Source organism: Halomonas sp. AOP7-B1-5, from assembly GCF_052353045.1.
In the GTDB taxonomy this organism is placed as follows: domain Bacteria; phylum Pseudomonadota; class Gammaproteobacteria; order Pseudomonadales; family Halomonadaceae; genus Vreelandella; species Vreelandella colorata.
Genome location: NZ_JBQTDC010000033.1, coordinates 1 through 52219, shown reverse-complemented (window position 1 = coordinate 52219; position 52219 = coordinate 1). Strand labels below are relative to the sequence as shown.

Genomic DNA, 52219 nt, shown 5'->3' with positions numbered 1-52219 from the left:
CTGTAATAACTCGGCAGGGCGATACGTTGCAGAGAAAAAGAGCATCAGGCAGAAGTACGAGAGTTCCGATAATACGCAACCAGGTCTGCCGGATAGTTCGGATGATCACGAAAGCTCGTATCATCAATATCATAAAGCGCGACGATCAGAGCGGCTTCGAAGCACCAGTAGCCGACATAAAAATCCGCCAGTTCGTACTCGTCATCCTCGCTGAGATGGTTATCGTACCAGGCGGCTGGAGCGCAGCGTGGATACCAGTCGTCTAGGTAGCGCTGCAGGTATTGCGAACGCAAAGACGGCGCCAACTGGGTGATCTCAAGCAGCGGCGCGTGAATATCGGGATAGCACAGTGAATCCGCAATAGGCCGCTCAAGGGCTGCGAGCCGAGCCGCCAGCTGATCAAACAGCGCATCTTGCCCCGCATTTCCCGTGACCGCCAGCATCCGTTGACGATATTCGTCACTTACGCCCAGGCAAATCGCCAGCGACCACCACCAGAGGTGGTAAAGGTAGGTATCAACGGTGTTGAAGCGAGGGTCGAACTGCTCCAGCGAACGCCGCATGACCTGTTGACGTTCCGGCAGCTTCTCGCCGTACTCGGCCAGTTGCTCGCGTCGCCTCAACACATCATCCAGGTAGGGTTGTAAGCTATCCAGCGCGCTTCCTTGCGAGTAGTGTGCGACCAGGCGATAGAGCGCGCCCTCAAACAGCTGCCAAGCGCTGCGTACCCGGTCGTCCGGCAATCGGTTGACGGGGTCGGTCGGCTCGCCTTGCAAACCCAGGTCCAGTTCGCTGAGAAGCGCGGTGAAATAGGCCGGTGACTTGCGAGTATCGCGCATCGATATTTCAGCACTCATATCGGGTCTCCGTGGATCAAGGCAGCAGGATAGAGCGGGTGGTCGCGGAAGGTACTGTCATCGATGTTGAACAGCTTGACGACCAGCGCGGCCTCGAAGCACCAGTCGCCTGGGTGATTTTTCCATTCTTTCTCACGGATGATAGAGATTCCCCACTTTCTGACGGTATTGGCATAGCCATCAAGAAATTTCTTGATCAATTTACCCTGTTGATCAGTGGGCGCATCCAGTGCCTCATAGAGTGGGGCATAGGGCTTGGGGTAGAGCAGATCTGTGGCCACCGCACGCTCACTATCTCCCAGAGCGATAGCAACTCGGTCAAGCAACGCATCAACTCCGGCGTTATCGATCAGTTCCAGGGCGCGTTTAATATGTGCATCGCCGACTCCCAAACAGACGGCCATGGTTAACCAGCGGCTGTACTCAATATAAGCCCCATCGCTTAAGCGCTCGTACATCAACCTATTCTCTTGCTTTTCCTCAGGTAATGCATCGCTGTAGTAAAGTAGCTTTTCGCGCTGCTCAAGTAAATCCGGTAGGTAGTCTTGGATAATGGTCAAATCATCCCCCCGCGAATAACGGGCGACAAGATATTCCATAATACTCGAAAAAAGCATTGCAGCCCCTATTACCTTCCCCGTCGCCGGAAGAGCATCAGGAGAATCAATTTCGAGCTTGTCTCGAGCGATAGTAGTATCTTTAAAAGCAATATATTTATCGAGATTATCTCTATCCAGGCTCTTCTCACGTAGCATGCGCTTTTCTCCCTAATACTTTAAAAACCCGGGGCATCACCTATTACTCTAGCATTCTCGTCTAGCAATCTTACCCGCGATGAGCCATCGGCTTTGACGCGTATCAAGTATTTATCAACCCTCCCTGCACGCATGGATAGCGTTACGTTGCCAGCCAAAAAAAAGGGGCCGCTACCGGCCCTAGCCCGACAGACCAAGGTTACCCAGGAACCAAGCGGCACTTACTGACAGATCGGCGAGGCGTTCCACTAGTGGTCCTATCATCAGGTGCCAATATGAATGACATGCCACTGAGTGCTTTGCTGGATCATGTTCATCTGGGGTAGGGCCGATGTGAAAGACCACGCAGCCGTCCAGATAAGCTCCACGCTGACAAGGCGTATGATCATCGCCGCTGCCGCCGATCATGCCATATACGAAATATTTAACCTCGTGTCGTGCGCCGAGGCATTGAAGACAGCCAACGATTTGGGCGCCATCGCGGGATAGTCGAACGCACCTTTGCTTGGTTAAGTAAATTTAGGCACCTGGTCACACGGTATGAGCGCCAAGTTGACATCCACTATGCTCTTACGCTTCTTAGCCGCTCGCTTATTTGCTATAATGGATGGCAAGGCAGGTTTTGAAACGTACTCTTATCCTTGAGCAATGGCAAAAAGAGTCCGAAAGGTTTTCTAATGATCCGAACCCTCAATTCGAGGGACCAAACACCTAATTCAGGGGAAAGGTCACTGACAAAGCATTGAACACTCTTAAAGCTATGTAGCTATTCGTCCTCTTCCTCATCTAATAGATAGGAAAAAAATTCTTTGTAACTCCTCCAGGTGTCCGGCTGATTATTAAAACTTAATGAATTAATATTCTTTGCCTCTACTGCATCACACCAGATGACAGCAGGCTGCTCATCAGTGTTTAAAACAATTAAACTCTCAGAGGGTTCAGCTATTACCACATAGCAATCCAGTAAGCCGATAGAATGTCTCAATCTTAATGTTTCCTGAACAATATTTGTGGCCTCACTTATATTTGCTATTTCGTGATGACTGATACCCCCCAGCAGGCCACCGGAATAAAATGTTGATATTTCTTTAAAATCTTCGGGCAGCCTAATACCTAATTTTTCCTCAATCTCAAAGATTGCAAAATCATTACACGGCTCACTCCCGTATATAGCCTCATAACGAGTTCTCAAATTATTTATGTCTGTCATTAAGATTACTCCCTTCTATTTTTTGAGCGCCACTTCCAATATTCGCGCGTATCAACATCGAATTTTCTGCGATCCGGTTGCAGCGTTGGATGTGGTTTACTTCTACCATATTGGCTATGCAGGATATCTTGCCCAGGTTTACCTACACCATGATACCTTGTGCTTGCTTCTACCAATGGCCCTGGAGATTTTTGACCAAGATGGTGAAGCGTCGCAAAATTACCATCAGGTAATTGAGGGGAAAGCCCTTTTGCAGCAGCCTCAGCATTTGTCTTATCAACAAATCGCTTATCACCTGCTGTTCTAATTTGCCCCCAATCAATATCATTTCTTTGGAATACTTCGTAATCGAACTGTGTCCCCTTTGGACGAGATGCACTCCAATCTACTGGTTCATTATTAAAAAACCTTGTATCGCGACTGTGGCTCTCATCACTTTTTAGTCTAGTAGGTGCCTGCTCTACATGCACCCCATGATCAGGGGTTCTAGGCGGCGTCTCCGGTGTACGCCGAGCCACACTCCCCAGCTCGCCCGCCGTCTTGGCCGCTCCCGCGCCTTTGCCGCCTATGAGCTCGAATGTTATCGCTGCTGCGCTCATCTCGATGGCACCGAAGAAGCCGTTGCGCTCCTCGGCTTCCTGCCAGGCTTCCACGCCTGCGTCCCAAATACCGCCCCAAGCATCTCCGGTGCGCTGCAACTCCTCTCCGAGCCGTCCGGCGCGTTCCGCATCGCCGGTGGCCCAGCCGACGGCGCTATCGGCGATGTCCATCAGGCTAGGCCCGGCCAGTGTACTCAGCCCTTCGTAAGTGTCTTTGGTGCTCTGTACGATCCGTCCGCGGGCGGCGTCCGTGGAGGCCTCATCGCGGGTGAAAGGCAGTGATTCCCAGGCCGTCTTGGCCGCCGCTTTGGCACCTTCCCATTTGTCGCGGACGACGCGGCCGCCCTCCTCGCCGGGGTTATAGTCAGGCCCTTCACCGCTCGCTGGCTCGGGCGTACTTTCCACCGTCTTTTGCACGGTGGTGAGATAACCAGCGGCGCCCCCTACTCCAGAGGCATTACAGTTGATCTGGCAGGGGCTGTCATGGCGAGCTATCGGCAAACCGTTGGCTTTGACGTTGTCCTGCCCACCGGTAATCAACACATGCCCGCTGCCCTGCGAAGTGCCGGAAACCACGTGTTGCCCAGCATCGCCCTGTACGCCCTGAAACAGGTCACCGACGCGATAAAGCTCGCGTCCCGCCGCGACCACGTTAGGTGAGTAACGCACCGGATTATCCAGCGTGGCCGTGGAATCGAAGCCCACCACGCTGTTGCCCACGCGGCAAAAATCCGGCTCGCTGCAGGCGGCAAGGTACGTATAATCGGCCAGGCCAACGTGCAGCGTTTGCCCGCTGAGCGGTTCCGTGGGCGGCGGCGGCGGGGGCGCCGACGGCATGTCTTCGTCATCGGGCGGCGGATACCGATCCGCCACCACGGTCAGGGTTTCCAGTCGTTCCGGTTCGTTGAACTCGTCGCTCATGCCCGCCTCCTGGTGCGAAGCGCAGAAGCGGCAACGATCATTCGCCGTACGGGATCATCGGTGGGAAAGAGCGCGCGCCACGTCAGGGTTAGCTCGCGCTCATCGAGATCAATACTGATGGTGTCCAGTGCCAACGTGGTGACGGTGCGCTTGCCGCTAGGCTGCTCGGCCAACGCCTGAATATTGAGGCCAGGCAAGCGGCTCCGGTGGGTATAAAAGCTGCTCGTCCCTTGGCCGGCGGGCATTAATTGGCTCCCGGCCAGGCAATTGGTCAGAATGATCTCTTCATTGCCCTGCACATACTCCGGCATGATGAGGTCGGGATGAGCGCTGTTATAGAAGCGAGAATTGAAGTCCTCCGGCCACAGCGGGTAGCGGTGGGCCAGCCACGTCTCATCGAGTGTGCCTTGATGGTCAAGGCGCGGTTGCCACCAGCGGGCGATGGGCCCGAAGCCGGCCGGTGATGGCCTGTCCAAAGGAGAGGCAATCGGAAAATCAGGATCTTCGAGTTGCGGTGCGGGGAGCTGTGCGATTGCCTCCAGCTCCTGCTTGAGCGGCCTGGCAATCTCTTTAGGCAAGCGCCGGTAATCGGCCCGTGTGGGCAACCAGCCGCAGCCTGCCGGGTTATGTGGATAATAGAGCAAAGAATCCGCGCTGGCGGCCGCATCATGCGCTTCTGCCGGGCTAAAGTGCCCGCCGAAGGCGTAGCGGTAGTCCAGAGGTACTTCATGGACAGGTTCGGGTGGGGTAACCTTCCAGCCACCCATTAGCCGCCACTGAAAATCGCGCGGGCCATATACTCTCAAGTACTTGCTCACTGCCCCAACCTTGACCCCCACCCGCCAGGTGCTGCTGGGCTGGCCCGTGGGCGCGCGCAAAGTGCCGCTGACGTGAATATCCGTTGTTGGCTTGCCGACGATGAGATCGCTGTCGTTGACAACAAAACGCTGTTGACTGCCTTCCGGGCCACCCGCATACGTTTCCTGCCAGCGAATGGGATGCTGGGTAGCGGACAATCCTAACGGCTCTCGATCTCCTCTAAACCGGAAGGTGCCACGTACGGCCAGTACCTGGTATTCCAGACCGCCCGGCCCGAGCTTGCGATACAGCGCATGCGGAAACGGCGTTGGGTTGGTTACATTGGCCATGTCACCACCCTGGAGTATTGCCGTCTTTGACCATGGGGTCGTTCATCGGGTCGCTCTCGGCGCCGTCTTCCTCGCTGCCGGGGGCGGGCTGGGCGGTGCCGGTGTTGAGCAGCACATCATCCGGGCCGTCGATATGCACCTTGGTGCCCGCCTTGACGTGGATCTCGCCCGCGTCGAGGTAGATCGAATTTTCAGTGAGCACCAGCCGGCTGTTGCCCACCTGAAGTGTCAGCTGGTTGCCCGCCTTGAGGGTGATGTTGCGCCCCACGTTCAGCGAATGATTGAGCCCCACTTGCGTGGTCTGGCTCAGCCCCACCAGAGTGTTCATCAGCGCGCCGACGTTGAGGCTGTAGCCCAGGCCTACATTCTCCATGCGCGCCAAGCCGACATTTTGCAGGTACGCCTTGCCGATGGTTTCGGTCTTGTTCTTGCCCACCTTGGTCGACCAGTGCTTGCCGATGCGGTCGGTTTCATTGCCGTCGATGGTCTTGCGCCGGTGCTTGTGCACGGTGTGGGTTTCGTTGCCGTCCACGATATGGGTTTCATGGCGATGAACGAGATGCGTTTCGTCGCGGTCGATGTCCGTGGTGCGGTCCCGGTAGACGTGCAGGGTATTGTCGCGTTTGACCTCTTCGCTACGGTCGTTGAGGGTCAGCAGGTCAAGATCCTTCTGGGCGTGAAGCCAGATCTGCTCCTCATTCGCTTCATCCTCGAAGCGCAGCTCGTTGAAGCCAGCGGCCTTGTGGCTTTGGGTACGAATGACCGTGCGGGTCTTGTTGGCCGGCAGTGGGTACGGCGGAATGTTCGAGGCGTGATAGGTGCGCCCGGTGATCATTGGCTGGTCCGGGTCGCCCTCCAAAAACGACACCAAAATCTCATGCCCGATACGCGGAATGGCCATGCTGCCGTAGCCGCCGCCGGCCCAGCCCTGAGCCACGCGGATCCAGCAGCTGGCGGTTTCGTTCGCCTGGCTGTATCGATCCCAAGGGAACTGCACCTTGACCCGGCCGTGCTCGTCGCAGTAGATTTCTTCGCCTTCAGGGCCCACTACAAAGGCTACCTGGGGGCCATCCACGCGGGGTTTGGGGTTAGGCGTAGGCCGCCAGATCTGGTCCCTCGGCATAATGACCACGTTATTGTGGTAGCGGGTCATCTGCTCGCCCGCCTGGTCCGAGGTCGCGCTGCCACGCGCCATGCCGTCTTCTTCTAGCGCCTGGGGCTGTTCACCATAGTGGACGACGGATACCACCTGCCAATCGCCGTTAAAGCTCTCGACATCGTGGTCGGTCAAAGTAAAGCATCGGCCGGGGGCGAGTTCGGGCAGGTCGCTTTCAGCCTCGGCGGTAGAGGCATCGGCACGCAAAGATTCTAACCGATGGCGGGTGAACGGCTTGCCGGAGGCATCCTTCTTGTAGCGGCCCGGATAATCGTAGTGCTCGTAATCTTCCCGCTGAGCGTGTTCGCCAAGCCCCGGTGCCAGATGCTCATGGCGCTGGGCATAGCCTGGATTTTTAAAGCTGTAATCTTTTAGCGAGGCTGAAGCGGGGCGTACCCGACTAATCTGGCGCAGCTTGCGTATATGCCGCTTGGGTGAAGACCCGCCTGCTCGCGCGTGGTAGGCACGTTCGCCAATATTGGGCAGCATAACCGTGGCATCGGCAAACACTAGCCGATGCGCGCCGCCCTCGGCGTTTTCAAACTCATGAAAATAGAAGCACCCCTCCTCAGCCGCCAAGCGCTCGATAAAGGCCAGGTCTGTTTCTCGATACTGAACCAAAAACTCCCGCGTAGGTGGCGTTCGTGTCGTAGCAAACCCTAAATCAGTAATACCGCGTTCGCTGGCTAAGATATTGATAGCCTGATAAGGATTGGTATCTTGAAAAATACGCGAGTTATGACGCAAAGAAAGCCGCCACAACGCCGGGCGGATTTCCACATGATAGAAGGAGCGGCGGTGCCCGCGGTCTCCGCGGCCAAATTCACTTACAATGCCATGGATGCGGCGTAGCGGCTCGCCATCCTGCCAGATCGTGAGCGTAGCGGCCTGGTCCAGGCAATCGGAAGGTGATAAATCGTGGATGCGGCTGGCGAACTCCACTGAGAGGATAAATGGCTCGGAAAGCGCTTCGCGATGGGTAAATCGCACCACAGCGATGCCATTCGCCCCCGGTAGGGTCAACGTAAATTGCAGCCCTGTCTTATCCGCCATTTTCCCGCTCCTTGGTGCACTACGTGCTAATAAGAAGCGCTTAGAGTAGCGAGCTAGACTGGCAGGGCAAGAGCCCAACGCTTTAAAGCGTCAATGTCCTACAAAAAATTAAGCTATATCTTACAAAATAGTGCCAGACTCACCCTACCAAGTTAGTAATGCCGTGTTGATGCTTCGTCAGGCTAAATCTATATGCTTAACGCTCAAATGCTGGCCAGTAAGCTCACCCGTAACGCCGGGCTGGCGCCGCCTGCGGGCTGGGTACTCACCCAGCCCGCATCTTCAAGCTCCGCGCAAGCGCGGCGGATCAAGGCATGTTCGATATTAAGATGCCTGGCGAGTAGCGCACTGGAAATGCCTTTTTCGGCGGGCGGTGACTCGCGCAGTGCCAGCAACACCAAGGCTGCCAGCGTGTCGAGTTCAGGGTGAGCATCCTGCAGCGCCGCGAGTGCGCGCTGCAGTTCCTGCTGATTCGCCATTTGATCAGATAGATCAAGCAATCCGTGTGCTCGGCTCTAAACGAATGGCAATCGACTTGGACGCTGGGGTATGGCTTTGATCGCCCTTATGATCCAGCGGAATCAGCGGGTTGGTTTCAGGGTAGTAGGCCGCGGCGCAGCCTTCGGGCGTGTCGTAGGCCACGACTTTGAAGCCGTCCACGCGCCGTTCGATACCATCGCCCGACTCACCGATCAAATCCACCCACTGCCCGGCGCTAACGCCTAGCCGGTCGATGTCCTTACGGTTCAGGAAAATCACCTGACGGCCGTTTTCGATACCCCGGTAGCGGTCATTGTAGCCGTATACCGTGGTGTTGTACTGGTCGTGAGAGCGCATGGTTTGTAAGGTGAGCCAGCCGCCTTGGCGGGTCGCCATTTGTTGATGGATGACTTGCTCAGGCAGGGGCGCATCAGAAAACTCGGCCTTGCCGCTCTCGGTAGGAAAGCACAGCTCGAACGCGGGGTTGGTTAGCCAAAATCCCCGCGGCACGCGAACGCGTTCGTTGAAGTTCTCAAAGCCGGGAATGACCGCTTCGATATGCTCGCGAATCACGTCATAGTCTTCGCGCATGGCTGCCCAGTTCACTACCTCGCTGCCCAACAAGCGCTCAGAAATGCCGGTCAAAATGGTGATTTCTGAAGGCAGCGAGGCATCTACCGGGCGATTAATTCCTGCCGAGCTGTGCACCATGCTCATGGAATCTTCTACCGTGATCAACTGAGGCTCACCCGCCTTGTTACGGTCGATTTCGGTACGCCCCAGGCAGGGTAGAATCAACGCATCGCGACCGGTAATCAGATGGCTACGATTCAGCTTGGTGCTGATAAACGCCGTGAGCTGGCACTGCGCCATCGCCGCCTCAGTCACCCGGCTATCAGAAATCGCCCGGGTAAAGTTGCCCGCCAGGCCGATAAATACCTTGCCGGGCTGATGGCGCATGGCGTGCACGGCGGCCACGGAATCCACGCCATGTTCACGCGGCATGGGCTTGTTATAGCGAGCTTCCAAGGCATCCAGCAGTTCATCGGAGGGCTGCTCAAAAATCCCCATGGTGCGGTCACCCTGCACATTGGAGTGGCCGCGTACCGGCGAGGTGCCCGCACCGGGTTTACCTAAATTACCGCACAGCATCAGCAGGTTAACGATCTCACGTACCGTCGGTACCGAGTGCACGTGCTGAGTGATGCCCATGGCCCAGCAGATAATAGTGGCCTTGGAGCGCGCATACAGTTCGGCCGCCTCTTCCATCTGTGCGCGGCTTAAGCCTGATTGAGCCTCCAGCGTTTCCCAGGCGGTTGCTTCCACTAAGGTACGATAAGCATCCAGCTCAATGGTGTGTTCGGCCATGAAAGCGTGATCAAGCACCGCTTCGCCTGCCGCGTCACGCTCAAACAGGGCTTTGGCCATTCCACGCACCGCCGCCATGTCGCCGCCCAGTTTGGGGCAGAAGTAATGGGAACTGATCCTATGGCTGCCGTTATGTAGCATCTCAAGGGGCTTTTGCGGGTCGGCAAACTTCTCAAGCCCGCGTTCGCGCAGGGGGTTGAAGCTGACGATGGTAGCGCCACGCTCAGCCGCTTCGCGCAGCGTGCCCAACATACGCGGATGGTTGGTGCCAGGGTTCTGGCCAAATACGAAGATTGCATCGGCCTTTTCAAAATCTTCCAGCCGTACGCTGCCTTTGCCCGTGCCCAGCGCTTTGGTCAGCGCAACGCCGCTGGCTTCGTGGCACATATTGGAGCAGTCAGGCAGATTGTTGGTGCCATAAAGCCGCGCCAACAGTTGGAAAACATACGCCGATTCGTTGCCCGCCTTGCCCGAGGTATAGAAGATCGCATCATCCGGCGTGGGCAGCGCTTTAAGCTCGGCGGCAACGAGATTCAGCGCCGCATCCCAGGTAATCGGCTCGTAATGATCGGTCTCGGCGTTATAGCGCATCGGCTCGACCAGACGCCCCTGGTCTTCTAGACGGTAGTCATCCCAGGTTTTAAGCTCGCTGACGGTGTGCTTGGCGAAGAAGTCCCGGGTAACACGCTTGGAGGTGGCCTCCCAGGTCACGGCTTTTACCCCGTTCTCGCAAAATTCAAACGAGGAGCCGTGTTCAGGATCGCCCCAGGCACAGCCTGGGCAATCAAACCCATCGGGCTGGTTAAGCTTGAACAGCGAGCGGGCGTTGGTGGCCGGGGAGCGGCTATGCAGCAAATGCTTGCTGACCGCCTTGAGTGCGCCCCAACCGCCTGCCGGGTTGTGATACTCAAAAACCTTGGGATCGTGTACCGTAGAGCTTTTTGGAGCGTCCGGATCTGGCGAGGCCATAGCTTCTCCATAGAAGAGGAAAGGTGAGGGAGCAATTATGGTAAACGATTGCAGTAAACGTTAGCCTGCTTCCTTTTCAACTATAGTAGTACGTTCGGCGAAACACGTCGCCTTGTTTAAACCGCTACTTGAAAGTCTGCATCGCCCTTTGTCCATATCCGGCTGTACACCTGTTCTACTGACGTTAGAGAGAGCCATGCTACTTCTGATTGTGTTTTTTGCCCTGATTGGTCTTGCCATAGGCGGCCCCATTGGTTTGTTAATTGGTGGCGCCTTGGGTTGGTGGTTAGGGCGTCGCCTTGGCCGTCGCCTGATGGAGGCGCGCATGCGTCTTCAAGAAGGCTTTTTAGAATCGATTTTCTCGGTGATGGGCTGCCTTTGCCAGGCCGACGGAAAAGTCACTGACGGCGAGCTCGGCGTTGCCGAAAAGCTGTTTGACCAGATGCACCTTCAAGGCGAGCAGCGGGCCAAGGCACGCGCGGCCTTTGAGCGTGGCCGTGCGGATAACTTCGACCTTGATGCCGAGCTTGCCAGCGTCGGCCGTCTAACCCGCAACCAGCCGGTCATGCGCCAGGTATTTTTACAGGTCCAGCTCTCAGCCATCGCCGCGGACGGCGTACTGCATCCTGAAGAGCATACAATGATCCTGCGAGTAGCACGGGGCATTGGGTGTAGCGAGGCCGAAGTACAGCAAATTGAAGCCATGCTACATGGCGCGGCGGCTAACTCTCAAGGGGCAAGCGAAGAAGCGCTTAAAGATGCCTACCGCGTGCTGGGCGTTTCTGAGGATGCCAGCGACGCCGAAATCAAAAAAGCCTACCGCCGCTTGATGAGCCAAAACCATCCGGACAAACTGGCCGGTAAAGGCTTACCAGAAAGCATGCGCGAGGTGGCCCAGGCGCGCACCAGTGAAATCGGCAACGCCTACGAACGTATCCGTAAAGCGCGCGACAGCTAAGAGTCTCGTAAGCATTGGCCGTTTAACAGGTGCTGCAACGCTTTTATATAGCGCTCTAGCACCAGCTTCAGCGGTGCCGAGTGCGCGGCCCCTCTGCGGGCCGCGTTAATAACCTTGCCTATATCGACATCCTGGCATCGGGCCGCTAGATTGAAGGCGTCTTCTTTTCGCCAGCGACGGCTGGCACCTTGTCAGGAGCACGCCATGATTACGCTGTACAGCTTTCCCCATTCTCGCTCACTGCGCGCCGCCTGGACGCTTGAAGAGTTGGGTATGGACTACGATTGTCGCTATGTCGCGCTAGATAAAGGTGAAGGCCATACTCCGGAGCATCTGGCGCGCCATCCAGATGGCAAAGTGCCGGTGCTGGAAGACGGCGAGCTTACCCTGTTTGAATCCTCGGCCATTTGTCGTTATCTGGCCGAGCAGTATGGCAATGGCAGTTTGCTACCCGCTAACGCCGCCGAGCGAGCCCAAGTTGACCAGTGGCTAAGCTTTATCGTTACCGAAATAGAACAGCCGCTGTGGACCCACGCCAAGCATAAGTTTGCACTGCCTGAAGACAAGCGTGTGCCGACTATCGTGCCGACGGCTACGTGGGAATTTCAGCGTGCACTGAGTGCGTTAGAACGGCGTTTTCAAGGCCAGGAAACCCTGGTGGGCAATACTTTCACGCTGGCGGATATATTTCTCACCCATACGCTTTCCTGGGCGATCAGCATGAAGCACCGCCTGCCAGAGCCGCTTGTGGCCTATCACAAACGCCACACCCAACGCCCGGCCTTGGCAAAAGCGGTGGCGCGTGAGAAGCAAGCGGCCGAGTAAACACTTAACGCTTCAAGTCGAATAAGGCAACACGGCTGCCACTACCGCAAAGTAGTGGCATACGCTGCCCGCCACTACAAACAGGTGCCAAATAGCATGATTATAGGGGATCGCCCGCACGGCGTAGAAAATCACGCCCAGCGTGTAGAACATACCGCCCGCCGCTAACAAGGTAATCCCGGTTACCGAGAGGCTGGCGGTCATTTCTTCGGTTGCCAACACAATCATCCAGCCCATCAGCAGATAAATCACCACTCTCAAGATCGCGAAGCGCTGCGGCCATAGCAATTTGCAGATAATCCCGATCAGCGCGAGCGACCACACGGCGGCAAATAGCGTCCAGCCGGTAGGGCCGCGCATATTCACAAGCAAAAACGGTGTATAAGTACCCGCGATAAGAAGATAGATCGCGCAGTGATCCAGTAGCTGGAAGCGCTGCTTCCAGAGTCGATGCGCAACACCGTGATAAAGGGTAGAAGCGGTATACAGCAACACCAGCGTTATGCCGTACAAGCCAAGGCTCACCAGCTTCCACGGGTCTACGTGGGCAGCAATACTCGCCATCACCAGCAGCACCATGACCCCAATTAAGCTCAGTAACGCGCCTACCCCGTGGCTAATGCTGTGCAGGCGCTCTTCTAAAGCGCTGAATTCTTCAGGTTCAACATCGTGTGCGTTGTTCATGCCCTGCTCCATTTTAAGAGCTGCCGTCATTGAGCGGTGAGAGCCAATCACCAGACATCACTCTACCTCTCAAATATGACAAAGCCCAGGCGCCGTTGGTTGAGCGCCTGGGCTTTGTAAGGTCATGAAACAGTGGCCGCTGTACTTAGAACGCTGTGTTTAATACATAACGCTTAAAACAGCGACATGTCTGCACTATTAAAGTAAATAAAATAAAGCTAAAGCGGCAAGCTGGGTAGCGCATCCTGCATATCATTGGGCACTTTAAAATCACGCGCCGCGCCGCGGGCGCTTTCCAGGCCTTGTGGGAAGCCGCTGCGGTGGCTGTAATCCGGCGTGACACCAGCTTGGTAAGCATGCCGTTTGCTTAACGCCTGGGCACAGTAGACATCGACTGCGGTAATAATCCCCACGGCGGTTAGCGCCAGATAAAGGTTCTTTCGCTTGGGGTTATGTCTATCCTGAAGCGCGTAGGTCAGTGCAGCCAGGTCAAGAGTATCGCCGCCTACCCGGCTCCAGATCGCAGGCGTTGGATTATCGGTCAGTGCGCCAATGCCGCTGATCATTTCACGCGCGCCGCAGGCACGCACCTTGTTCTCATGGCCGCGCAACCCAAGTTGTTCACCTAGCTTATGCGGCGCCAACAGCTGATAAAGCCCCAGGCCCAGACTTAGCCAGCCAAGCCCGCGGGCGACTCTATCGGCGGTGCTTAATGAACGGGTCATATGTTGTGATTGATGATATTGATGGTGCATAGCTACCTCCATGGCTTGTTGATCAAGGTTTGAGAATCACCTTGACGCAACCATCCTGCTTCTCGCGGAAGGTCTTATACATTTCAGGCCCCTGATCCAGGCCTACGGAGTGGGTAATGACAAAAGAGGGATCAATCTGCCCTTCATCGATACGCTTGAGCAGGTCATCGGTCCAGCGATTAACGTGGGTCTGGCCGGTGCGCACGGTAAGCCCCTTGTTCATTAGCGCGCCCATGGGGATTTTATCGACAAGCCCGCCGTAAACGCCGGGAATGGACAGCACGCCAGCTGGACGACATACGTAAATCATCTCGCGCAGAACATGGGCGCGGTCACTTTCCAGCATCATCGCCTGCTTGACCCGATCATAGGCAGAATCCAGTGAGCGCGTGGCATGCGCTTCAAGGCCTACCGCATCGATACATTTTTCCGGGCCTTTGCCGTTGGTCAGCTCCTGCAAGCGGCCAAGCACACTCTCATGCTCGAAATTAATCGTGATCGCCCCGCCCGCCTGGGCCATGGAAAGGCGTTCAGGCACGTTGTCGATCACCACTACCTGGCGGGCACCCAGCAAGACGGCGCTGCGAATACAGAACTGACCAACCGGCCCCGCCCCCCAGATAACGACCGTATCGGTGGGCTGAATATCGCACTGCACGGCGGCCTGCCAGCCGGTTGGGAAAATATCCCCGAGGAATAGCACCTGCTCGTCGGTAAGTGTGTCGGGAACTTTGATATGCGTTGTATCGGCAAACGGCACGCGGACAAATTCCGCTTGGCCGCCTGCATAGCCGCCGGTTAAATGTGAGTAACCAAACAGCCCGGCACCGCCGTGGCCAAAGGCCTTGTCGGCCAGGGATTTATTACGGTTGGAGCGTTCGCAAACCGAGTAATTGCCGCGTTGGCACTGCTCGCATTCACCGCAGAAAATAGTGAACGGCACCACCACCCGGTCGCCGACCTTTAACGTCTTGTTAGCGCTGCCCACCTCCATGACTTCGCCCATAAACTCATGGCCAAGCACGTCGCCGCATTGCATACCGGGTATAAAGTGATCGTAAAGATGCATGTCAGAGCCGCAGATAGCGCAGCTGCTTACATTGATAATCGCATCGCGAGGATGTTCTATTTCAGGATCGGGAACCGTGTCGTAACGAACGTCATTTTTGCCATGCCAGCAAAGTGCTTTCATCGTTGCTCCTCCTTACTCTTTTGCAGATAATTAGCGTCCTGCTATGTATCAGCATCGGTCTGTATCAAAACCGGTCTGTATCAACATAGCCCAGACGCCGGGCAAAAAAGTTTAAGAAAAAGCAATTTTTGGCAGTTTTAACCGCATTAAGGCGTTATTTTCAGCCTTTTCGCTCGATATCCACATCGCTTGCCTGGGTAAAATCACCCAGCGCCATCATATGGCCAAGCTTGCCTGCCTTGGTGGCTAGGTACTGCTCGTTATGCGGGTTGAGGCCGGTGGTGATGGGCAGCCGTTCGACCACATTGACGCCATCCCGAGTCAGCGCATCCACTTTACGCGGGTTATTGGTCATCAGCTTTAGCGCGGTAATACCCAAATGGTTGAGCATAGGCACGCACAAATCATAGCGGCGCATATCGGCACCAAAGCCTAGCTGCTCGTTGGCCTCTACCGTATCCGCGCCCTGGTCTTGCAGATGATAGGCGCGGATCTTATTGAGCAAGCCAATACCGCGCCCTTCCTGGCGCAGATAAAGCAGTACGCCCCGGCCCTCTTCGGCAATACGCTTAAGCGCTTCCTGTAGCTGGTAGCCACAGTCGCAGCGCATGGAAAAAAGCGCATCGCCGGTCAGGCACTCGGAATGTACGCGCCCCAATACAGGCTCACCGCCCTTAACATCGCCGAGCGTTAAAGCGATATGATCTTTGCCCGTCGCTTCGTCTTCGAAGCCATGCATAGTGAACGTGGCCCAAGGGGTGGGCAGTCGGGAAGCAGCAATAAAGCGAATGGTCACAGGTTACCTCGCTGATTAACCAAACCAGTTAACCACACCAATGTTGGTAAAATAGGCGGGTAGTTTATCAGGAAGTCGCCTTTAGCTCACGGGTCGCATAGGGTGTGAGCCACGAGAAAAATTGTCGGGTTGCGACGATTTTTGCCATGCACATCACTGCCTGGCACCTATCTTAAAGTACAATTGCTCGCCTACAATGCGGGCAAATTTCCTAAGGGCTAGTATTTATGACCCCCACACCTCTGCAAAACGACCGTTTCCTGCGCGCGCTGGCGCGTCAACCTGTCGACCGCACGCCGGTGTGGATGATGCGCCAAGCCGGCCGCTATCTACCGGAATACCGCGCCAGCCGTGCAGATGCGGGCAGCTTTATGGACCTGTGCCGCAACCATGACCTGGCCTGCGAAGTCACTCTGCAGCCGTTGGAGCGCTATCCGCTAGACGCTGCGATTCTGTTTTCAGATATCCTGACGATTCCTGACGCCATGGGCCTGGGACTCTATTTTGAAACCGGCGAAGGCCCCAAATTTCGCAAGACCGTGCGCACCCCGGAAGAAGTCGCCGCACTCAGCGTACCGGACGCCGAGCGCGACCTGGACTACGTCATGCGTGCGGTATCCACCATCCGCCGCGAGCTGAACGGGCGTATGCCGCTGATCGGCTTCTCGGGAAGCCCCTGGACCCTGGCGACTTATATGGTGGAAGGTGGCTCAAGCAAGGACTTCCGCCACCTGAAAACCATGCTCTACGACACGCCAGACACCATGCACCAGCTGCTGGATACCCTGGCCCAGTCGGTAACCGACTACCTGAATGCCCAGATTCGCGCAGGCGCCCAGGCGGTGCAGATTTTCGATACCTGGGGCGGCGCGCTGTCTACCCCGGCGTACTTGGAGTTCTCGCTGCGCTACATGGAGCAGATCGTTTCCGGGCTGATTCGCGAGCACGACGGACGCCGCGTGCCGGTGATCCTGTTCACCAAGAACGGCGGCCAGTGGCTTGAGCATATCGCTTGTGCCGGTGCTGACGCACTCGGTATCGACTGGTCAACCGAGCTTTCAAACGCCCGCGCCCGCGTTGGCCATAAGGTCGCGCTACAAGGCAATCTGGACCCTAACGTACTGTTTGCCCGCCCGTCGGCGATTCGTGCCGAAGTCGCCCGCGTGCTGGAAAGTTACGGCCATGGCCCGGGCCACGTGTTCAACCTGGGCCACGGCATCAGCCAGTTTACCAATCCGGATAATGTCACCGCCTTTATGGAGGCACTGCACGAGCTAAGCCCGCAGTATCACCAAGGCATTCCCACCCACTCCAACACCCCTTCCTCAGGAGCCAATTGATGAGCGAATTACGCGACGACCAGTGGTTTACCGAAGTGTTTGATAGCCACGGCAGCGCCTTCTCGCTGAAGATCTCTGAAAAGCTATTGGATGTGCAGAGTGAGTACCAGCACCTGGAAGTGTACGCCACCGAAACCTACGGCAACTTGATGGTGCTGGATGGCTGCGTGATGCTCACCGACCGCGACAACTTCCTGTATCACGAAATGATCGCCCACCCGGCACTGTTTACTCATCCAGCACCCAAGCGCGTGGTGATTATCGGCGGCGGTGACTGCGGCACACTGAAAGAAGTGCTGCGTCATCCAGACGTTGAGAAAGTCACCCAGATCGATATCGATGAGGAAGTCACCAAGGCCGCGGAGCGTTTCTTCCCCGCGCTGGTTGAAGCCAACGACGACCCGCGTGCCGAGCTGCTGTTCGCTGATGGCGTCAAATGGGTGGATGACGCTGCCGATGAAAGCATTGACGTGCTGATTATCGACTCCACCGACCCGGTTGGCCCCGCCGAAGGCTTGTTCAAGACCGACTTCCTGAAGCGCTGTCATCGCATCCTGAAAGCCGATGGCGTGATGGTTCAGCAGAGCGAATCGCCGCTTTATCACAGCGGCTCGATCATTCGCGAGCTGCGCCATGATATGCGCGAAGCGGGCTTTTCAAGCGTTGCCACGCTGCCCTTCCCTCAGCCGGTTTACCCGTCTGGCTGGTGGAGCGTGACGCTGGCCGGTAAAGGCACCAACGTGGAAACCTTCCGCGAAGAGGCTGCCGCTAGCCACGAAATGCCGCTACAGTACTACACAGTGGATGCCCACCGTGGCGCCCTGGCGCTGCCGCCGTTTATGCGCAAAGCATTCGCGTAACGCACGCGCCAGCAAGCGATAAAGGCCGGGCTGCTCTGCCCGGCTTTTTTGTGTCTCAACGTTAAGGAAACAACAATGAAAACCGTACGTTGGTTAAGTATTAGCGCCTGTGCTCTGGTTCCCGTATTCGCCCTGGCGAATACCCTTACGCTTGAAAAAGTGCAATCCCGCGACAGCGTGCGCTGTGGCGTTAATGCCGCGCAGCCCGGCTTCTCCTCTCTGGATGATGGCGATCAGTATCGCGGCCTGGACACTGACGTTTGCCGTGCGGTTGCCGCCGCTGCCCTGGGGGACGCCAGTAAGGTAGATTTTGTACCACTGGACTCGGTCGAGCGGTTTACCGCGCTACAGTCTGGCGAGGTGGATTTGCTGTCTCGCACCACCACCTGGTCGTCAAGCCGCGATACGACGCTGGGCCTGCAGTTTACTGGGGTAACCTACTACGATGGTCAGGCCTTTATGGTCGCAAGCGACCTAGGCGTGCAAAGTGCCGAGGATCTCGACGGGGCGGCGGTATGCACCCAGTCGGGCACGACCAGCGAGCTGAACCTTTCCGACTACTTCCGTATTAATGACATGAGTTACGACGCGGTGGTCTTTGACTCCCCTGAGCAATCCATTGCGGGTTTCGAAGCGGGCCGATGCGATGTTTTAAGCTCTGACGCTTCTCAGCTTTACGCCCAGCGTATGCAGCTGGCCGACCCGAATATGGCCGTCGTACTGCCCGAGATCATTTCCAAAGAGCCACTTGGCCCTGCCGTACGCCAAGGCGATGACCAGTGGTTCAATATTGTGAAGTGGTCGCTGTTTGCCATGCTCAATGCTGAAGAGTACGGCGTGACCAGCGAAAACGTCGATGAACAGCGCAGTACCAATAACCCGGATATCGCGCGCTTGCTTGGTCAAGACGGTAACTATGGCGAAGGCATGGGCTTGAATGAAGACTGGGCCTACCAAATCATCAAGCAAGTAGGCAACTATGCGGAAATTTATGAGCGTAACGTGGGGGCGGATTCCAACTTCAAGATCGCCCGCGGCTTGAACGCGCTGTGGAAAGATGGCGGTATCCAGTACGCGCCGCCCATTCGTTAATCACTTTTAGCAGTCAATCGGCGGTTACTGCACCAAGTCAGAGCGTGCAGTAACCGTTTCTAATTTTTTGCACCTAAACTTTCGTCGGAACCGGGATGTTTTGCGTTGAAAAGCGCTGAATTTGGCGATATCCCATGTTGGCATCTTCCTTGCTAGTTTTATATGTCATGCCTCTGCATGCATAACAAGACTAAACATAATGGGAAACTCTATGATGCTAACTAAAAAACACTTAGTACTGCTGGCCTCGGCAGGCGTGGTTACGCTAGCAGGCACCTCAACGGCGAATGCAGCCACTTTGGAAGATACCATCGAGCGTGGTGCGGTTCAGTGCGGCGTTAGTGACGGTTTGCCAGGCTTCTCCGCACCCGACGGCGATGGCAACTGGCAAGGGCTGGATGTCGATGTGTGCCGTGCCGTGGCTGCTGCTGTTCTGGGCGATGCCGACGCGGTGAATTACATTTCGCTTAATGCGGTAGAACGCTTTACGGCTCTTCAGTCAGGCGAAGTGGATCTGCTTTCGCGCAACACCACCTGGACCACTACCCGCGATACCACGCTGGGCCTGAACTTTGCTGGCGTCAACTTCTACGACGGTATCGGCTTTATGGTCAGCCGCGACTTAGAAATTAGCGGCGCTGATGAGCTGGACGGCGCGGCGATCTGTATCCAAACCGGCACTACGACCGAGCTAAACGTGGCCGATTATTTCCGCGCCAACGATATGCAGTTCGACCCCATTGTGTTTGATACCTCAGAACAGACCGTGGGCGGCTTCCAGGCCGGTCGCTGTGACGTATTGACCTCCGATACCTCTCAGCTGGCAGCCCTGCGCATTCAGCTAGACGATCCGGATGGTGCCGTCATTCTACCCGATATCATTTCCAAGGAGCCGCTGGGCCCGGTGGTTCGCCAGGGCGATGACACCTGGTTCAACATCGTGAAATGGTCGCTGTTTGCCATGCTGAACGCTGAAGAGTACGGCGTGACCAGCGAAAACGTTGACGATATGACCAGCTCCGAAAATCCCGATATCGCGCGCCTATTGGGCCAGGACGGCAACTACGGTGAAGGCATGGGCTTAGAAGCTGACTGGGCTTACAACATTATCAGCCAGGTGGGTAACTACGCCGAGAGTTTTGATCGCAATGTCGGCATGGACTCTCCGCTTGAAATCGAACGGGGTGCTAACGCCCTTTGGAACCAAGGTGGCTTCCAGTACGCACCGCCGATTCGCTAAGCGTCTCGCTTGACCCGGCCCGTCGCCCTTATCAGGTACGCATTCAGTACGTGCTTTAAGTTCCTGTTTTAAGGGGCAGGCGGGCCATTTGATTGACCTTCCGTATCGCGGAGACGCCACCCATGTCGGTAAGACCCAATACTCGCCCCGCTGGCCAAAAGCCGCCGTTCTGGCGAGACCGCGCTAAGCGTGCACTGATTTTCCAACTTCTTTTAACGGCGGCGGTCGCCGTCTTCCTGCTATATATCGTGGGTAATGTTCAGGACAACTTATCCTCCCGGGGGATCACCACCGGCTTTGGCTTTTTAAATAACACCGCAGGCTTTGGGATCGTCCAAAGTCTGATCGACTACTCCTCTCAGGACACCTATGGCCGAACCTTCTTGGTCGGGTTGCTCAATACATTATTGGTGGGCGGGTTCGGGGTATTAGCGGCCACCACGATTGGCTTTATCGTGGGGATTGCTCGCCTTTCACCTAACTGGCTACTGGCACGCCTTGCCACCGCCTATATCGAAACCTTTCGTAATATTCCGCTGCTGCTGCAAATTTTCTTTTGGTACTTTGCCGTACTGCGGGCTCTACCAAGCGCCCGGGAGAGTTTGTCTTTTGGCGAAGTTCTATTTCTTAACGTGCGGGGCCTTTATTTGCCCGAGCCGCTTTTTGAGTCGGGCTTCGGGTTAATTCCGGCAACGTTTTTGGTAGCGATTGTGGCCAGCGTTATTTTAGTGATCTGGAATAGGCGTCGTCACGAGGCCACGGGCAAGCGCCTGCCGGCTATCTGGATCTCACTGGCGCTCATTTTTGGTTTACCGCTGCTGGTCTTGCTCGGAACAGGTGTGCCGGTGACCTGGGATATACCTGAGCTGCGCGGGTTTAACTTCCGGGGCGGCTTTACGATCATCCCCGAGTTTTTAGCCTTGTGGCTGGCGCTGTCGATCTATACCGCCGCGTTTATTGCCGAAATTGTCCGCTCGGGTATCCAGGCGATTTCTCATGGGCAAACCGAAGCGGCGCAGGCGCTAAGCCTGCCGCGTAACCTTGTGCTGCGTCTGGTGGTCATTCCTCAAGCGCTGCGGGTCATTATCCCCCCGCTGACCAGCCAGTACTTGAACCTGATCAAGAACTCGTCACTGGCTACCGCGATCGGCTACCCCGACCTCGTTTCAGTGTTTGCGGGCACTACGCTCAACCAAACAGGCCAAGCCATTGAGGTCATTGCCATGACCATGGCGGTGTATCTGACCATCAGTCTGTTGGTTTCCATGTTTATGAACTGGTTCAACGCCCGCGTGGCGCTGGTCGAGCGCTAAGTGACGGTGAGGATTTCTGCATGATTCATAATCAAACCATGATCAATCAGCGGCCAGCGCCTACCAACACCATTGGTCCGCTTGCCTGGCTTCGCGCCAACTTATTCAGCGGCCCTATTAACACGCTGTTTACCCTGATTGGCCTTTACGTGCTGTATCTACTGCTGGTGCCGACCATTCAGTGGGCATTTATCAACGCTGACTGGACTGGCACCACACGGGAAGACTGCTCGCGCGAAGGTGCCTGCTGGGTATTTGTGAAGGCGCGCTTTAGCCAGTTCATGTATGGCCTCTACCCACGCGATGAGGTTTGGCGGGCCAATATCGTCTTTGCGGGCTTCTTTGCGCTTATTGCATGGCTTGCCATACCGCGCATGCCGTTTAAACGCTGGGTGGCGGTGCTTGCGTTAGTGGGCTTCCCGGTCGCAGCTTACGTGCTGCTGCACGGCGGTTATTTTGATTTGCCACGTGTACCGACCCACCGCTGGGGCGGCTTAATGCTAACGCTGCTGCTGGCTTCTGTGGGCATGATTGGGGCACTGCCCATCGGCATTGTGCTGGCCCTGGGGCGGCGTTCCAACATGCCGATCGTGAAAAGCTTTTGCGTCATTTTTATTGAGTTCTGGCGCGGCGTGCCACTGATTACCGTGTTGTTTATGGCCTCGGTCATGCTGCCGCTCTTTCTGCCTTCGGATATCACTGTCGACCGCCTGGTGCGCGCTCTGATCGGTCTGACGCTGTTTCAAAGTGCGTATATGGCCGAGGTGATCCGCGGCGGCCTGCAGGCGATTCCCAAAGGTCAGGAAGAGGCGGCTGCCGCGCTAGGGATGACGTACTGGAAACGCATGGGGCTTATCGTGATGCCGCAGGCGCTGAAGATGATGATTCCAGGCATCGTCAATACGTTTATCTCGCTATTTAAAGACACCACGCTGGTCATGATTATCGGGCTGTTTGATCTATTGGGGATCGTGCAGGCTGCGCTTTCCGACTCGAACTGGCTGGGCTTTTCCATTGAAGGCTATGTATTTGCAGCGTTCGTTTTCTGGATTTTCTGCTTCAGCATGTCGCGCTATAGCCAGTATCTGGAACGCAAGCTCAATACCGGCCATAAGCGCTAACGCCGCTTTCCTTAAAGATTTTGAGTAGGATTTCACACATGACACAAGCAGCCACTAATAGCTCTGATACAAGCACTCATGACACAAGTACGGATACAAGTACGGACACAAGTACTTCTGATCTGATGGTTGAAATGCGCGGCGTTAACAAGTGGTACGGCGACTTTCACGTACTCCGCGATATTGATTTCGAAGTAAAACGCGGTGAGCGTATCGTTATCTGCGGCCCGTCTGGTTCGGGTAAATCGACGCTGATTCGCTGCATCAATCACCTTGAAGAGCATCAGCAAGGCGAAATAGTGGTCGGCGGCGTGCCGCTTACCCAGGATGTAAAACGTATCGAGCAGATTCGCCGCAGCGTCGGCATGGTGTTTCAGCACTTCAATCTTTTCCCCCATTTAAGCGTGCTTGAGAACTGCTGTATCGCGCCGATGTGGGTACAGAAAAAGCCCCGCAAGGAAGCCGAGGCCCAGGCGATGCGCTATCTGGAACGGGTAAAGATTGCAGAACAGGCCAGGAAATACCCCGGCCAGCTTTCCGGCGGCCAGCAGCAGCGCGTAGCCATCGCCCGTTCGCTGTGCATGCACCCGGATATCATGCTGTTCGATGAGCCCACCTCCGCTCTTGACCCGGAAATGATCAAGGAAGTGCTGGACGTAATGGTGGAGCTTGCCAATGAAGGCATGACCATGCTCTGCGTCACCCATGAAATGGGCTTTGCCAAAACCGTCGCCGACCGGGTGATCTTTATGGACCAAGGGCAGATTATTGAAGAAAACGCACCGGAACCGTTCTTCAATAACCCACAGTCGGAGCGTACTCAGCTGTTCTTAAGCCAGATACTGGGTCACTAAAGCGTTGCCGTGCGCTTAACGTGCGCCTACCGCGGTAATACTGGCCGGTAATAAGGCAAGCTGCTCACGATGTTGGCTGAGCGGCTTGCCCGCCAATGCGGTAAGCAGGATTTGCAGCGGGTCACCGTGGCTTACCAGCAAAATTGTTTCATCATGGGTTTGCGCTTCCCAGTGCTCAATCACGGCCATCATTCGCGCCGCCACTGAGCTAACCGCTTCCACCTGGCGGTGGCAATGCTCAGCGTCATGGGCATCCAGCGCCCATACGTCCGGATAATGAATATCCCCCTCGCCTTCGAATTCACCAAAATAGCGTTCACGCAAACGCTCATCCCTGCTCATCTCAAGCTTAAAGGCACTCGCAACACGCGCAGCCGTTTGGGTGGTGCGCAGAAAATCGGAATGAATCACACGGTCAGGCGTTGGCCATGCCCACTTGGCCACCACCTGCGCGAGCTGCTGTTCGCCCATTTCTGAAAGCCCAAAGGCGTCAATACCGCGCTCCGGACTGCTAATAATCAACTTTTGCTGATTCGCCTGGCTATGACCATGGCGCATTAATAAGTAGCGGTTGCGCCAATGGTCGGAGGAGGCAAGAAAAGTGTTTGACATAACTTTGTCACAAACCCTAGATTGAAAGAGTTGATTTTCGAAAACCAATATTTAGGCGGCTAAATGTGCACTTTCGAAAAGCGAGTGTCTCCATGAAGGTGACATAGCGCAGAGAAAAGAACACTTAAGCGCTTATTAGCTACCTTTAATACAACCATTAATAATGCACCAACAAATAGCACGATCATAAACAGCAAGACCATAAAAATAACTTACTAATGAGGTTTTCCATGGCTACGTCGCTTTTTTGCAAGCGCCCGCTTGCGTTACTGACTGCTTCAGCGTTACTCCCCCTCGCACTGCTTTCCTCACACGCTTATGCCGAATGTGAGCGCGGTGATCTTGATGCCCTTTACTGTGATGAAAATGGCGATATGGTTGCTGATCGTCCAGCCGATGAGTCGGAATGGGTCAATCCAGATACACTAATTTTTGCTTACACCCCGGTTGAAGACCCGGCGATTTACTCGGATATCTGGCAACCCTTTATCGACCACCTTTCAGAAGTGACCGGTCGCGACGTACGCTTCTTCGCGGTCCAATCCAACGCGGCCCAGGTAGAGGCCATGCGCAGCGGACGCCTGCATATTGCTGGTTTCTCGACGGGCCCCACGCCGTTTGCGGTGAACCTGGCAGGCGCGGTTCCGTTTGCGCTGATGGGCTCTGATGATGGCCAGTTTGGCTACACGCTGCAGCTATTCACCCATGCCGATTCCGATATCCAGGAACTTTCAGACCTTAAAGGCAAGCGCGTTGCCCATACCTCACCCACTTCCAACTCGGGTAACCTGGCGCCTCGCGCGCTGCTGCCGGAGCTCGGCATAACGCCTGAGGAAGATTACGAGGTGGTCTACTCCGGTAGCCACGACCAATCCATGCTGGGCGTTGTGGCACGCGATTACGATGCCGCCCCGGTTGCCTCGGAAGTCGTGGACCGCATGGCCGCGCGAGGGCTTTACGATACCGACGACGTTCGCCTGATTTATGAATCAGACCGCTTCCCCACGACGTCCTACAACTATGCGTACAACCTGCATCCTGATCTGGTTGAAAAAATCGAAGAAGCGTTCTTCAGCTTTGATTTCGTAGGTACAGAGCTTGGCGAAGAGTTTGAAGGCGTTGAGAAGTTTATCCCCATTAACTACAAGGATAACTGGCAGGTTATTCGCACCATCCAGGCCGCCAATGGCGTGAGCTATACGCCTGAAAATCTGGAAGAGTAACACGCACCGCGCCACGGCTGCGTGGCGCGGTTATTCCTAGCAGATGGAAGCGAAAACATGCTGGAAATTAAAAATCTGGTCAAACGTTATGGCCGCGATAAGGCCGTGCTGGAAGGGCTGGATCTGAAGGTAGAGGGCAATAGCGTCGTGTCGATTGTGGGCGCCTCAGGTGCCGGCAAAAGCACCATGCTGCGGTGTATCAATCGCCTGGTAGAACCTACCTCCGGCTCAATCACCTTAAACGGCACCGAACTCGTTAACCTTAAAGGCGCCGACTTGCGCCGCGCCCGCCGCAAAATCGGCATGGTCTTTCAGGGCTTCAACCTGCTCGACCGCCTGACCGTTATGGAAAACGTGCTGGCCGGGCGGCTGGGCTACGTAAACCTCTATCAGGCGATTACCCGCCGCTATCCCCAGGCGGATATTGAGCGTGCGTTCATGTTGATGGAGCGCGTAGGCATTGCCCAGTACGCCAACAAGCGCGCGGATGAGCTATCCGGTGGCGAACGCCAGCGAGTGGGTGTGGTGCGTGCGTTAATGCAGGAACCTGAAGTGTTGTTGGCCGATGAGCCCACCGCGTCGCTCGACCCGCGCACCTCTGAACAGATCATGATGCTGCTGCAGAGCCTGGCAAGCGAGCTGTCGCTGCCGGTACTGATCAATATTCACAACGTCGCCCAGGCCAAAACCTACACCGAGCGTATCGTGGGCCTGCGTCACGGCAAGATGATCTTTGATGGTGTGCCAGCCGATTTCAATAAAGATGCCCTGGACGCCATTTATGGCGGCATCGAAGCACCTGACGAGGCCGTAAGCGACGCCCCTGCCGAGGAGCGCGCCCATGACCCGGCCTGACACTCATGCCACGGTGCCGCGTACTTGGAAAAAGCCGCCGTTTATTGCTAACCCGCTAATTCGTTATGGCATTCTCATTTTAGCGGTCATCTACCTGGTGTGGGCGTTTGGCTCACTGCCGTTTAACTGGGCGCGCATTTCAGAAGGCCTGCCCCGCGCGGCGCGTATTTTCAGCGGCGGGTTTCCGCCCAATCTTGAGCGCTACGAGCTGCTGCTAACGGGCTTTAAAGAAAGCTTTCAGATTGCCATTCTGGCCACCCTGCTGGGCGTTTTTCTGTCGATTCCGTTTGCCGTGATGGCTGCGCGCAATGTCGCCCCCATGCCCATTTATCTGGTGGGTCGCGCGGTGATCATTATCTCGCGCAGCTTTCACCCGGTCATTGTGGCTATCTTGTTTGTGGCAGCCGTCGGCTTTGGCCCGCTGGCAGGCATTTTAACGCTCACCCTCTACTCGATTGGCTTTGTAGGCAAACTGCTCGCCGAAGAGATTGAGGAGATTGACTGGGGGCAGGTAGAGGCGATGCGCGCCACGGGCGCCGGCTACTTGGCAACACTCTTTTATGCCGTATTCCCGCAGATTTTACCGCGCCAGGTAGGGCTTTCCATGTACCAGTTGGACAGTAACCTGCGCGCCTCTGCCGTGGTGGGTATTGTCGGGGCCGGCGGGATTGGCAGCACCTTGATGAACGCCTTTGGGCGCTACGATTACGATTTCGCCTTTGCGATCTTGCTGGTCATCATTGCGGTTATTTTGCTCAGTGAAGGCATCAGCGGCTGGGTAAGGAAAAAAATATGGTAGATCACGCACAAAAGCTCGCCGATCATGTCTGGCAACGTTTTGATCGCAAGGAGCGCCTCATTCGCTACGCCGTACTGCTCGTAACCCTGATGGTAGTGGTATGGGCGGTGCGCGATATCGATATTTTCTGGCCCTGGGTGTGGGATGCGCCCAACCAAATCTCAAACCTTGGCGGCCGGATGTGGCCACCCAGCGCGGCCGGGCTTGGCAATATATTGAACGCGCTGATTGAAACGGTTCACATTGCCACGTTAGCCACCTTTCTGACCATTTTCCTGGCGCTGCCTGTGGCCTATATCGCCGCGCAAAACACCACGCCCAACCGCGCCTGCCTGTGGCTTGGCCGGTTTATTCTGGTCTCTAGCCGCTCGGTGAATACGATTATCTGGGCGCTGCTGTTCGTGGCTATTTTCGGGCCCGGCGTACTGGCGGGCATACTCGCCATCGTGTTTCGCTCGATTGGGTTTATCGGCAAGCTAATGGGCGAAGCCATTGAGGAGATTGATAAGCGGCCAGTTGAGGCCATGGAAGCCACGGGCGCCTCCAAGGCCAAGGTCATCGTCTATGCGATCATGCCTCAGGTCATGCCCGCGTTTTTCGCCATTGTGATTTTACGTTGGGATATCAACATTCGTGAATCTACGGTGCTGGGCCTGGTGGGCGCGGGTGGTATCGGGGTGATTCTGCAAGGCGCGATTGATACCTTTGCCTGGCCGACCGTGGCGACCATCCTGATTGCGATCATTGTGCTGGTGCTGATCGGTGAAGCAATCACCAGCCTGCTGCGGCGTAAAGTGCTCTAGGTACAGTACTCTAGGAGCGTACTCTATATGCTCTACGGGTTGACCGAATGCCAAACGCTTGCCATGGTTAACAGACGCTTAACGACACGGAGGACGTTTAATGATGACAACCTATATCGTGGTAGCTGATGCTGCTCGGGCGCGTATTTTCACCCGTGATGCACTTAATCTGGAGGAAAAAGAGAGCCTGGTTCATGCCGAAGGACGCCTGCATGAAGGCGACCTGATCACTGACAGCGCAGGCGCCGACGTACATGAATCAAGATCGTCGTCATCACGCTCATCCTCTGAAGGGGGCACGGCGTTAAAGCATGAAAATGAACTGTTTGCCAAAGAAGTGACCCAGTGTCTATATAACGCACGCGTCAGTAACAGCATGGAAAAGCTGATTTTGGTCGCGCCGCCCAAGTTCTTAGGCCTGCTACGTGAAAAGCTCGACGCACCGACCCAAAAGCTGGTGACGCACACGTTGGCAAAAGATCTTAGCAAGGCGCCATTGAAAGATATTCAGGAAGCCGTCAGCGACTTGCGTTGAGCGCTTAACGACAATCACCCTATAGTTAACTAAAGTAGCAGTCGCTCTCGCCGATAAGCTTGATAACTTCACTCCGTAGCAGCAGTGCATACGGAAGCTTATCGACACAGAGAGCGACCATGTTTTCCTCCCTTCGAGTACGTATTTTATTAGCCGCACTGGCAGCGATTATTCTTGGCCTAGTGATTAACGGCATCGTCAGTTACATGACGGTAAAACATCACAACAATGTACAGATAGCCAGCAACTTAAAAGCGGTTGTGAGCGGCAATACCCAGGCCTTGAACGAGTGGTTCAATACTCGGCTAAATATGCTGGAAAGCATGGAGACAGCCGCTAACAGTAACGATCCCGGCCCGGCGCTTCGCCAGCTCCTTACCTCGGGTGGGTTTATTTCTACTTATATTGGCTATCCCGATGATGGTTCCATTACCTATGACAACGGAGCATCGCCGAGCAGCGGCTATGACGCGCGCGAACGCCCCTGGTACAAAGCAGCAGTAGCAGCACAGGATACGATTGTTACCGCCCCCTATATTGATGATCAGACAGGCGGGCTGGTCATTACATTTGCCCGTCCGTTCTATCGCAATGCTGAACTCATCAGCGTGGTAGGTGCGGATATTCCTATCGGCAATATTGTCGAAACGGTCACCGGCATTGCGCCGACTCCTGCAAGCTTTGGTTTTCTCACCACTTACGATGGCACATTGATCGCCCACCCCGATACTGGCTTGATCCTCAGCCCGGTCTCCGCCATTAACAGCCAGCTCACGACGGGCTTGATCAATCAATTGACGAGTGCCACCACCCCGCTCCCTCTAACTCTCCAGGGAAGTGACAAGCTATTGCTCGGCCGCGCGATTGGCGGTGAAAACGGCTGGCGTCTTATGGTCGCGTTGGATAAGCATGAGGCAACGGCTGGCCTACGCGCAATCGCCACCTCTTCCATCGTTATTTTAGTGGTTGTGGCGCTATTGACCGCCCTTGCCTTTGGCCTGCTGCTATCACTGCTGCTGCGCCGCCTGCTGATTGTGCGTAACGCCATGGATAATATCGCCTCTGGTGAAGGGGATCTGACCCAACGCCTGCCCGAAGAGGGCGGTGATGAGGTTACTCAAATTGCTCAGGCCTTTAACCGTTTCGTGAGCAAGATGGAAGCGGTATTGATCGATGTACGTAGCAGCAGCGTATCAGTGCACCATGCGGCGACTGAAATCGCCATGGGTGGACAGGATCTTTCCCGGCGTACCGATAACGCGGCTGCCAGCCTGCAGCAAACGTCGGCCTCAATTGAAGAGATTACGAGCACGGTCCAGCACACGGCGGCTTCAGCGCAGGAAGCCAACAAGCTATCGCAAACCGCCTCAGAAGTGGCTAATGAAGGCGGAAAGGTGGTGGCAAACGTGGTGACCACCATGGAAGACATCACTCACGCCTCGGATAAGATCGGCGAAATTGTCACTCTGATGAACAGCATTTCCTTCCAAACTAACCTGCTGGCGCTCAATGCCTCAGTGGAAGCCGCCCGCGCTGGCGAACACGGCCGTGGATTTGCGGTAGTCGCCGATGAGGTGCGCAAATTGGCAGGACGCAGCAGTGATGCCGCCCACGATATCCAAAAGCTGATTGAAGACTCGCAAAGCAGAGTGAATAACGGCACAACCCTGGTACGCGATGCTGGCACCACCATGCAGGATATCGTGGCGCACATTACTCGCGTAACCGATGTGCTTGAAGAAATCACGGCGGCTACCAGCGAGCAGAGTGACGGTATTCATCAAGTCAATATTGCGGTGGCCGAACTGGACCACATGACGCAAGAAAATGCAGCCATGGTAGAAGAATCTACAACCGCCGCAGAGCAGCTGAAAGAGCAGTCCTTGCGTCTTTCCGATGTCGTTGGCAGCTTTACCCTATCAACCCATTCATCGCCCCAAGTAGATGGGCGGCTCGTGCAGCCCCCTTCCCTGCCGCGTTAAGCGGTAACTGAGCATCGAGAGCAACTATAAAAATGAACTTCAAGTCCGTCCGCACGTTGATTACCATTTTAGTAGGTGGCTGTATTCTGCTGGTGGTGACCGCGTTGGTAATCTATTCACTGATTGCCAATGCGCGTTCTCAGGTACTGGTAGAAGACCAGACCCAAGAACTGCTTGAGCGCAATATCGAAGCACGCTTAACGGCCGTTGCCTCAGCGCAGGCAGAGCTTATCCAGGGCCAGTTTGAAAAAACCCTCAAGATTGCCGAAAGCCTGGCCGCCACCAATGCCATGTTGGGCCAGCTGGATGACAACGGCCGACCGGCACTGAACCTGAGCCGCCGCGAAATTTCGCTGCTGGTACGCCAAACGGTGGCTACCAACCCCGAAATACTCGATGCCTATATTGGCTGGGAGCCAAACGCCTTTGGTCTGGATGCACGGTTTGCCGGACGTGAGGGCCTTGGCTACGGTGCCGATGGGCGCTTTCGCCCTTGGTGGTACCGCACCGAGAACGGTGATTTAGCCGCGCTTCCGCTAAGCGACGCTATGGAGAGTGAGGCTATCCAGGCAAGCGGCGTGCGCAGCGGCGAGTACTATCTATGCCCGCGTGAAACGCTAGCCCCCTGTGTCGTTGACCCGTCGCAGTTTGATTACGACGGCGAACTCACGCTGGTCACCTCGTTCAATGCCCCTATTATCGTTGATGGCGAGTTTCGTGGCATTGCGGGCGTTGATTATACGGTCGACTTTATTCAATCGATACTTAACGAGGCCAACCAAACGCTATACAGCGGCGCGGGCGAAATAGCGCTTATCGCTTCGCAGGGAGGCGTTACGGCCTACACCAGCGATGCCTCCCTGGTGGGAAAATCCTCAAGCGAAGCATTTACCTCTTCCCTACAGGGGAATCTTCGCCGTGCCCAACAAGGTGAAGTGGTCCGCAACGTTGACCAGGCGCAGGGCATGATCGAACTCTATTGGCCCTTTACCATCGGCGGCACTGAGGCACCATGGGTGTTGATGCTTCGCTTGCCCGAGCAAGCCGTGTTTGCTGGCTTAAACAACATGCAAGAGCAGATGCAGGAGCAACGCACAGCCTCCACGTTGAGCATGCTTGGCATGGGTCTAGGCATCGCGTTTCTGGGCCTGTTGGCCAGTTGGCTATTGGGAACCAGCATCTCTCGCCCGCTGAAAAACCTGGCCGATCGTATGCGTGACATTGCCTCGGGCGACGGCGACTTGACGCAGCGCCTGCCTGTGCGCGGACGCAATGAAAGCGCCGAACTTGCCATCCAGTTCAACGCCTTTGCCGTTAAAATCCACGATGTGCTGGTCGATGTACGCGCCAGCAGTGAATCCGTTCATCATGCGGCCAACGAGATCACCCAGGGTGGTCAGGATCTTTCACGGCGCACCGACCAGGCCGCGGCCAGCCTGCAGCAAACCTCGACCGCCATGGAGGAGATCAGCAGCACAGTGGGCCATACCTCCAGCGCTTCCACGGAAGCCAGCGGACTTTCTCAAACGGCGTCGCAGCTGGCCTCGCGGACCAATTCGGCGTTTGAGCAGGTGGTGGTCACGATGGATGACATCCGCACGACGTCGGCTGAAATTCAGAAAATTGTAACCGTGATCGACGGCATTGCCTTCCAGACCAACCTGCTGGCCTTGAACGCGTCGGTAGAAGCGGCGCGTGCGGGTGAACATGGCCGTGGGTTTGCGGTGGTTGCCGATGAAGTGCGTAAACTGGCGTCTCGCAGTAGCGACGCTGCCGCGGATATCCGCCAGCGCATTGATGCCTCAACCGGCAAAGTGGAAAGTGGCACCCAGCTGGTCCAGGGCGCTGAAACAGCCATGCATGAGCTGACGGAAAGTGTCACACGCGTCACCCAGATGCTGGCCGAGATAAGCACCGCGGCAAGCGAGCAGAGCGACGGCATCAGCCAGGTCAGCATCGCGGTGAGCGACCTTGACCAGATGACCCAGCAAAACGCGGCGCTGGTAGAAGAGTCCACCACCGCTGCCGAGCAGCTCAAGGATCAGGCCGAGCGTCTCGCAGCACTGGTGGGCGGCTTTACCCTGGCAAGCAATTCAGCTTCTTCAAGCCAACGGCTTATGCCGCCTGCTTCCCTGCTGCGTTAAGCAGTAACTGAGCCCAGAGAGCAATAACAAAAATGAACTTCAAGTCCGTCCGTACGCTGATAGCCACTCTGGTGGGTGGCTGTATTCTCCTGGTGATTGCGGCGCTGGTGATCTACTCGGTGATTGCCAACGCACGCTCCCAGTCGTTGGTGAGAAGTGAAACACAGACGCTACTCGAAAGTAATATCGAGGCGCGTCTCACCGCCATTGCCTCAGGTCAGGCTGAAGAGATAAAGGGTCAGTTGGAGCATGCGCTAACGCTTGCGACTAATCTGGCGCATACCAACGCCATGCTGGGCCAACAGGATGCCGACGGCCGGCCGTTGATGTCCTTGAGCCGGCGTGAGGTATCAATGCTGGTACGTCAAACGGTGGTTAACAACCCTGACCTGCTGGACGCCTTTATTGGCTGGGAGCCAGATGCGTTCGGTAGTGATGCTCGCTTTACTGATCGTGAAGACCAGGGCTATAGCCCCGATGGCCGTTTTATGCCGTGGTGGTATCGCACTAACAGTGGCAGCATTGAAGTTCTCGCGCTGGGCAGTGACATAGAAAACCAGGAACGCGATGCAGACGGCATTCGCCGCGGAGAGTACTACCTGTGCACCAAGGAAACCCAGCGCAGCTGTATTGTCGACCCACACTTGTACGACTATAACGGCGAAACCTTACTGGTGACCTCGTTTAACGCCCCCATTATCGTGGACGGCGAGTTTCGCGGCAGTGCTGGCGTAGACCTCTCGGTTGAATTCATTCAGGGCTTGCTTGAAGAGGCTAACGAAACCCTTTATGACGGAGTGGGCGAAATGGCCCTGGTTGCCGCTCATGGTGCCCTAGCCGCTTATACGGGTGCGCCGGAGCTAATGGGTAAACGCGTTGAAAACGTGCTCGACCCTGAACTTCAGACCAGCATCGCTCAAGCCCAGCAGGGCGAGAGTGTGCGTAAGCTTGATACCGAGCAGGGCATGACCGAACTGTACTGGCCGTTTGCTATCGACGAGAGCGGCCAGCCGTGGGTATTGATGATTCGTCTCCCTGAAAGTGCCGTCATGGCGGGTCTCTATGGTTTGCAGGATCAGCTTAGTGAACAGAGCAAAGCCTCCACGTGGGGAATGATCCTAATGGGGCTGCTGATTGCAGGCCTCGGCCTGTTGGCCAGTTGGCTATTGGGAACCAGCATCTCTCGCCCGCTTAAAAACCTAGCCGACCGCATGCGCGACATTGCCTCCGGCGACGGTGATCTGACCCAGCGGTTGCCGGTACGCGGGCGCAACGAAAGCGCTGAGCTGGCGATCCAGTTCAACGCCTTTGCGGTAAAAATACACGATGTGCTGGTCGATGTACGCGCCAGCAGCGAATCGGTCCACCACGCCGCAAGCGAAATTACTCAGGGCGGCCAGGACCTTTCACGGCGCACCGACCAGGCCGCCGCCAGCCTGCAGCAGACCTCGACCGCCATGGAGGAGATCAGCAGCACCGTGGGCCACACCACCAGTGCTTCGCAAGAGGCCAGCGGGCTTGCGCAAACCGCCTCGCAACTCGCTACGCGCACCAACGGCGCTTTCGAGCAGGTGGTCATCACCATGGACGATATCCGCACCAACGCCACCGAGATTCAAAGCATCGTCAGCGTGATCGACAGCATCGCCTTCCAGACCAACCTGCTGGCCCTGAACGCCTCGGTGGAAGCCGCCCGGGCAGGCGAGCATGGCCGCGGGTTTGCCGTGGTGGCGGATGAAGTACGCAAGCTGGCCGGGCGCAGTAGCGACGCAGCGGCGGATATCCGCCAGCGCATCAATGCCTCGTCAGGCAAAGTAGAAAGCGGTACTCAGCTGGTGCACGACGCGGGAACCGCGATGCACGAGCTTTCCGAAAGTGTCACCCGGGTCACCCAGATGCTGGGCGATATCAGCACCGCCGCACGCGAGCAGAACGACGGTATCAGTCAGGTCAGCATCGCGGTGAGTGACCTTGACCAGATGACTCAGCAAAACGCTGCTCTGGTCGAAGAGTCCACCACCGCCGCCGAACAGCTTAAAGAGCAGGCCGAACGGCTCGCTGAATTGGTAGGCGGGTTTACGCTTGAGGGAGATAGCCACTCCGCTAAGCAACAGTTGCCCTCACCTGCCTACCCAACCTATTAATTAGCCGAGAACGGGCCCTTACTAAAGGGCCCTATATCACAACCGGTCTGCCACGTGATGTGCAGCGCTCAGTCATTAATTTGCATCTTTACTTTTCAAGTCGTCGCCTCGCATGCCGATAACTTACGAAACTTATCAGCCGTCTCCCTGCTGCGTGATTTTCACGCATCGCTGCCCATTACTTCCCTGGCTCTTGAGGAATCAGTATGCATTTTGGCTCGTTGCGAACCTACCTGCTTGTGCTAGCAAGTCCCTGCCTGCTGGCGATTGTCGCTGCGCTGGTTGTCTATAACCTGGTAGCGACCAACCGTACGGCTGAAACCGTCGATCAGCACACCCGTGAACAGGCGAAAACCGCGCTGGATGCTCGCTTGAACGCGATTATCGAGGCGGAAGGCGAACGTATTCAGGGCGAGCTCAACAACGCGCTTCAGGTCGCCAATCAGCTAGCACGCACCAATGCTCTCATGGGCGCCACTGACGCTGAGGGACGGCAAGCGCTCTATCTAAGCCGCCGTCAGCTCTCCAATATCATTCGCCAAACCGTTGCCGACAACCCGGCGCTGCTTGACGCTTTTATCGGCTGGGAGCCCGATGCTTTTGGCGATGATGCGCGCTACCTTGGTGAAGAGCGCTACGGGCATGACGGCAGTGGCCGGTTCATGCCCTGGTGGTACCGCACTGAAGAGGGCAACCTGGAGGTTTTGCCGCTGGGAGACACCATGGATAGCCAGACCGTGCTCGCCAATGGTGTACGCGAAGGTGAATACTACCTCTGCCCCAAAGAAACACTAGCGCCCTGCGTTATTGACCCAGCCGTTTATGATTACGACGGTGAGTCGCTGCTCGTTACCTCTTTCAATGCTCCCATTCTGGTGAATGGCGAGTTTCGCGGTGTCGCCGGGGTAGACCTATCGCTGAACTTTATTCAGAACATGCTGATCGAGGCAAGCCAAGACCTCTATAACGGTGCTGGGCGAATGATTCTGGTCGCCGGCCGAGGCGGTTTGGTAGCGGATACTGCGAATAGCGAGACGCTTGGCCAACCAACGGGCAGTACACTCAATAGCGATGTTCTGGAAGGCATCAGGCAAGCAACCTCGCAGGCGGGCTTTCGAGGCAATACGCATAACGGCATGATCCAGCGCTACCATACGCTCCAGCTCGGCAATACTGAGCAGCCTTGGGTGCTCGTATTGCAACTGCCGGAAGAGGTGGTATTTGCCGACCTCAATGCGTTGCAAGACCTGCTGGGTGAACAACGCGATCAAAATACCCTGGGCATGACTACGGTGGGTTTATTGCTGGCGGTTGTCGGTATGTTTGCACTGTGGTGGATCGGGGCGCGTATCGCCCGCCCTCTTCGTCGCTTGGCCGACCGTATGCGCGATATCGCTTCCGGCGACGGCGATCTGACCCAGCGCCTGCCAGTGCGCGGCCGTGATGAAAGCGCCGAACTGGCCACGCAGTTCAACGCCTTTGCGGTGAAGATTCACGATGTACTGGTGGATGTGCGCGCCAGCAGCGAATCGGTCCACCACGCCGCAAGCGAAATAACTCAAGGCGGCCAGGACCTTTCACGGCGCACCGACCAGGCCGCCGCCAGCCTGCAGCAGACCTCGACCGCCATGGAGGAGATCAGCAGCACCGTGGGCCACACCACTAGCGCATCGCAAGAGGCCAGCGGGCTTGCGCAAACCGCCTCGCAACTCGCTACGCGCACTAACGGCGCTTTCGAGCAGGTGGTCATCACTATGGACGATATCCGCACCAACTCCACCGAGATTCAAAGCATCGTCAGCGTGATCGACAGCATCGCCTTCCAGACCAACCTGCTGGCCCTGAACGCCTCGGTGGAAGCCGCCCGGGCAGGCGAGCACGGCCGCGGGTTTGCCGTGGTGGCGGATGAAGTACGCAAGCTGGCCGGGCGCAGCAGCGACGCAGCGGCGGATATCCGCCAGCGCATCAATGCCTCGTCAGGCAAGGTAGAAAGCGGTACTCAGCTGGTGCACGACGCGGGAACCGCGATGCACGAGCTTTCCGAAAGCGTCACCCGAGTTACCCAGATGCTGGGCGATATCAGCACCGCCGCACGCGAGCAGAACGACGGTATCAGTCAGGTCAGCATCGCGGTGAGTGACCTTGACCAGATGACTCAGCAAAACGCTGCTCTGGTCGAAGAGTCCACCACCGCCGCCGAACAGCTTAAAGAGCAGGCCGAACGGCTCGCTGAATTGGTAGGCGGGTTTACGCTTGAAGAAGAGCGCTCTTCCAGTACACGCCAGCTCGCGTATGAATCTAGAGGCGAATAACGCCTCAGGGAACCGGCGGCAGCTCAATATCATCACTGCGCTTGGCGCCAGCGGTCATTTCGCGGCACAGGCGCAGGAACTCGCGTACGCCGGTCGTCAGGTACTTGTGGCGATGCCAGATAAAGGTGAACTGACGCTTTAGATCCAGCTCCGGCGTGGGTAGCGGTACCAGGCTGCCACGCCGGAAGGCATCGCGCAGCGCCAGGCGGGATACGCAGCCGATACCCAGGCCAGACTCCACTGCACGTTTAATCCCTTCGGTATGTTCAAGCTCCAGCAGCGTATTAAAGCGGCTGCGCCGGTGGCGCGCGGCGTGCTCTAGGGTCATCCGGGTGCCTGAGCCCTCTTCGCGCATGATCCAGTCTTCGCGCAACAGTTGCTCAAGCTCAAGATGGTCTTGTCCGGCTAAAGGATGGCGCGGCGAGCAGAACACGCACAGCTCATCTTCGACCCAGGGCTGGCTGATGATCATCTCGTCGTCGCACTGGCCTTCGATCAGGCCCAGGTCCAACGAGTGCTGGCGCACGCTCTCGATAATATGGCGTGTGTTGCGCACCGAAAGGCGCACCCGGCTACCGGGGTAGCGCTGCATGAAATCGCTGATCAGAAGCGTTGCCAGATAGTTGCCGATTGTCAGGGTCGCGCCTACATCCAACGTGCCTACGCCCTGCTGCCCGCGCAGCAGCTCCTCGATCTCCTCGCCACGGTCAAGCAGAGCAACCGCCTTGGGCAGAAGTTGGAAGCCCAGCGCATTGAGCTTTAAGCGCTTGCCTATGCGGTCAAGCAGCTGGCAATCGAACTGTCTTTCCAGTTCAGCCAGAGCGGTACTCGTAGCCGACTGCGACATGGCCAAGGCGCGGGCGGCGTGAGAGACGCTTTCATGCTGGGCTACCGCTACAAACACTTCCAGCTGGCGCAAGGTGTAGTGCATACAAGGCCTATATCTATTTTAGAGATAAACGTTATCAATATAATTTGCTTAACAGATATACCACTCTTTGCTTAGACTTACTGACAACGTTTTAAGAAATTTTTATTCTTTTTAAGTATATGAGTGGTGAGGCTAACGCTTTATCACCTGAGGGAGAAGTCGGCATGAGTAAGTTTGCGTTAGAAGAAGTACTCAGCGTTCACCACTGGAACGATACCCTGTTTAGCTTCCGCACCACGCGTGAGCGTAGCCTGCGCTTCAAAACTGGCCAGTTCGTCATGATTGGCCTTGAAGTTAATGGCAAACCGCTGATGCGCGCTTACTCCATTGCCAGCCCCAACTACGAAGACCACCTTGAGTTTTTCAGTATCAAAGTGCCCGATGGTCCGCTGACCTCACGCCTTCAGCACCTGAAAGTGGGCGATCAGATCATGGTCAGCCGCAAGCCAACCGGTACGCTGGTTTGCGACGACCTGCTGCCGGGTCGCAACCTGTATATGCTTTCAACCGGTACGGGGCTGGCGCCGTTTATGAGCCTGATTCAAGATCCGGAAGTCTATGAGCGCTACGATAAAGTCGTACTGGTACACGGCGTGCGTGAAGTCTCTGAGCTGGCCTACGCCGACTTTATTACCAAAGAGCTGCCTGCCCACGAGTATCTGGGCGAAGATATCGCCAACAAGCTGGTTTATTACCCCACGGTAACCCGTGAAGAGTTCCACACCATGGGGCGCTTAACCGACCATATTCGCAGCGGTAAAATCTTCGAAGATACTGGCCTTCCGCCGATCGACCCGCGCCAGGATCGCGCGATGATCTGCGGTAGCCCCGCCATGCTGGACGACACCAGTGCGCTTTTGGATGAACTCGGCCTGAATATCTCCCCGCGTATGGGCGAGCCGGGTGATTACGTGATCGAGCGTGCGTTTGTTGAGAAGTGATTTGTTGGTGAAGGGTGAAGGGTGAAGGGTGAAGGGTGAAGGGTGAAGGGTGAATAGAAGATTCTAGCCACTATCGCTAACACCTCATTAACAAAAAGCCCCTGCTGGAAATAATCCACAGGGGCTTTTTCTACTACTCACCACTCACGCCTTACCATTCACTACTCACCATTCACCACTCACCAGATTAAACCGCATCTTTACCCGTTTCGCCGGTACGGATGCGAATGACCTGCTCAAGCGGCATTACGAAAATCTTGCCGTCACCGATTTTACCCGTGTTGGCAACCTGGGTAATCGCATCAATGACTTGCTCCACCAAATCATCGTCAACGGCTACTTCGAGCTTCACTTTAGGCAGGAAATCCACCACGTACTCAGCACCACGATAAAGCTCAGTGTGGCCTTTTTGACGGCCGAAACCTTTTACTTCTGTGACGGTAATGCCCTGCACGCCGATATCGGAGAGCGATTCACGTACGTCATCAAGCTTAAACGGCTTGATAATGGCTGAGATCAATTTCATTGCGACATCCTCTAGCTTGGTGGCCATTGTCTTGTCTTTTGGGTGCGGCGAAAGCCAGCCACCTCTAACGCTAAGCATACACCGCTACAGGCAGAGAATAAAAAGGCCTTCCTCGAAAGGAAGGCCATAAGGAGCACGCCAGCTCACTTGCTTAGCATTATGCTTATTTCTTAACGCTAAACTCGGGGTAGGCTTCAAGACCGCATTCTGCGATATCCACGCCTTCATACTCTTCTTCTTCGCTAACCCGGATGCCCATGATGGCTTTAAGCACCAGCCAGACCACCAGGCTTGCAAGGAACACCCAGGCAAAGATGCCGACGATACCGATCAGCTGAGCGCCGAAGGAGGCTTCCTCATTAGTGATCGGCACAGCCAGAACACCCCAGATACCTACCACGCCGTGCACTGAAATCGCACCGACCGGATCGTCCAGCTTCAGCTTATCAAGCGTGATGATCGCGATAACCACAATCAAACCGCCCAATGCACCGATAGTTGCAGCCCCTAAACCTGTTGGGGAAAGCGGGTCGGCGGTGATCGCGACAAGGCCCGCAAGCGCGCCGTTGAGCGCCATGGTGAGATCCGCCTTACGGAACCACAGCTTGGCCAGAACCAATGCAGCAATCACGCCGCCAGCCGCAGCAGCATTGGTATTCACAAACACTTGGGCGACGTTGTTGGCCGAGCCGATATCCGACATTTTCAGCTCAGAGCCACCGTTAAAGCCGAACCAGCCCATCCACAGAATAAACGTACCCAGCGTTGCCAGCGGCATGTTGGCGCCGGGGATCGCATGGATAGCGCCATCTTTACCGTACTTGCCTTTCCGTGGGCCGAGCACCAGCACACCGGCCAGGGCCGCCGCAGCGCCGGCCATATGCACAATGCCTGAACCGGCGTAATCCGAGTAACCCACTTCAGACAACCAGCCGCCGCCCCAGGTCCAGTAGCCGGAAATAGGATAGATAAATGCTGTCATCACCACAGCAAACGCCAGGAAGGCCCAGAGCTTCATGCGTTCAGCCACGGCGCCCGACACAATCGACATCGCGGTTGCAACAAACACGACCTGGAAGAAGTAGTCCGCGCGCATGGAGTAGTACGGCGCATCTTCACCGCCGGCCGTCACCGCATCCATGCTGTTTTCAGCGCCAATCAAGAAGCCCAGGCTCGGCAGGAAGCCGCCTTCGCTGCTTGAATACATGATGTAGTAGCCCACCAGTAAGTACATGGTGCAGGCAATGGCGAATAGCGCGATGTTTTTAGTTAGAATTTCCGCGGTATTCTTGGAGCGCACCAGGCCTGCTTCGAGCATGGCAAAGCCCGCGGCCATCCACATGACCAGCACACCGCAAATCAAGAAGTAAAACGTATCGAGCGCGTAGCTCAGATCAGCCAGTTCATTCATTGTTAGTTCCCCGTTGAACTATGAAAGTATCCCTGTCACTCACTGCCTACACAGCGTCTGCGCCGCGCTCACCGGTACGAATACGGATAACGTCCTCAAGCGGGGTGACAAAGACTTTGCCATCGCCAATTTTTCCGCTATTCGCGGCGTTGCAGATAGCGTCGATAACGCTTTCCAGACGCGCATCGTCAACCGCCACTTCCACTTTTACTTTGGGCAGGAAGTCGACAACGTATTCAGCGCCGCGATAAAGCTCGGTATGGCCTTTCTGGCGACCAAAGCCTTTTACTTCCGTGACGGTAATTCCCTGGACGCCGTTATCGGCGAGCGCCTCACGAACGTCGTCAAGTTTGAATGGCTTGATGATGGCGGTGATGAGTTTCATCCCGATCTCCCCTGCTGGATAAGGCCTGCTGGATGTGTAGCGACACGTCGCTAAAAATGGCAATGCCCTACTAATGCGCATACCGTGCCACAGAATTTTTTTATTATTATTTTCATTAACTTATATTTAAAAAATGAAAATCTAAGCACGAAAAAGGAGCATCGCTTGGCTGACGCGGCAAGGCATGCACCAGCACAGCGCAATCAGAATATGCCGCCGCACCAAGAAGAAGCGCAGCGCTTCATTGAAGACAAATCCCTAAAACACGCCATGCAATACATGCGTACTCTTTAAGGGTTGCGTATCCTTGAGAGAGTGCCCACTTTTGTATGACCCCCTATCAAGGAGAGAACGATGGCGCCCCAAGACCGTATTAGCCGATTGGCCCAGCAGATTGGCGATCGTTTACAGAATGCATCACAAGCCCCCGAGGATATTCAGAAAGGTGTACAGCAGGTCGTTCGCGGCGCCTTTGACCGTCTCGAACTCGTCTCTCGGGAAGACTTTGATATCCTGATGGATGTACTGCAGCGCACGCGCTCCCGCGTGGAGGCACTGGAGCGTCAGGTGGCAAACCTGGAAACCACGATTGAAAACCAGAAGTCTGCGCCACAGACGCCCGCGCCCACGGCTTCTGTCGAAGCGACGGAAGAAAAGCCTAAGGCCGACGACACGGCAGCCCCCAGCAAGCCAGCCGCTAGCCGCAATCTGAAAGACGATAAGTAAGGTTACCCTGGCTAACGATGAGAACATTTATCATTGCGTTTCCTCTCGCCAATGATAGGATCACGGTTAACAACAACCTGTTCTCTGGATAACCCATGAACCGCACTATCGTATTAAGCGTCGGTCTTTTGAGCGGCGCTTTTCCTTTGCTGGCCTTTGCACAAACCTCCAATGCACAGACAGCAGCTGCCCACACGAATGAAAGCGCCGCCCAGGAAACGCTAGTCGTCGTAGGCTCGCGTACGCCAACGCATATCAGCCAGATTTCAGGCGCCGTTCATATCGTTGAGAACGAAGAGCTTCAGCAACAGATCAGTACGGGCGGCGACCTGAAAACGGCCTTGGGCAAGCTGGTACCGGGGCTCGATTTTGGCCCGCAGGGCCGCACCAACGCGGGGCAGAACATGCGTGGGCGCAGCGTTCAAGTATTGATTGACGGCGTTTCACTGAACAATTCGCGCGGCTTATCGCGCCAGTTCGATGCCATTGATCCGTTCAATATCGAACGCGTCGAAGTGCTCTCGGGCACCAGCAGCCTGTATGGCGGTGGCGCCACGGGCGGGCTGATCAACATTATTACCAAGCAGGGCGAAAGCGGCGCCCCGCATTTTGAAACCCAGGCTAGTGTCACCGGCGGCTTCAACCACAGCCATGATCTTGATCGTCGCCTCTCCCAGTCGGCCAGCGGCGGTAACGATACGGTACAGGGGCGCATTGGCGTATCGCTGGTCGAAAATGGCCGCCAGTACGACGCCAGAGGCGATGAGATTTTTCCTGATATCGCCCAGAGCGATCTGCAGGACAACCGCAGCCTGGATATTTTAGGCAACGTGCGCGTCGAGCTAAGCGATGAACAGACGCTAACGCTCAGTGGCCAGCTTTATGAGTCAGGCAAGCAGGGCGACCGTGGAGTTTACTATCCCAACCTGGCGGCCGCTGCGCCAAACCTTGACGATGCCGATATCCGCGACGGCTTTACCGCCGACCGCGACCCGCGCACCGACCGCAAAATGTTTAGCGTCAATTATCACCATGCCAATCTGCTGAATCAGGATTTCTATCTTCAGGCATTCCATCGTGAAGAAGAATCCAGTTTCCACCCATTCCCCTACGCAGCCCAAGGCGGTGGCTATTACTTTGCGGCCTCCCAGCAGAACACCACGCTAAGCGGCTTGAAAGGACTTTTCTCGGCGGACCTGACGGACAGCCTTAACCTGACCTATGGCGCCGACCTGGACCGTGAATCCTTCGACGCCACGCAGATGCGCTTTGATCGCGCGGCAAGCGATGCCTCCGGTGGGCTCGTGCAGCGCGCCGACCGTATCACACCGCGCTACCCGGGCTTCGAGATCGATACTCTGGCGCTGTTTGCCCAGAGCGAGTGGTGGGCAACGGATCAGCTCCAGCTCAGCGGCGGCATTCGCCACCAGCGCATGGACGTGGATATCGACGACTTCAACAACGTGCCGGGCGGCTCGAGTGACTACGACGTCACGCTGTATAACGTAAGCGCCCTGTACGACTTCGACAACGGCCACCAGAGCTGGCTGGGCTACTCGGAAGGCTTCGAGTTGCCCGACCCTTCCAAGTACTACGGCCGCGCCGGGCAAACTGTGGCGGACAATCCGTTGGACGGTATCAAGACCCAGCAGGTGGAGCTTGGCTGGCGCTACCGTGGCGGCGACTGGATGACCCAGGCCGCGGTTTACTATGCCTGGTCGGATACCGCCATGGAGCTTGATAGTGACCTGAACGTTACTCAGGTCGACGACGACCGTCGCGATTACGGGCTGGAAGCCTCGGTCACCCGCTTTATCGGCGACCACTGGGAAGTGGGCGGCACGCTGCATACACTCGTCTCAGAGCGCAAGGAAGATGGCCGTTGGCAGGATCGCGGCATTACCGTGGCGCCCTACCCTTCGCAGGATAGCCTGACCGCTCATATTGCCTGGGCAGATAATGATCGAACGCTGCGCCTTCAAGGCAGCCATGCGCGCGATTACAAGGACAGTGACGATGGCCGCATCGACGGCTTCACTACCTTCGACCTGATCGGCAGTCAGGATACCGCGCTGGGTACTCTCAGCCTGGGTATCAGCAACTTGACCGATGAGCAGTATTCAACCCCTTGGGGGCAGCGCGCCGTAGGTTTCTACTCACCCACCTACGGGCCGGCATACCTCTACGATTACCAGGGTCGTGGCCGTACGTTCACACTGGGTTGGTCACTGGATTACTAAGCCATAGGTCAGTCTATCGATGCCGACTATTACGTCTCTCACGCCGTCGACCCTGAGTCAGCTGGGGCATAAGTTCGGCATCGATTACTTACATGCCTATCAAGGGCATGATCACCCCATTGCGCTGGGCAGCGTCAGCGACTTGCCGCTACCCCCTGGCCTGCATCTCACGTTATCCGACCTTGAGGTACGCCAACGCTACGCCTCGCGCTCCACGCAGACGGTGCCGTGGTTTTTATGTGTCGTGATGGAAGGCGGTATTGAGATCGCCCAGGGACAAAAGCGTTTGGTGATTAGCGCCGGTCAGGGGCTATGTGCGCATTTCACGCCGCAGGCACCGCTGATCGTCGAACAGCCCGCTCAAGCACGGCTACGTACGCTTAACATCGCCGTTCTGACCACCGCCCCTTATGCGCTACCCAGCGCTCACGAACCCCATTTGCACGCCTGGAAGCTACCTTCCGCGCTCTTTGAGCAGCTGTGTGCCACCCGTGAATTTCCACTCGACGACTGGCGACAGTCGTTAGTCTGGCACGGGCTTGCCTTGCAGCTTCTGGGACATGGACTACCCCTATCGTCATCCCGCAATATTAAGCCCGCTCCAGGCATTAAGCATCGCGAGCGCGAGCGGCTCGCCCGCTTACATGCCGAGCTACGCGATAACCCCATGATTGATTACCGCCTGAGTGACCTGGCCCGCAGTGCGGCGATGAGCCCCAGCAGCCTGCGGCAAAAATTTAGTGCGCTTTACGGCTACTCCCTCTTTGATCACTTACGCCAATGCCGGCTTCAGCGAGCATATTGCGTATTGGCAAAAGGCTATAGCGTTCAACAGGCAGCCCATACCTGCGGCTATCGCCACGCGACCAACTTTGCCACCGCCTTCAAGCGCCACTTTGGCATTCCGCCCACGGACGTTAATCGGCACGCCTATAAAACGCCCAAGCCGTGAAAGCGGATGCTTTGCATATTTGCTTAAGCGTTAGCATTACGCATATCAGGTTTGGCATCTGGCATAGCTCAGCGAGCCGTTAAAGATCAATAATTCTCATTATTATAAACGGTTGAGACTTATTGCCATGCTTATGCGCCAGCACCGCTTCCCCTATCGCCACCTTGTTTTATCCATTGCCCTGGCAGGCAGCTCGATACCCGTTACCTATGCACAAGCGCCGGATGCCTCGCGCCAGCTATCGACGGTGACGGTGACCGCCCAGCAAGCCGCGACCAAACTGGAAACACCAGCCATCGAAATCCCGCAAAGCGTTTCCACGATTACCCGCGAGCAGATGGAGAACCGTGGGGTAAATACCGTTCAACGGGCGACCGATTACACGCCCGGCGTTTATTCAAATCAGGTGGGCGCCTCCAACCGCTTTGATTACCTGGTGCTGCGCGGCTTTTCCGACGGCAGCTTGAGCAACACCTTTCTAGACGGGCTCAAGGTAATGGGCGATGCCAACTCGCACAGTTCCATGCGTATTGACCCATGGTTTCTGGAAAGCATCGAAGTGGTACGCGGGCCAGCGTCGGTGCTTTATGGCCGCGCCTCCCCAGGCGGCGTGGTGGCACTCAACAGCAAGCGTCCTGAGTTCGAGCAAGGCGGCGAGTTGCGCTTGCGAGTGGGCAACAATCATCAGCGCAGCGCCGCGTTTGATCTTACCGGGCCGATTGGCGAGCAGCAGCGGGTGGCGTTTCGCGTGACCGGTATCGCCAGCGCCGCCGATACCCAGTTCGGCCCCACCGAAGAGCAGCGCTACGCCATTGCCCCGCGTTTGACGTGGGATATGACCGACGATACCAGCCTGACCGTTGAAGCCTACCTGCAGGACGAACCCGAAGGCGGTTATCACTCAGGCGTGCCTTATGAAGGCGCCGTGGTGCCCCGCAACGGGCGTAAAATCAGCAACAACTTCTTTGACGGCGAGGAAGATTACGACGCCTATGAGCGCACGCAGCGCATGTTCGGCTATACGCTTGAGCACCGTTTTAATGACCAGATGACCGGCCGCCAGATGCTGCGTTACCTCAACTCGGACGTAGTACTCAACCAGCCTTACGGCTTTGGCTGGACGTCACCTACCTCCAATGAGCTGAACCGCTACTACTCCGGCAGCAACGAATCCCTTCAAGCCTGGACGATTGATAATCAGCTGGAAGCCCGGCTCAGCGACGGCTTTATGGATCACACGCTGCTCTTGGGAGTGGATTATCAGCAGCGCGAAAACGAGGTTGCCTGGCCTTCCGGCGCCTTTGAGCCGATCAACGCGTTTGAGCCGGTCTATGGCACGGGCCCGGTGGCCTTTTACGACCCCATTCGCGAGCGTCATGAAATCGAACAGACCGGCGTGTATCTACAGGATCAAATCGCGCTTGATAACTGGCGCTTCACTCTGGGCGGGCGCTATGACTGGGTCAGTATCGATAACACGGACCTGGATACCGACGCTTCGAGCTCGCTCAGCGATACCCAATTCAGCGGCCGTGCCGGCGTGGTTTATCTGTTCGATAACGGCGTGGCGCCTTACCTGAGTTACTCCACCGCATTCACCCCCACAAGCTTTGTGGACGAGCGCGGCGATTTGCTCTCTCCCATGGAGGGCGAGCAGTGGGAAACCGGGGTGAAATACCAACCCAGCGGTAGCGCCAGCCAGTACAGCGCGGCACTTTTCCACATCAGCCAGGAAAACGTGGCCACCAAAGAGCAGCCCTCTGACCCCTACCGCGCGGTGGGTGAAATCGAATCCCAAGGCCTTGAGCTGGAAGCCCAGACCCAGCTGACCGAAACGCTCTCGCTACAGGCAGGCTACAGCTTCACCGATATTACCTATGCTAAGAGCGACGACGGCAACCAGGGCAACAACGCCATTTACTCCCCCCGGCACCAGGTGCAGCTATGGGGCCATTATGCAGCCAATAGCGGTTGGCTAAACGGCGTGGATGTAGGCGTTGGGGTACGCCATTACGCAGACATCGCCGCGGACCGCGCCAATACCGAAACCGTGCCCGACTACACTCTGGTGGACGCCACCATCGGCTATGACTGGAGTCATGTCGGCGTTAACGGCGTCGAAACCCGCCTGAACGTCAACAACGTGCTGGATAAAGAATACGTCGCGTCATGCAACTCGCTGGACTACTGCTACTTCGGCGCCGAGCGCGGGATTACCGCAAGCGTTCACTACCGTTTCTAAACACGTTTTATGAAAGCCGCTGAGCCCCGTTGCCCTGTTGTGCCAACGCATCTTCGGGGTTCAGCAAGCGGCATGCTTTCATGCTCAAGCACCCACAGCCGATACAGCCGGTCAGGTTATCGTTCAGCGATTGAAGCCTGGCCATCTTGGCGGCCAGTTCCTTTTGCCACTTCACGGCCACCCGCTCCCAGTCGCGCTTGGTGGCCGTTCGGTTCATGGGCAGACACGCAAGCTCACCGGCGATTTCCTCCAACGTAAACCCCACCGACTGCGCCACCTGAATCAGCGCAATACGCCGCAGCATCGACGGGTGAAAACGGCGCTGGTTGCCGCTGGTGCGCACCGACGCAATCAGCCCACGAGATTCATAAAAACGCAGGGCGGACGCCGCTATGCCGCTTCTTTGCGCCAGCTCACTCACCGTAAGAAATCGTTTCAAACCATCCTCTCTGCTGTCGTCTTGTTAGTCATCGAATGCTTGGCCGAAAAGCCGTTTGACTTAATGTTAACTTGAACTTTTACACTTCGCCTGCCATTCCCACTTTATGAAAATCAGGTAGCGCGATGACTAAACCCCTGGAGTTTCAAAACCCCGACGCACTTTTTGACCCTACGCCCTACGGCTACTGCCATACGGTGAAAGCCCCGCCGGGCGGCCAGCTGGTGTATATATCCGGCCAATTCGGCGGCGAAGGAGCCGCGAATACGCTCAGCGACGACTTTCGCCACCAGACTCAGGCAACGCTCAACAATCTGGGCAGGGCGCTCAAGGCGCATGGCTTGGACTACACCAACATCATGAAAATCACCGTGCTGATCGTTGATCACAGCGCCGAGAAGCTGGCGGTCTGGGGCGAGGAGATGCGCCACTGCTGGCCGATGGAAAAACTACCCGCCAGCACGCTGATACCCGTTCCCCAACTTGCTCTGGAAACCATGCAGATCGAGGTGGACGCTGTGGCGTGGAAAGCCTGCTGAGGATTTATTTTCTTGACGGTGTAAAATGATCGTTTTACATTGAATGTATGACTATTAAAACGAAGCTTATCTCCGCCGCAGAATCCCTTTTCGACCGGCACGGATTTACCGCCACCGGGATGGACCGGCTTACGCAGGCTGCCGGCATGTCGAGCAGAACGCTCTATAAACATGCGGGCAGCAAACATTCACTGATCGCCAGCGTGCTTACGGAACGCGACCGTCGGTTCTTGCGCCGAACCGACGTGGACAGCGTTAATGCGCTTTTCAAGGCACTTGAAGACTGGGTGCGGGTAGAAGGCTGCCGAGGGTGCCTATTTCTACGCGCTTATGGGGAAACCGGTGGTGATATACCGGAGATCGCCGAGGCCATGACCGCTCACAAGGCCGGGGTCTGGAACAAGATTCAGGAGATCGTTGCACTCGAAACCAACGGACGTGGCGATGAGCAGCTCGCCGAGCAAATTCTGATTCTGTTCGAAGGCGCAACGGCGACCGCCATTTATCGCGGCGCGGATGCCGTTGCTACCGCTCGGCATTGCGCGGTTCGCCTAGTCAAACAGGCATCATCATGAGTCCGGGCATGACGCTCGGCGCCGTGGGATTTGGGCTCATTGCCATCTGCTACGGCTTTGCCCGCTTTGCTTTTGGGCTGTTTCTTCCCCAAATCGATGCGGATCTCTCTTTATCCTCAACCGTGGGCGGGTTGATATCAGGTGGCTCTTTTCTGGGCTATTGCGTGGCAATCGTAGTCTCTGCCCACCTGACCGAGCGGCTAGGCCCCCGCGTAGTGGCAACCGGCGCGGCACTCGTAGCCGCAGTGGGCATGACAGGCATCGCAGCAGCCCCCTCTTCGCTATGGCTTGCCGGTGCTGTAATGCTGGCAGGTTCCAGCACAGGCCTTGCGTCGCCGCCCATGGCTGCGGCCGTGGCCGCTGCGGTCAAGCCCGCCCGCCAAGGTGCTACCAATACACTCATCAACGCAGGAACCGGCGCAGGCGTGGTACTTTCAGGGCCCGTGGCGCTATTGATGGGCGGCCATTGGCGGATCGCTTTTTTGATCTTTGCAGCAACGGCATTGTGCATGGCGATAGCGGTCGCCATCAGCGTACCGGGTAACGCCCAATCAGCCGAAAATCGCGAAAAAGGCTTACCGCCACTCAACAAGACACTTAAACGACTAATTATCGCGGCCTTCCTGATGGGCGCTTCAAGCACTGCTTTGTGGTCTTTTGGCAGCCAACTGGTCACGTTACGCCTGGATTGGGGCCATACCGGCGCGGGCCTTCTGTGGATGGCCATTGGCACAGCAGGCATGGCGGGCGCGGGGGCAGGGTCGCTCGTTGCCCGGTTTGGCATTGACCGGACACACTGGCTGTTTCTGGGTACGCTGGCAGGCGGCATCCTGCTGGTGGGCGTTGAAGGCACCACTCCCGCGCTGACGCTAATCGGTGGTGCGTTGTTCGGTTTGGCCTACATCATGCTTACCGGCGTCTATCTGGTATGGGGCGTTTCGGCATTGCCCAGCCGCCCCGCAACGGGCCTGACCATCGGTTTTCTCACCATCGCTATCGGCCAGACGGCAGGCGCCCCCCTGTTTGGGTTGATCATGGATCAATTGACGCCCACCTACGCCGTCATTGTCTTTGCCTGCCTTGCCTTTACCGCCGGATTGGCGAGGGTAGGCAATGCAGAAGATAAAAAATCTCCAGAGCCTGCCCTTCCGAATGCTTGAAGGCGGGGCGTTGCAAGCAAGAAGGATTATCGTTTAAATACTGTTCTTCTTTCAAAATGGCTTTTCCCCATGCGCCGTACCGTGACGCGTCTTTTCGCCCGAGCCACGCTCCTGCTCACCAGCCTGCTGGCATTTACCAGCGCGCACGCTCAGTTTGCCACGGTGGACTGGACCATTGCCGAGACGCTGGTGGCCATCGGCGCGCCGATCAGCGGCGTGGCCCAGCAGCCGGATTACTACGACTGGGTGGGCGAGCCGCGTATTCCGCAAAGCGCCACGGACCTTGGGCTGCGTGCCCAGCCCAACTTCGAGCTGCTGGCCCAGCTTGCCCCGGAGCGAATCCTGATCTCGCCAATGTTCGCCTCGCTCACGCCGCGCCTGGAGCGTATTGCGCCGGTTACCTCGCTTGCGCTCTTTTCACCCGGTACGGATACCTGGCAGGAAATTCAGGCGCTGACGCGCGAGCTGGGGGAGCTGACCGAGCGTGAAGCGGCGGCGGAGGCGCTGATTGAAGACACGCAAGCGCTGATGGCATCGCTGCGCGACGCACAGCCAGATACCGCACCGCTATTGATGGTGCAGTTCATGGATGCACGGCACGTGCGAATATTCGGCGACAACAGCCTGTATAACGCAGTACTTGAACAGCTTGGCCTGGCTAACGCCTGGGAGGAACCCACCAATGCCTGGGGCTTTGCCTTGACAGGGATTGAAGCGCTCGCGGGCTATCCCGACGCCCGGCTGGTGATCATCGACCCGTTGCCGCTCGGCGTGGAGGAGCAGCTGACCACCAGCGGCCTGTGGCAGCAGCTACCGATTGTGAAAAACGCCAACCTGCTGCGCCTGCCGCCGGTATGGAGCTTTGGCGCACTGCCTTCGGCACAGCGCTTTGCTCGCGTGCTGACCTCGGCACTGAAGGAAGCACCAGCCGCTTCGCTAGATTGATAGGAAAGTAAACACGAAAAGACAGAACGTTAAGCCCCTCTAGCTATCATAAGGGCTGGCTATCATCGGGTCTCGCTATCATCCGCCGCCAACAGCGTTTTGAGATGCTCGGCGCCACTCAGTGAGGCGTTATGCAAGGCCTGCCAGCTATCCGGCGGATGGCCATCGCCAAGCATCTTCTTGAAGACGGCATACGCATCTTGCTTGCTTTCATAGGCGCGCTTTGTAGCGTCATCATTGACCCAGGCGTAAATGATGATTTTGCTCGCCGCATCAAAGCGAAAGAACAGCCGGTACTGCTGATAAAATTTTGCCCGCTGCCAGTGGGTGTGCCCAGGGCCGAGCGTATTTCCCTGCCGGTACTGAGCGCCGGATGGGTCCTGAGGAATATCGTTCAAAGCCAGTTTGATGATGGCAGCCAGACGCTTGGTGGCCGGTTTGCTGCGATAGCCTACGGGGTTCTTTGTTTGAAGACGTTTTACCTTAACGGTGAGTGCTTCGACCTGCTCCATAAACAGCGGATGGGCGTATAGGCTCCATCCATTCACTGTGAGCGGCTTCATTCCTCTTCATCGTCCACTTCTTCCAGCACTTCATCAAGATCTACCGCCATCCCTGCGGTAAGACGCTCGGCCTCGGCAAAACTGCTCGCGGTAACAGGTCGAATGGTTTCCGGATACGCGACCAGATCGCGCTCCAGAAACTCGAGAAAACTGGCTACCACAGGGTCATGCCGGACTTCATCACTGGTACGAGAGAGCACGACTTCACCGTTCGGGCGAACGGTGTAGTGGATACGGTCGCGACGCTTGAGCTTCAGCGCTCGGCGAATTGAGGCAGGAACAGTCGTTTGATAGCGATCCGTCAGAGTAGAATCATCTTCGATAAGCGTGTTCATCACCAATCTCCGCTTAGTGGTAATGCAGAAGCAATGCATCAAGGTTAATGCAACTGCATTACCTCGTCAAGCGACGTTTACCAGCGGTAGCTGACGCTGCCGATCACGCTGCGCGATTCCCCGAAGTAGCACCAGTAGTCGCAGCTGGCTACATACTCTTTGTCGGTCAGGTTGTTGACGTTGAGCTGAGCCTGCCAGTTATCAAGAAACTCATAGCCGATCATGGCATCGGCCAGGGTAAAGCTGCCCACCTGGATATCGCCATCCACGCTTTCACCTACATAGCGCACGCCGCCACCCAGGGTCACGCCATCCAGCGCGCCACCGGTAAAGGCGTAGTCCAGCCAGGTAGAT

49 protein-coding genes and 1 pseudogene are annotated in these 52219 nt (G+C 56.4%); 29 read left to right on the top strand and 21 right to left on the bottom strand.

Annotated elements, in window-relative coordinates:
• Window positions 1-44 precede the first annotated feature (44 nt).
• Both ACT3XD_RS15150 and ACT3XD_RS15145 read right to left on the bottom strand, forming a co-directional pair.
• The gene (locus ACT3XD_RS15150; protein ID WP_192538830.1) at window positions 45-857 is read right to left on the bottom strand and encodes a PoNe immunity protein domain-containing protein; all 813 of its coding nucleotides are present in this window, start codon (window positions 855-857) and stop codon (window positions 45-47) included.
• Entirely contained in the window at window positions 854-1612 is a 759-nt protein-coding gene (locus tag ACT3XD_RS15145; RefSeq protein WP_192538829.1) for a PoNe immunity protein domain-containing protein, read from the bottom strand. The genes ACT3XD_RS15150 and ACT3XD_RS15145 overlap by 4 nt, the downstream gene beginning before the upstream one ends.
• A 126-nt stretch (window positions 1613-1738) precedes the next feature.
• On the opposite strand from ACT3XD_RS15145, the pseudogene ACT3XD_RS15140 reads away from it, so the two are divergent.
• A pseudogene (locus tag ACT3XD_RS15140) lies at window positions 1739-2238 on the top strand (transposase); the annotation flags it as partial.
• 140 nt (window positions 2239-2378) lie between these two features.
• Here ACT3XD_RS15140 and ACT3XD_RS15135 read toward each other — a convergent pair.
• From ACT3XD_RS15135 to ACT3XD_RS15110, 6 genes are all read right to left on the bottom strand, one after another.
• Window positions 2379-2822 carry an SMI1/KNR4 family protein gene (locus ACT3XD_RS15135; protein ID WP_192538828.1) on the bottom strand — a complete coding sequence of 148 codons (444 nt, stop codon included), beginning with the start codon at window positions 2820-2822 and terminating at the stop codon, window positions 2379-2381.
• A 5-nt stretch (window positions 2823-2827) separates the two neighbouring features.
• Window positions 2828-4342, bottom strand: a complete 1515-nt coding sequence (locus ACT3XD_RS15130) for an HNH/ENDO VII family nuclease (RefSeq protein WP_192538827.1) — start codon at window positions 4340-4342, stop codon at window positions 2828-2830.
• Window positions 4339-5490: a DUF2169 family type VI secretion system accessory protein gene (locus tag ACT3XD_RS15125; RefSeq protein WP_192538826.1), complete on the bottom strand. Its 1152-nt coding sequence runs from the start codon at window positions 5488-5490 to the stop codon at window positions 4339-4341. Before ACT3XD_RS15125 ends, ACT3XD_RS15130 begins: the two co-directional genes overlap by 4 nt.
• 1 nt (window position 5491) lies before the next feature.
• A complete protein-coding gene (locus tag ACT3XD_RS15120; protein ID WP_192538825.1) occupies window positions 5492-7699 on the bottom strand; it encodes a type VI secretion system Vgr family protein in 2208 nt (735 codons plus the stop codon).
• Window positions 7700-7902: 203 nt separating this feature from the next.
• Entirely contained in the window at window positions 7903-8199 is a 297-nt protein-coding gene (locus ACT3XD_RS15115; RefSeq protein ID WP_192538824.1) for a MarR family transcriptional regulator, read from the bottom strand.
• A complete protein-coding gene (locus ACT3XD_RS15110; RefSeq protein ID WP_192538823.1) occupies window positions 8192-10516 on the bottom strand; it encodes an FdhF/YdeP family oxidoreductase in 2325 nt (774 codons plus the stop codon). The genes ACT3XD_RS15115 and ACT3XD_RS15110 overlap by 8 nt, the downstream gene beginning before the upstream one ends.
• Window positions 10517-10712: 196 nt before the next feature.
• Here ACT3XD_RS15110 and djlA point away from each other — a divergent pair, with 196 nt between their 5' ends.
• Complete coding sequence (gene djlA / locus ACT3XD_RS15105; protein WP_192538822.1) at window positions 10713-11474, top strand: co-chaperone DjlA; 762 nt, start codon at window positions 10713-10715, stop codon at window positions 11472-11474.
• A gap of 204 nt (window positions 11475-11678) precedes the next feature.
• The gene (locus tag ACT3XD_RS15100; RefSeq protein WP_192538821.1) at window positions 11679-12299 is read left to right on the top strand and encodes a glutathione S-transferase family protein; all 621 of its coding nucleotides are present in this window, start codon (window positions 11679-11681) and stop codon (window positions 12297-12299) included.
• A gap of 12 nt (window positions 12300-12311) precedes the next feature.
• On the opposite strand, the gene trhA is transcribed toward ACT3XD_RS15100, so the two are convergent.
• From trhA to ribA, 4 genes are all read right to left on the bottom strand, one after another.
• On the bottom strand, window positions 12312-12983 hold the full coding sequence (trhA, locus tag ACT3XD_RS15095; RefSeq protein ID WP_192538820.1) for a PAQR family membrane homeostasis protein TrhA: 672 nt from the start codon (window positions 12981-12983) through the stop codon (window positions 12312-12314).
• A 218-nt stretch (window positions 12984-13201) separates the two neighbouring features.
• Window positions 13202-13738 (bottom strand): hypothetical protein, encoded by a 537-nt coding sequence (locus tag ACT3XD_RS15090; RefSeq protein WP_192538819.1) that lies wholly within the window; start codon window positions 13736-13738, stop codon window positions 13202-13204.
• A 22-nt stretch (window positions 13739-13760) separates the two neighbouring features.
• Window positions 13761-14930 carry a zinc-dependent alcohol dehydrogenase gene (locus tag ACT3XD_RS15085; RefSeq protein ID WP_192538818.1) on the bottom strand — a complete coding sequence of 390 codons (1170 nt, stop codon included), beginning with the start codon at window positions 14928-14930 and terminating at the stop codon, window positions 13761-13763.
• Between the two features lie 160 nt (window positions 14931-15090).
• On the bottom strand, window positions 15091-15726 hold the full coding sequence (ribA, locus tag ACT3XD_RS15080; RefSeq protein ID WP_192538817.1) for a GTP cyclohydrolase II: 636 nt from the start codon (window positions 15724-15726) through the stop codon (window positions 15091-15093).
• A gap of 227 nt (window positions 15727-15953) precedes the next feature.
• On the opposite strand from ribA, the gene hemE reads away from it, so the two are divergent.
• The 7 genes from hemE (at window position 15954) to ACT3XD_RS15045 (ending at window position 23546) form a co-directional block, all read left to right on the top strand.
• On the top strand, window positions 15954-17066 hold the full coding sequence (gene hemE / locus ACT3XD_RS15075; RefSeq protein ID WP_192538816.1) for a uroporphyrinogen decarboxylase: 1113 nt from the start codon (window positions 15954-15956) through the stop codon (window positions 17064-17066).
• Complete coding sequence (gene speE / locus ACT3XD_RS15070; protein ID WP_192538815.1) at window positions 17066-17926, top strand: polyamine aminopropyltransferase; 861 nt, start codon at window positions 17066-17068, stop codon at window positions 17924-17926. Before hemE ends, speE begins: the two co-directional genes overlap by 1 nt.
• A gap of 75 nt (window positions 17927-18001) precedes the next feature.
• Window positions 18002-19018 (top strand): amino acid ABC transporter substrate-binding protein, encoded by a 1017-nt coding sequence (locus ACT3XD_RS15065; RefSeq protein WP_192538814.1) that lies wholly within the window; start codon window positions 18002-18004, stop codon window positions 19016-19018.
• Window positions 19019-19232: 214 nt separating this feature from the next.
• Complete coding sequence (locus tag ACT3XD_RS15060) at window positions 19233-20258, top strand: amino acid ABC transporter substrate-binding protein (RefSeq protein WP_192538832.1); 1026 nt, start codon at window positions 19233-19235, stop codon at window positions 20256-20258.
• A 122-nt stretch (window positions 20259-20380) separates the two neighbouring features.
• Window positions 20381-21571: an amino acid ABC transporter permease gene (locus ACT3XD_RS15055; RefSeq protein ID WP_192538813.1), complete on the top strand. Its 1191-nt coding sequence runs from the start codon at window positions 20381-20383 to the stop codon at window positions 21569-21571.
• A 20-nt stretch (window positions 21572-21591) separates the two neighbouring features.
• The gene (locus ACT3XD_RS15050) at window positions 21592-22692 is read left to right on the top strand and encodes an amino acid ABC transporter permease (RefSeq protein ID WP_192538812.1); all 1101 of its coding nucleotides are present in this window, start codon (window positions 21592-21594) and stop codon (window positions 22690-22692) included.
• A 125-nt stretch (window positions 22693-22817) separates the two neighbouring features.
• On the top strand, window positions 22818-23546 hold the full coding sequence (locus tag ACT3XD_RS15045; protein WP_040460265.1) for an amino acid ABC transporter ATP-binding protein: 729 nt from the start codon (window positions 22818-22820) through the stop codon (window positions 23544-23546).
• A gap of 15 nt (window positions 23547-23561) precedes the next feature.
• Here ACT3XD_RS15045 and ACT3XD_RS15040 read toward each other — a convergent pair whose 3' ends face one another.
• A complete protein-coding gene (locus tag ACT3XD_RS15040; RefSeq protein ID WP_192538811.1) occupies window positions 23562-24158 on the bottom strand; it encodes a histidine phosphatase family protein in 597 nt (198 codons plus the stop codon).
• A gap of 230 nt (window positions 24159-24388) precedes the next feature.
• On the opposite strand from ACT3XD_RS15040, the gene phnD reads away from it, so the two are divergent.
• From phnD to ACT3XD_RS14995, 9 genes are all read left to right on the top strand, one after another.
• Window positions 24389-25381 carry a phosphate/phosphite/phosphonate ABC transporter substrate-binding protein gene (gene phnD, locus ACT3XD_RS15035; RefSeq protein ID WP_192538810.1) on the top strand — a complete coding sequence of 331 codons (993 nt, stop codon included), beginning with the start codon at window positions 24389-24391 and terminating at the stop codon, window positions 25379-25381.
• A 57-nt stretch (window positions 25382-25438) separates the two neighbouring features.
• Window positions 25439-26236 carry a phosphonate ABC transporter ATP-binding protein gene (gene phnC / locus ACT3XD_RS15030; RefSeq protein ID WP_192538809.1) on the top strand — a complete coding sequence of 266 codons (798 nt, stop codon included), beginning with the start codon at window positions 25439-25441 and terminating at the stop codon, window positions 26234-26236.
• Window positions 26223-27035: a phosphonate ABC transporter, permease protein PhnE gene (phnE, locus tag ACT3XD_RS15025; RefSeq protein WP_192538808.1), complete on the top strand. Its 813-nt coding sequence runs from the start codon at window positions 26223-26225 to the stop codon at window positions 27033-27035. The genes phnC and phnE (ACT3XD_RS15025) overlap by 14 nt, the downstream gene beginning before the upstream one ends.
• Window positions 27029-27838, top strand: coding sequence for a phosphonate ABC transporter, permease protein PhnE (gene phnE, locus ACT3XD_RS15020; protein WP_192538807.1), 810 nt, complete (start codon window positions 27029-27031; stop codon window positions 27836-27838). The genes phnE (ACT3XD_RS15025) and phnE (ACT3XD_RS15020) overlap by 7 nt, the downstream gene beginning before the upstream one ends.
• A 103-nt stretch (window positions 27839-27941) precedes the next feature.
• Window positions 27942-28373: a host attachment protein gene (locus ACT3XD_RS15015; RefSeq protein ID WP_192538831.1), complete on the top strand. Its 432-nt coding sequence runs from the start codon at window positions 27942-27944 to the stop codon at window positions 28371-28373.
• Window positions 28374-28492: 119 nt separating this feature from the next.
• The gene (locus ACT3XD_RS15010; protein ID WP_192538806.1) at window positions 28493-30355 is read left to right on the top strand and encodes a methyl-accepting chemotaxis protein; all 1863 of its coding nucleotides are present in this window, start codon (window positions 28493-28495) and stop codon (window positions 30353-30355) included.
• A gap of 32 nt (window positions 30356-30387) precedes the next feature.
• Window positions 30388-32499, top strand: a complete 2112-nt coding sequence (locus ACT3XD_RS15005) for a methyl-accepting chemotaxis protein (protein ID WP_192538805.1) — start codon at window positions 30388-30390, stop codon at window positions 32497-32499.
• 32 nt (window positions 32500-32531) lie between these two features.
• The gene (locus ACT3XD_RS15000) at window positions 32532-34643 is read left to right on the top strand and encodes a methyl-accepting chemotaxis protein (RefSeq protein ID WP_192538804.1); all 2112 of its coding nucleotides are present in this window, start codon (window positions 32532-32534) and stop codon (window positions 34641-34643) included.
• Between the two features lie 206 nt (window positions 34644-34849).
• On the top strand, window positions 34850-36955 hold the full coding sequence (locus ACT3XD_RS14995; protein WP_192538803.1) for a methyl-accepting chemotaxis protein: 2106 nt from the start codon (window positions 34850-34852) through the stop codon (window positions 36953-36955).
• A gap of 4 nt (window positions 36956-36959) precedes the next feature.
• Here ACT3XD_RS14995 and ACT3XD_RS14990 read toward each other — a convergent pair whose 3' ends face one another.
• Window positions 36960-37886: a LysR family transcriptional regulator gene (locus ACT3XD_RS14990; protein WP_192538802.1), complete on the bottom strand. Its 927-nt coding sequence runs from the start codon at window positions 37884-37886 to the stop codon at window positions 36960-36962.
• A 164-nt stretch (window positions 37887-38050) separates the two neighbouring features.
• Between ACT3XD_RS14990 and ACT3XD_RS14985 the strand changes: the two genes are divergently transcribed.
• On the top strand, window positions 38051-38827 hold the full coding sequence (locus ACT3XD_RS14985; RefSeq protein WP_018916848.1) for a ferredoxin--NADP reductase: 777 nt from the start codon (window positions 38051-38053) through the stop codon (window positions 38825-38827).
• Window positions 38828-39014: 187 nt separating this feature from the next.
• On the opposite strand, the gene glnK is transcribed toward ACT3XD_RS14985, so the two are convergent.
• The 3 genes from glnK to ACT3XD_RS14970 form a co-directional block, all read right to left on the bottom strand.
• On the bottom strand, window positions 39015-39353 hold the full coding sequence (gene glnK / locus ACT3XD_RS14980) for a P-II family nitrogen regulator (RefSeq protein WP_026285650.1): 339 nt from the start codon (window positions 39351-39353) through the stop codon (window positions 39015-39017).
• A gap of 163 nt (window positions 39354-39516) precedes the next feature.
• The gene (locus tag ACT3XD_RS14975) at window positions 39517-40764 is read right to left on the bottom strand and encodes an ammonium transporter (RefSeq protein ID WP_192538801.1); all 1248 of its coding nucleotides are present in this window, start codon (window positions 40762-40764) and stop codon (window positions 39517-39519) included.
• Between the two features lie 46 nt (window positions 40765-40810).
• The gene (locus ACT3XD_RS14970; RefSeq protein ID WP_018916845.1) at window positions 40811-41149 is read right to left on the bottom strand and encodes a P-II family nitrogen regulator; all 339 of its coding nucleotides are present in this window, start codon (window positions 41147-41149) and stop codon (window positions 40811-40813) included.
• Window positions 41150-41233: 84 nt separating this feature from the next.
• Here ACT3XD_RS14970 and ACT3XD_RS14965 point away from each other — a divergent pair, with 84 nt between their 5' ends.
• The 5 genes from ACT3XD_RS14965 to ACT3XD_RS14945 all read left to right on the top strand — a co-directional run bounded on the left by ACT3XD_RS14965 (window position 41234) and on the right by ACT3XD_RS14945 (window position 47309).
• On the top strand, window positions 41234-41443 hold the full coding sequence (locus ACT3XD_RS14965; protein ID WP_192538800.1) for a hypothetical protein: 210 nt from the start codon (window positions 41234-41236) through the stop codon (window positions 41441-41443).
• A gap of 60 nt (window positions 41444-41503) precedes the next feature.
• A complete protein-coding gene (locus tag ACT3XD_RS14960) occupies window positions 41504-41875 on the top strand; it encodes an accessory factor UbiK family protein (protein WP_192538799.1) in 372 nt (123 codons plus the stop codon).
• A 95-nt stretch (window positions 41876-41970) separates the two neighbouring features.
• A complete protein-coding gene (locus tag ACT3XD_RS14955; protein WP_192538798.1) occupies window positions 41971-44115 on the top strand; it encodes a TonB-dependent receptor in 2145 nt (714 codons plus the stop codon).
• A 19-nt stretch (window positions 44116-44134) separates the two neighbouring features.
• Entirely contained in the window at window positions 44135-45067 is a 933-nt protein-coding gene (locus ACT3XD_RS14950; protein ID WP_192538797.1) for a helix-turn-helix transcriptional regulator, read from the top strand.
• A gap of 127 nt (window positions 45068-45194) precedes the next feature.
• On the top strand, window positions 45195-47309 hold the full coding sequence (locus ACT3XD_RS14945; RefSeq protein ID WP_192538796.1) for a TonB-dependent siderophore receptor: 2115 nt from the start codon (window positions 45195-45197) through the stop codon (window positions 47307-47309).
• A gap of 7 nt (window positions 47310-47316) precedes the next feature.
• Here ACT3XD_RS14945 and soxR read toward each other — a convergent pair whose 3' ends face one another.
• The gene (gene soxR / locus ACT3XD_RS14940; RefSeq protein ID WP_192538795.1) at window positions 47317-47748 is read right to left on the bottom strand and encodes a redox-sensitive transcriptional activator SoxR; all 432 of its coding nucleotides are present in this window, start codon (window positions 47746-47748) and stop codon (window positions 47317-47319) included.
• 125 nt (window positions 47749-47873) lie between these two features.
• Here soxR and ACT3XD_RS14935 point away from each other — a divergent pair, with 125 nt between their 5' ends.
• From ACT3XD_RS14935 to ACT3XD_RS14920, 4 genes are all read left to right on the top strand, one after another.
• On the top strand, window positions 47874-48287 hold the full coding sequence (locus tag ACT3XD_RS14935; protein ID WP_192538794.1) for a RidA family protein: 414 nt from the start codon (window positions 47874-47876) through the stop codon (window positions 48285-48287).
• 47 nt (window positions 48288-48334) lie between these two features.
• Entirely contained in the window at window positions 48335-48862 is a 528-nt protein-coding gene (locus tag ACT3XD_RS14930; protein WP_192538793.1) for a TetR/AcrR family transcriptional regulator, read from the top strand.
• Complete coding sequence (locus ACT3XD_RS14925; protein WP_192538792.1) at window positions 48859-50022, top strand: MFS transporter; 1164 nt, start codon at window positions 48859-48861, stop codon at window positions 50020-50022. Before ACT3XD_RS14930 ends, ACT3XD_RS14925 begins: the two co-directional genes overlap by 4 nt.
• Window positions 50023-50091: 69 nt before the next feature.
• Window positions 50092-50967 (top strand): ABC transporter substrate-binding protein, encoded by an 876-nt coding sequence (locus ACT3XD_RS14920; RefSeq protein WP_192538791.1) that lies wholly within the window; start codon window positions 50092-50094, stop codon window positions 50965-50967.
• A gap of 62 nt (window positions 50968-51029) precedes the next feature.
• On the opposite strand, the gene ACT3XD_RS14915 is transcribed toward ACT3XD_RS14920, so the two are convergent.
• From ACT3XD_RS14915 to ACT3XD_RS14905, 3 genes are all read right to left on the bottom strand, one after another.
• A complete protein-coding gene (locus ACT3XD_RS14915) occupies window positions 51030-51530 on the bottom strand; it encodes a type II toxin-antitoxin system YhaV family toxin (RefSeq protein WP_192538790.1) in 501 nt (166 codons plus the stop codon).
• Window positions 51527-51865 (bottom strand): type II toxin-antitoxin system PrlF family antitoxin, encoded by a 339-nt coding sequence (locus tag ACT3XD_RS14910; RefSeq protein ID WP_192538789.1) that lies wholly within the window; start codon window positions 51863-51865, stop codon window positions 51527-51529. Before ACT3XD_RS14910 ends, ACT3XD_RS14915 begins: the two co-directional genes overlap by 4 nt.
• Window positions 51866-51942: 77 nt before the next feature.
• Window positions 51943-52219 (bottom strand): TonB-dependent receptor domain-containing protein (locus tag ACT3XD_RS14905; RefSeq protein WP_444280603.1); only part of this gene is annotated, 277 nt, incomplete at its 5' end.

Coding starts and splice junctions, on each gene's coding strand:
- ACT3XD_RS15150 (WP_192538830.1), bottom strand. CDS start 857: ATGAGTGCTGAAATATCGATGCGCGATACTCGCAAGTCACCGGCCTAT.
- ACT3XD_RS15145 (WP_192538829.1), bottom strand. CDS start 1,612: ATGCTACGTGAGAAGAGCCTGGATAGAGATAATCTCGATAAATATATT.
- ACT3XD_RS15135 (WP_192538828.1), bottom strand. CDS start 2,822: ATGACAGACATAAATAATTTGAGAACTCGTTATGAGGCTATATACGGG.
- ACT3XD_RS15130 (WP_192538827.1), bottom strand. CDS start 4,342: ATGAGCGACGAGTTCAACGAACCGGAACGACTGGAAACCCTGACCGTG.
- ACT3XD_RS15125 (WP_192538826.1), bottom strand. CDS start 5,490: ATGGCCAATGTAACCAACCCAACGCCGTTTCCGCATGCGCTGTATCGC.
- ACT3XD_RS15120 (WP_192538825.1), bottom strand. CDS start 7,699: ATGGCGGATAAGACAGGGCTGCAATTTACGTTGACCCTACCGGGGGCG.
- ACT3XD_RS15110 (WP_192538823.1), bottom strand. CDS start 10,516: ATGGCCTCGCCAGATCCGGACGCTCCAAAAAGCTCTACGGTACACGAT.
- djlA (WP_192538822.1), top strand. CDS start 10,713: ATGCTACTTCTGATTGTGTTTTTTGCCCTGATTGGTCTTGCCATAGGC.
- ACT3XD_RS15100 (WP_192538821.1), top strand. CDS start 11,679: ATGATTACGCTGTACAGCTTTCCCCATTCTCGCTCACTGCGCGCCGCC.
- trhA (WP_192538820.1), bottom strand. CDS start 12,983: ATGAACAACGCACACGATGTTGAACCTGAAGAATTCAGCGCTTTAGAA.
- ACT3XD_RS15090 (WP_192538819.1), bottom strand. CDS start 13,738: ATGCACCATCAATATCATCAATCACAACATATGACCCGTTCATTAAGC.
- ACT3XD_RS15085 (WP_192538818.1), bottom strand. CDS start 14,930: ATGAAAGCACTTTGCTGGCATGGCAAAAATGACGTTCGTTACGACACG.
- hemE (WP_192538816.1), top strand. CDS start 15,954: ATGACCCCCACACCTCTGCAAAACGACCGTTTCCTGCGCGCGCTGGCG.
- speE (WP_192538815.1), top strand. CDS start 17,066: ATGAGCGAATTACGCGACGACCAGTGGTTTACCGAAGTGTTTGATAGC.
- ACT3XD_RS15065 (WP_192538814.1), top strand. CDS start 18,002: ATGAAAACCGTACGTTGGTTAAGTATTAGCGCCTGTGCTCTGGTTCCC.
- ACT3XD_RS15060 (WP_192538832.1), top strand. CDS start 19,233: ATGCTAACTAAAAAACACTTAGTACTGCTGGCCTCGGCAGGCGTGGTT.
- ACT3XD_RS15055 (WP_192538813.1), top strand. CDS start 20,381: ATGTCGGTAAGACCCAATACTCGCCCCGCTGGCCAAAAGCCGCCGTTC.
- ACT3XD_RS15050 (WP_192538812.1), top strand. CDS start 21,592: ATGATTCATAATCAAACCATGATCAATCAGCGGCCAGCGCCTACCAAC.
- ACT3XD_RS15045 (WP_040460265.1), top strand. CDS start 22,818: ATGGTTGAAATGCGCGGCGTTAACAAGTGGTACGGCGACTTTCACGTA.
- ACT3XD_RS15040 (WP_192538811.1), bottom strand. CDS start 24,158: ATGTCAAACACTTTTCTTGCCTCCTCCGACCATTGGCGCAACCGCTAC.
- phnD (WP_192538810.1), top strand. CDS start 24,389: ATGGCTACGTCGCTTTTTTGCAAGCGCCCGCTTGCGTTACTGACTGCT.
- phnC (WP_192538809.1), top strand. CDS start 25,439: ATGCTGGAAATTAAAAATCTGGTCAAACGTTATGGCCGCGATAAGGCC.
- phnE (WP_192538808.1), top strand. CDS start 26,223: ATGACCCGGCCTGACACTCATGCCACGGTGCCGCGTACTTGGAAAAAG.
- phnE (WP_192538807.1), top strand. CDS start 27,029: ATGGTAGATCACGCACAAAAGCTCGCCGATCATGTCTGGCAACGTTTT.
- ACT3XD_RS15015 (WP_192538831.1), top strand. CDS start 27,942: ATGACAACCTATATCGTGGTAGCTGATGCTGCTCGGGCGCGTATTTTC.
- ACT3XD_RS15010 (WP_192538806.1), top strand. CDS start 28,493: ATGTTTTCCTCCCTTCGAGTACGTATTTTATTAGCCGCACTGGCAGCG.
- ACT3XD_RS15005 (WP_192538805.1), top strand. CDS start 30,388: ATGAACTTCAAGTCCGTCCGCACGTTGATTACCATTTTAGTAGGTGGC.
- ACT3XD_RS15000 (WP_192538804.1), top strand. CDS start 32,532: ATGAACTTCAAGTCCGTCCGTACGCTGATAGCCACTCTGGTGGGTGGC.
- ACT3XD_RS14995 (WP_192538803.1), top strand. CDS start 34,850: ATGCATTTTGGCTCGTTGCGAACCTACCTGCTTGTGCTAGCAAGTCCC.
- ACT3XD_RS14990 (WP_192538802.1), bottom strand. CDS start 37,886: ATGCACTACACCTTGCGCCAGCTGGAAGTGTTTGTAGCGGTAGCCCAG.
- ACT3XD_RS14985 (WP_018916848.1), top strand. CDS start 38,051: ATGAGTAAGTTTGCGTTAGAAGAAGTACTCAGCGTTCACCACTGGAAC.
- glnK (WP_026285650.1), bottom strand. CDS start 39,353: ATGAAATTGATCTCAGCCATTATCAAGCCGTTTAAGCTTGATGACGTA.
- ACT3XD_RS14975 (WP_192538801.1), bottom strand. CDS start 40,764: ATGAATGAACTGGCTGATCTGAGCTACGCGCTCGATACGTTTTACTTC.
- ACT3XD_RS14970 (WP_018916845.1), bottom strand. CDS start 41,149: ATGAAACTCATCACCGCCATCATCAAGCCATTCAAACTTGACGACGTT.
- ACT3XD_RS14960 (WP_192538799.1), top strand. CDS start 41,504: ATGGCGCCCCAAGACCGTATTAGCCGATTGGCCCAGCAGATTGGCGAT.
- ACT3XD_RS14955 (WP_192538798.1), top strand. CDS start 41,971: ATGAACCGCACTATCGTATTAAGCGTCGGTCTTTTGAGCGGCGCTTTT.
- ACT3XD_RS14950 (WP_192538797.1), top strand. CDS start 44,135: ATGCCGACTATTACGTCTCTCACGCCGTCGACCCTGAGTCAGCTGGGG.
- ACT3XD_RS14945 (WP_192538796.1), top strand. CDS start 45,195: ATGCTTATGCGCCAGCACCGCTTCCCCTATCGCCACCTTGTTTTATCC.
- ACT3XD_RS14935 (WP_192538794.1), top strand. CDS start 47,874: ATGACTAAACCCCTGGAGTTTCAAAACCCCGACGCACTTTTTGACCCT.
- ACT3XD_RS14930 (WP_192538793.1), top strand. CDS start 48,335: ATGACTATTAAAACGAAGCTTATCTCCGCCGCAGAATCCCTTTTCGAC.
- ACT3XD_RS14925 (WP_192538792.1), top strand. CDS start 48,859: ATGAGTCCGGGCATGACGCTCGGCGCCGTGGGATTTGGGCTCATTGCC.
- ACT3XD_RS14920 (WP_192538791.1), top strand. CDS start 50,092: ATGCGCCGTACCGTGACGCGTCTTTTCGCCCGAGCCACGCTCCTGCTC.
- ACT3XD_RS14915 (WP_192538790.1), bottom strand. CDS start 51,530: ATGAAGCCGCTCACAGTGAATGGATGGAGCCTATACGCCCATCCGCTG.
- ACT3XD_RS14910 (WP_192538789.1), bottom strand. CDS start 51,865: ATGAACACGCTTATCGAAGATGATTCTACTCTGACGGATCGCTATCAA.